General features: G+C 72.5%; 47 protein-coding genes (1 of these 47 cut by a window edge). 18 read left to right on the top strand and 29 right to left on the bottom strand.

The window, feature by feature from the left end:
* Positions 1-2990: part of a type I polyketide synthase coding region (locus IE260_RS35955; protein WP_189879762.1), annotated on the bottom strand (this coding region is incomplete at its 3' end). Its footprint begins 6692 nt before the window's first position; the window shows 2990 of its 9682 annotated nt.
* A 268-nt stretch (positions 2991-3258) separates the two neighbouring features.
* Between IE260_RS35955 and IE260_RS35950 the strand changes: the two genes are divergently transcribed.
* Entirely contained in the window at positions 3259-4107 is an 849-nt protein-coding gene (locus IE260_RS35950) for a mycofactocin-coupled SDR family oxidoreductase (RefSeq protein WP_189879760.1), read from the top strand.
* A 107-nt stretch (positions 4108-4214) separates the two neighbouring features.
* Here IE260_RS35950 and IE260_RS35945 read toward each other — a convergent pair whose 3' ends face one another.
* Positions 4215-4796, bottom strand: coding sequence for a TetR/AcrR family transcriptional regulator (locus tag IE260_RS35945; RefSeq protein ID WP_189879758.1), 582 nt, complete (start codon positions 4794-4796; stop codon positions 4215-4217).
* A gap of 169 nt (positions 4797-4965) precedes the next feature.
* Between IE260_RS35945 and IE260_RS35940 the strand changes: the two genes are divergently transcribed.
* Positions 4966-6546 carry an MFS transporter gene (locus tag IE260_RS35940; RefSeq protein WP_189879756.1) on the top strand — a complete coding sequence of 527 codons (1581 nt, stop codon included), beginning with the start codon at positions 4966-4968 and terminating at the stop codon, positions 6544-6546.
* Between the two features lie 213 nt (positions 6547-6759).
* Here IE260_RS35940 and mftE read toward each other — a convergent pair whose 3' ends face one another.
* The 12 genes from mftE to IE260_RS35880 all read right to left on the bottom strand — a co-directional run bounded on the left by mftE (position 6760) and on the right by IE260_RS35880 (position 19030).
* Positions 6760-7491, bottom strand: a complete 732-nt coding sequence (gene mftE / locus IE260_RS35935) for a mycofactocin biosynthesis peptidyl-dipeptidase MftE (RefSeq protein WP_189879754.1) — start codon at positions 7489-7491, stop codon at positions 6760-6762.
* Entirely contained in the window at positions 7488-8900 is a 1413-nt protein-coding gene (gene mftF, locus IE260_RS35930) for a mycofactocin biosynthesis glycosyltransferase MftF (protein ID WP_189879752.1), read from the bottom strand. The genes mftE and mftF overlap by 4 nt, the downstream gene beginning before the upstream one ends.
* A gap of 154 nt (positions 8901-9054) precedes the next feature.
* Positions 9055-9978, bottom strand: coding sequence for a mycofactocin-associated electron transfer flavoprotein beta subunit (locus IE260_RS35925; protein WP_189879750.1), 924 nt, complete (start codon positions 9976-9978; stop codon positions 9055-9057).
* A gap of 5 nt (positions 9979-9983) precedes the next feature.
* Positions 9984-10277 (bottom strand): ferredoxin family protein, encoded by a 294-nt coding sequence (locus IE260_RS35920; RefSeq protein ID WP_189879748.1) that lies wholly within the window; start codon positions 10275-10277, stop codon positions 9984-9986.
* Positions 10274-11584: an FAD-dependent oxidoreductase gene (locus tag IE260_RS35915; protein WP_229881640.1), complete on the bottom strand. Its 1311-nt coding sequence runs from the start codon at positions 11582-11584 to the stop codon at positions 10274-10276. Before IE260_RS35915 ends, IE260_RS35920 begins: the two co-directional genes overlap by 4 nt.
* A complete protein-coding gene (locus IE260_RS35910; RefSeq protein ID WP_189879745.1) occupies positions 11577-12545 on the bottom strand; it encodes a mycofactocin-associated electron transfer flavoprotein alpha subunit in 969 nt (322 codons plus the stop codon). Before IE260_RS35910 ends, IE260_RS35915 begins: the two co-directional genes overlap by 8 nt.
* On the bottom strand, positions 12542-14494 hold the full coding sequence (locus IE260_RS35905) for a mycofactocin system FadH/OYE family oxidoreductase 2 (protein WP_189879743.1): 1953 nt from the start codon (positions 14492-14494) through the stop codon (positions 12542-12544). Before IE260_RS35905 ends, IE260_RS35910 begins: the two co-directional genes overlap by 4 nt.
* Positions 14491-16425 (bottom strand): mycofactocin system FadH/OYE family oxidoreductase 1, encoded by a 1935-nt coding sequence (locus tag IE260_RS35900; protein ID WP_189879741.1) that lies wholly within the window; start codon positions 16423-16425, stop codon positions 14491-14493. The genes IE260_RS35905 and IE260_RS35900 overlap by 4 nt, the downstream gene beginning before the upstream one ends.
* Complete coding sequence (gene mftC / locus IE260_RS35895; RefSeq protein ID WP_189879739.1) at positions 16422-17639, bottom strand: mycofactocin radical SAM maturase; 1218 nt, start codon at positions 17637-17639, stop codon at positions 16422-16424. The genes IE260_RS35900 and mftC overlap by 4 nt, the downstream gene beginning before the upstream one ends.
* A 27-nt stretch (positions 17640-17666) precedes the next feature.
* Positions 17667-17954, bottom strand: coding sequence for a mycofactocin biosynthesis chaperone MftB (gene mftB / locus IE260_RS35890; protein WP_189879732.1), 288 nt, complete (start codon positions 17952-17954; stop codon positions 17667-17669).
* Complete coding sequence (gene mftA, locus IE260_RS35885; RefSeq protein ID WP_189879724.1) at positions 17944-18075, bottom strand: mycofactocin precursor MftA; 132 nt, start codon at positions 18073-18075, stop codon at positions 17944-17946. The genes mftB and mftA overlap by 11 nt, the downstream gene beginning before the upstream one ends.
* 178 nt (positions 18076-18253) lie before the next feature.
* Positions 18254-19030, bottom strand: a complete 777-nt coding sequence (locus IE260_RS35880; protein WP_189879716.1) for a thioesterase II family protein — start codon at positions 19028-19030, stop codon at positions 18254-18256.
* 260 nt (positions 19031-19290) lie between these two features.
* Here IE260_RS35880 and IE260_RS35875 point away from each other — a divergent pair, with 260 nt between their 5' ends.
* Entirely contained in the window at positions 19291-20385 is a 1095-nt protein-coding gene (locus IE260_RS35875; RefSeq protein ID WP_189879714.1) for a winged helix DNA-binding domain-containing protein, read from the top strand.
* 833 nt (positions 20386-21218) lie between these two features.
* Here IE260_RS35875 and IE260_RS35870 read toward each other — a convergent pair.
* Both IE260_RS35870 and IE260_RS35865 read right to left on the bottom strand, forming a co-directional pair.
* On the bottom strand, positions 21219-24041 hold the full coding sequence (locus tag IE260_RS35870; protein WP_189879713.1) for a helix-turn-helix transcriptional regulator: 2823 nt from the start codon (positions 24039-24041) through the stop codon (positions 21219-21221).
* An 89-nt stretch (positions 24042-24130) separates the two neighbouring features.
* Complete coding sequence (locus IE260_RS35865; RefSeq protein WP_189879711.1) at positions 24131-24973, bottom strand: helix-turn-helix transcriptional regulator; 843 nt, start codon at positions 24971-24973, stop codon at positions 24131-24133.
* Between the two features lie 122 nt (positions 24974-25095).
* Between IE260_RS35865 and IE260_RS35860 the strand changes: the two genes are divergently transcribed.
* Together IE260_RS35860 and IE260_RS35855 are read left to right on the top strand one after the other, a co-directional pair.
* Complete coding sequence (locus IE260_RS35860) at positions 25096-26766, top strand: AMP-binding protein (protein WP_189879709.1); 1671 nt, start codon at positions 25096-25098, stop codon at positions 26764-26766.
* The gene (locus IE260_RS35855; protein WP_189879707.1) at positions 26763-28361 is read left to right on the top strand and encodes an AMP-binding protein; all 1599 of its coding nucleotides are present in this window, start codon (positions 26763-26765) and stop codon (positions 28359-28361) included. Before IE260_RS35860 ends, IE260_RS35855 begins: the two co-directional genes overlap by 4 nt.
* Before the next feature lie 151 nt (positions 28362-28512).
* On the opposite strand, the gene IE260_RS35850 is transcribed toward IE260_RS35855, so the two are convergent.
* Positions 28513-28896 (bottom strand): hypothetical protein, encoded by a 384-nt coding sequence (locus IE260_RS35850; protein ID WP_189879705.1) that lies wholly within the window; start codon positions 28894-28896, stop codon positions 28513-28515.
* Between the two features lie 90 nt (positions 28897-28986).
* Positions 28987-32373 (bottom strand): ALF repeat-containing protein, encoded by a 3387-nt coding sequence (locus IE260_RS35845; protein WP_189879703.1) that lies wholly within the window; start codon positions 32371-32373, stop codon positions 28987-28989.
* A gap of 561 nt (positions 32374-32934) precedes the next feature.
* On the opposite strand from IE260_RS35845, the gene IE260_RS35840 reads away from it, so the two are divergent.
* Together IE260_RS35840 and IE260_RS35835 are read left to right on the top strand one after the other, a co-directional pair.
* Complete coding sequence (locus IE260_RS35840) at positions 32935-33492, top strand: hypothetical protein (RefSeq protein ID WP_189879702.1); 558 nt, start codon at positions 32935-32937, stop codon at positions 33490-33492.
* A 47-nt stretch (positions 33493-33539) separates the two neighbouring features.
* The gene (locus IE260_RS35835; protein ID WP_229881639.1) at positions 33540-35753 is read left to right on the top strand and encodes a S1 family peptidase; all 2214 of its coding nucleotides are present in this window, start codon (positions 33540-33542) and stop codon (positions 35751-35753) included.
* 54 nt (positions 35754-35807) lie between these two features.
* On the opposite strand, the gene IE260_RS35830 is transcribed toward IE260_RS35835, so the two are convergent.
* The gene (locus IE260_RS35830) at positions 35808-36503 is read right to left on the bottom strand and encodes a hypothetical protein (protein ID WP_189879700.1); all 696 of its coding nucleotides are present in this window, start codon (positions 36501-36503) and stop codon (positions 35808-35810) included.
* A gap of 179 nt (positions 36504-36682) precedes the next feature.
* Here IE260_RS35830 and gcl point away from each other — a divergent pair, with 179 nt between their 5' ends.
* On the top strand, positions 36683-38467 hold the full coding sequence (gcl, locus tag IE260_RS35825) for a glyoxylate carboligase (RefSeq protein WP_189879698.1): 1785 nt from the start codon (positions 36683-36685) through the stop codon (positions 38465-38467).
* Positions 38468-38542: 75 nt separating this feature from the next.
* On the opposite strand, the gene IE260_RS35820 is transcribed toward gcl, so the two are convergent.
* From IE260_RS35820 to IE260_RS35800, 5 genes are all read right to left on the bottom strand, one after another.
* Complete coding sequence (locus IE260_RS35820) at positions 38543-39340, bottom strand: TIGR04222 domain-containing membrane protein (protein WP_308434727.1); 798 nt, start codon at positions 39338-39340, stop codon at positions 38543-38545.
* 25 nt (positions 39341-39365) lie between these two features.
* A complete protein-coding gene (locus IE260_RS35815) occupies positions 39366-39602 on the bottom strand; it encodes a hypothetical protein (protein WP_189879694.1) in 237 nt (78 codons plus the stop codon).
* A gap of 461 nt (positions 39603-40063) precedes the next feature.
* Positions 40064-41527 carry a catalase gene (locus tag IE260_RS35810; protein WP_189879692.1) on the bottom strand — a complete coding sequence of 488 codons (1464 nt, stop codon included), beginning with the start codon at positions 41525-41527 and terminating at the stop codon, positions 40064-40066.
* Between the two features lie 174 nt (positions 41528-41701).
* The gene (locus IE260_RS35805; protein WP_189879690.1) at positions 41702-42592 is read right to left on the bottom strand and encodes a 2-hydroxy-3-oxopropionate reductase; all 891 of its coding nucleotides are present in this window, start codon (positions 42590-42592) and stop codon (positions 41702-41704) included.
* 32 nt (positions 42593-42624) lie between these two features.
* Entirely contained in the window at positions 42625-43464 is an 840-nt protein-coding gene (locus IE260_RS35800) for a TIM barrel protein (RefSeq protein WP_189879688.1), read from the bottom strand.
* Between the two features lie 136 nt (positions 43465-43600).
* Between IE260_RS35800 and IE260_RS35795 the strand changes: the two genes are divergently transcribed.
* From IE260_RS35795 to IE260_RS35760, 8 genes are all read left to right on the top strand, one after another.
* Positions 43601-43852, top strand: coding sequence for a YkoF family thiamine-binding protein (locus tag IE260_RS35795; RefSeq protein ID WP_189879686.1), 252 nt, complete (start codon positions 43601-43603; stop codon positions 43850-43852).
* The gene (locus IE260_RS35790; protein WP_189879684.1) at positions 43849-44217 is read left to right on the top strand and encodes a helix-turn-helix domain-containing protein; all 369 of its coding nucleotides are present in this window, start codon (positions 43849-43851) and stop codon (positions 44215-44217) included. The genes IE260_RS35795 and IE260_RS35790 overlap by 4 nt, the downstream gene beginning before the upstream one ends.
* A 167-nt stretch (positions 44218-44384) precedes the next feature.
* A complete protein-coding gene (uraD, locus tag IE260_RS35785; protein ID WP_189879681.1) occupies positions 44385-44894 on the top strand; it encodes a 2-oxo-4-hydroxy-4-carboxy-5-ureidoimidazoline decarboxylase in 510 nt (169 codons plus the stop codon).
* Between the two features lie 2 nt (positions 44895-44896).
* Positions 44897-45316 (top strand): hydroxyisourate hydrolase, encoded by a 420-nt coding sequence (gene uraH, locus IE260_RS35780; RefSeq protein WP_189879679.1) that lies wholly within the window; start codon positions 44897-44899, stop codon positions 45314-45316.
* 7 nt (positions 45317-45323) lie between these two features.
* The gene (pucL, locus tag IE260_RS35775; protein ID WP_189879670.1) at positions 45324-46259 is read left to right on the top strand and encodes a factor-independent urate hydroxylase; all 936 of its coding nucleotides are present in this window, start codon (positions 45324-45326) and stop codon (positions 46257-46259) included.
* A 65-nt stretch (positions 46260-46324) separates the two neighbouring features.
* Positions 46325-47734, top strand: a complete 1410-nt coding sequence (locus tag IE260_RS35770) for a nucleobase:cation symporter-2 family protein (RefSeq protein WP_189879667.1) — start codon at positions 46325-46327, stop codon at positions 47732-47734.
* 69 nt (positions 47735-47803) lie between these two features.
* Positions 47804-49189 (top strand): 8-oxoguanine deaminase, encoded by a 1386-nt coding sequence (locus IE260_RS35765; RefSeq protein ID WP_189879665.1) that lies wholly within the window; start codon positions 47804-47806, stop codon positions 49187-49189.
* Between the two features lie 223 nt (positions 49190-49412).
* Positions 49413-50798, top strand: coding sequence for a nucleobase:cation symporter-2 family protein (locus IE260_RS35760; RefSeq protein ID WP_189879663.1), 1386 nt, complete (start codon positions 49413-49415; stop codon positions 50796-50798).
* Positions 50799-50918: 120 nt separating this feature from the next.
* On the opposite strand, the gene IE260_RS35755 is transcribed toward IE260_RS35760, so the two are convergent.
* Genes IE260_RS35755 through IE260_RS35740 form a run of 4 tightly spaced genes read right to left on the bottom strand, consistent with a single transcriptional unit; the run spans position 50919 to position 53879 of the window.
* Positions 50919-51341: an acyl-CoA thioesterase gene (locus tag IE260_RS35755; RefSeq protein WP_189879660.1), complete on the bottom strand. Its 423-nt coding sequence runs from the start codon at positions 51339-51341 to the stop codon at positions 50919-50921.
* 60 nt (positions 51342-51401) lie between these two features.
* On the bottom strand, positions 51402-52037 hold the full coding sequence (locus tag IE260_RS35750; protein ID WP_189879658.1) for a hypothetical protein: 636 nt from the start codon (positions 52035-52037) through the stop codon (positions 51402-51404).
* A 49-nt stretch (positions 52038-52086) separates the two neighbouring features.
* A complete protein-coding gene (locus IE260_RS35745) occupies positions 52087-52686 on the bottom strand; it encodes a histidine phosphatase family protein (protein ID WP_189879656.1) in 600 nt (199 codons plus the stop codon).
* 38 nt (positions 52687-52724) lie between these two features.
* A complete protein-coding gene (locus tag IE260_RS35740) occupies positions 52725-53879 on the bottom strand; it encodes a serine hydrolase domain-containing protein (RefSeq protein WP_189879654.1) in 1155 nt (384 codons plus the stop codon).
* A gap of 722 nt (positions 53880-54601) precedes the next feature.
* Between IE260_RS35740 and IE260_RS35735 the strand changes: the two genes are divergently transcribed.
* Entirely contained in the window at positions 54602-55129 is a 528-nt protein-coding gene (locus IE260_RS35735) for a hypothetical protein (protein WP_229881638.1), read from the top strand.
* Between the two features lie 463 nt (positions 55130-55592).
* Here the strand turns inward: IE260_RS35735 and IE260_RS35730 are convergent, their stop codons facing one another.
* Positions 55593-56801: a pyridoxal phosphate-dependent aminotransferase gene (locus IE260_RS35730; RefSeq protein ID WP_189879652.1), complete on the bottom strand. Its 1209-nt coding sequence runs from the start codon at positions 56799-56801 to the stop codon at positions 55593-55595.
* A gap of 87 nt (positions 56802-56888) precedes the next feature.
* On the opposite strand from IE260_RS35730, the gene IE260_RS35725 reads away from it, so the two are divergent.
* Positions 56889-57527, top strand: a complete 639-nt coding sequence (locus tag IE260_RS35725; RefSeq protein ID WP_189879650.1) for a winged helix-turn-helix transcriptional regulator — start codon at positions 56889-56891, stop codon at positions 57525-57527.
* Positions 57528-57671 lie beyond the last annotated feature (144 nt).

Genomic DNA, 57671 nt, shown 5'->3' with positions numbered 1-57671 from the left:
CCTCGGGTGTGGAGGTGGGCGAGTGCGGTGAGTACTTCGCGGGTTTCGTCGCGGTCGCGGCGCAGTGCGGGTACGAAGGTGAGGTCGTCGCCGGTCAGGGTGTCCTGGGCCATGGCGGTGAGGACGGCGTCGGGGCCGAGCTCGACGAACGTGGTGACGCCTTCGGTCTGCAGGCGTTCGACGGCGTCGGTGAAGCGGACGGCATTGCGGGCGTGGTTGACCCAGTAGTCGGCGTCCGGGGTGACGGGTTCGCCGGTGACGTTGGAGATGACCGGGATGCGGGGTGCCTGGTGGCTGAGTGTCCGCGCGATCTGCGCGAACTCCTTCAGCATGGGTTCCATCAGTGGTGAGTGGAAGGCGTGGGAGGTCCGCAGACGCTTGGTCTTGCGGTCCGGGAACCGGTCCGCGATGGCCTGCGCTTCGGTCTCGTCGCCGGAGATCACCACGGAGGTGGGTCCGTTGAGAGCGGCGATGCTGACTCGGTCGGTCAGCAGGGGCAGGATCTCCTCCTCGGTGGCCTGGACGGCGATCATGGCCCCGCCCTCGGGCAGGGCCTGCATGAGCCGGCCCCGTGCCGCGACGAGGGTGGCGGCGTCTTCGAGAGAGAGCACTCCTGCCGCGTGGGCGGCGGCGAGTTCGCCGATGGAGTGTCCGGCGACGAAGTCGGGGCGTACGCCCCAGGACTCCAGCAGTCGGAACAGGGCGACCTCGATGGCGAACAGCGCGGGCTGCGTGTACTCCGTACGATCCAGCAACTCCGCCTCCGGGCTGCCCGCCTCCGCGAACAGCACGTCCCAGACGGAGACGTCGAGTTGAAGATCGAGGTGGCCGATCGCCTCGTCGAGGGCGTCGGCGAAGACCGGGAACCGCTCGACCAGTTCCCGCCCCATGCCGAGGCGCTGGCTGCCCTGCCCGGTGAACAGGAACGCGACGCGTCCGGAGGGCAGCGAGTCGCGGACCAGTCCGGGCGGGTTCTCACCCGCCGCCACGGCGCGCAGGCCGCGCAGCAGTTCCTCGTGGTCCTCGGCCGGGAAGACGGCCCGGTGCTCCAGGGCCGCCCGGGTCGTCGCCAGGGAGTAGGCCAGGTCGAGGTGGGAGTCCGCCCCCTCGCGCGCCGCGACGAAAAACGCCAGCTTGTCGGCCTGGGCGCGCAGCGCGGCCTCGCTGCGCGCCGACACCACCACCGGTACCGGACCCATGGCCACCGCGTCGGCGGCCGGATCCCCGGAGGCGGAGCCCGCGTCGTGGTCGGCGAGGGAGCCGGGGTCGGTGTCGGAGCCGGAGTCGTGTCCGTCCTCCGGTGCCTGCTCGATGATGACGTGCGCGTTCGTGCCGCTCACGCCGAAGGACGACACGCCCGCGCGGCGCGGGCGACCGGTGTCGGGCCACTCCCTCGCCTCGGTGAGGAGTTCGACCGAGCCCGCCGTCCAGTCGACGTGCGGCGTCGGTTCGTCGACGTGCAGGGTCCTCGGCAGGACGCCGTGCCGCATCGCGTGGACCATCTTGATCACGCCGGCCGCACCGGCGGCGGCCTGGGTGTGCCCGATGTTCGACTTCACCGAGCCGAGGCACAGGGGCTGCCCCTCCGGGCGGCCCTGCCCGTAGGTGGCGATGAGGGCCTGGGCCTCGATCGGGTCGCCCAGCGTCGTGCCCGTGCCGTGCGCCTCCACGGCGTCGACGTCCGAGGTGGACAGACCGGCGTCCGCGAGGGCCTGGCGGATGACCCGCTGCTGGGCCGGTCCGCTGGGGGCGGTCAGGCCGTTGCTGGCGCCGTCCTGGTTGATCGCGGTGCCCCGGACGACCGCCAGCACGCGGTGACCGTTGCGGCGGGCGTCGGAGAGCCGTTCCATGACGAAGACACCGACGCCCTCGGCGAATCCGGTGCCGTCGGCCGCCGCGGCGAACGCCTTGCAGGCGCCGTCGGGGGAGAGGCCGCGCTGCCGGCTGAAGGCGGTGAACGTGCCGGGACCACCCATGACGGACAGGCCGCCGGCGAGAGCGAGGGTGCTGTCGCCGCGGCGCAGCGACTGGACCGCGAGGTGCATGGCGACGAGCGAACTGGAGCACGCGGTGTCGAGCGTGAGGGTGGGGCCCTCGAGGCCGAGGGTGTAGGCGACGCGCCCGGAGATGACGCTCGGTGCCACGCCGGTCATGAGGTGCGCGTCGAGCCCGTCCGGGGCCTCGTGCAGGCGCATGCCGTATTCCTGCGCCTCGGCTCCGATGAAGACGCCGCAGCGGCTGCCCCGCAGTGTCGTCGGATTGATGCGGGCCCGTTCCAGCGCCTGCCACACCGTTTCCAGGACGAGACGCTGCTGCGGGTCCATGGCGGTGGCCTCGCGCGGACCGATTCCGAAGAATTCCGCGTCGAACTGCCCCGCGTCGAGAAGAAAACCGCCCTTGTTCACATAGGCCGTACCGGGATTGTCCGGGTCGGGGTCGAAAAGTGATTCCAGATCCCAGCCGCGGTCGGTCGGGAAATCGGTGATGATGTGCTGCTCACCGGCGACGACGTGCCACAGTTCGTCCGGCGACTCGATGCCTCCGGGGTAACGGCAGCCGATACCGACAATGGCGATCGGCTCGTCGGTGCCGAGCGGCGCCGGTGCCGTCCCGGCCGCCCCGGGCGTCAGTCCGAGGACGTCGTCGCGCAGGTGGGCGGCCAGCCGCTCCGGCGTGGGATGGTCGAAGCCGGCAGTGGGCGGCAGCGCCAGACCGGCGGCGGCGTTCAGCCGCGTCTGCAGCTCCACCAGGGCCATGGAGTCGAGACCGAGTTCCTTGAAGGGGCGGTTCGGTACGACCGCCGCGGGCGTCGCCTCCGGCCGGGCCCGGCGCAGCACGTCCAGGGTCTGGCGGCACACCAGGTCGAGCAGGAAATGGTCCTGCTCGGATCGGGGCAGGGCGTCGAGCCTGCGTCCGAGAGCGGTCGTGCCCCCCACCCCGGTACCCGGGATGCCATCGGTGTCAGAAACGACGTTTCCGGACTCGGCCATTTACGCACTCCACATTGCTCGTCATTATTCGCGTGACGCGGGCAGAGGCCATAGAGACCTACGCATGGGATCGAACGTCAACGTAGGACACCGGTGGTGAGTGCCCGTCCCCCTAGCGCCCCCTAGTCGACCACTAATCGGCCGGGACGAGGTCCGTCCGGTCGCTTTCTTCTCTGTGGGTATTAAGGGGTGCGTGAATAGCGATGGCGGCTTTGGTCGGTGATAGACCAGTGGGCACCGAGCATGTGTGCATCGACAAGGAGGGCCCATGGGCCGCGTGGAAGGCAAGGTCGTCGTCATCACCGGAGCGGCGCGGGGGCAGGGCCGCAGCCATGCCGTACGGCTTGCCGAGGAAGGCGCCGACGTCATTGCGCTCGACATCTGTGAGGACATCGAGATCACCGAGTACCCGATGGCGACGCCGGAGGACCTGGAGGAGACGGCGCGCCTGGTCAGGAAGGCCGGGCGACGGGTCGTCACCCGCCAGGTGGACGTGCGTGACCGGGAGGCGCTGCGCCGCGCGGTCGACGAGGGCGTCGCGGAACTCGGCCGGCTGGACGTGGTGGTGGCCAACGCCTCCATTCTGCCCATCGGCCCGGGGCGCCCGATAGCGGCGTTCACGGACACCGTCGACGTGAACCTGCTGGGCGCCGTCAACACCGTGCACGCCGCGCTCCCGCACCTCGAGGCGGGAGCCTCGATCATCGTGATCGGCTCCGTCGCCGGTCTGGTGGGCGCCCGCGGTGACAGCGGCCCGGCCGGCCCCGGCGGCACGGCGTACCGCTTCGCCAAGGCGGTGCTCGTGGAGTACGTGGAGACGCTGGCGCTGCAGCTGGCACCGGTCGGTACGCGGGTCAACGCCGTGCACCCGACGAACTGCAACACCGACATGCTGCTGAACGACGCGACGTACCGCACGTTCCGGCCGGACGTGGAGAACCCGACCCGCGAGGACGCGGAGCTGGGCTTCAAGGCCTACCACGCCATGCCGGTCCCGTGGATCGAGCCGGAGGAGGTGTCGCACGCGGTCACGTACCTGGCGTCCGAGGAGTCCCGCTACGTGACGGGCATGCAGCTGAAGGTCGACGCCGGTGTGCTGATGAAGCTCGGCAGCTGACCGGCCTCGCCGGTCCGCTCATGGGTGAGGTCCGGGTGCGCGCCGTGCTGCGCGCGCCCGGACCTCCGTCGTGTGTGGCGGGGCCGCCGGCCCCCGGTGAGGGGGCGTCAGTCGTGGGACAGGGCGGCCACGCCCACGATGGCCTTCAGCGCGTCGGCGAGGTCGCGGCCCGAGGGAGCGGTGGACGGGTCGGTCAGCCACTGGGCCATCACTCCGGTGAGCAGTGCCTGGTAGAAGAGTCCGACGGAGCGCTCCGACTCCTTGGGGATGGCGCTGTGCAGGAGCGAGACGAGTCCGAGGCGGGCCTGCTCCTGGCTGGCGGAGAAGAACTGCCGGATCTCGGCCGAGTGCTCGCTCTGGGAGATCATCTCGAAGCTGGCGGCCCACAGCGGACGGTGGGTCTCGAACAGTTCGATCATGCGGGTCCAGGTCGACTCGAAGCGCTCCATCGGCGTGGAGGTCTCGTCGACGTCGTTGGCCGCGAGGACGCGTTCGAGTTCGTCGCCCCACTCCTGGCTGGCCTGAATGAGGGCTTCGTTGAGGAGCGCCTCCTTGGTGCCGAAGTGGTAGCCGATGGCGGCCAGGCTGACACCGGATGCCCGCACGAGGTCTCGTGCGGTGGTGCGCGCGTACCCCTTCTCGTAGAGGCACCGCTTGGCCCCTTCGAGGAGTGCTTCTCGGTTTCCCATGGCTGCGACCTTAGCCCAGGTCAACACGTGTGTGCGAGACACGCGTCTGAGAAGGATCACCAAAAATTCACCACCTCGGACACCCGTACGCCTTGATAGATCTGTCTCACATGAACGTCTTACAGAACTGTCCTAGACAATTGTGTCAGACGCTTGTACCGTTCAGGTCATGACGGGAACTCAGGGCCCTCTGGCAGGGCGCAAGGAGTGGATCGGCCTCGGTGTGCTGCTGCTGCCGATCCTCCTTGTTTCAATGGACATGACAGTGATGTACTTCGCGCTGCCGCAGCTCAGCCAGGAACTGGCACCGACGAGCGCCCAGCAGCTGTGGGTCATCGACATCTACGCCTTCGTCCTCGCCGGGCTGCTGCTCACCATGGGCTCGCTCGGTGACCGCATCGGACGCCGCCGGCTGCTGCTCATCGGCGCGGCGGCCTTCGGGGCCTCCTCCGCGATGGCCGCCTACGCCACCAGCGCGGAGATGCTCATCCTGGCCCGAGCGGTCCAGGGCATCGGCGGGGCGACCCTCATGCCCTCGACGCTGGCCCTGATCCGCAACATGTTCCACGACGAGAAGCAGCGCCGGTCGGCCATCGCCGTCTGGTCCGCGGGCATGTCCGCGGGCACGGCGCTCGGCCCCCTGCTCAGCGGTGTGATGCTCAGCCAGTTCTGGTGGGGCTCCGTCTTCCTGATCAACGTCCCGGTCATGTTGCTGCTGCTCGTGGTGGCACCGAAACTGCTGCCGGAATACCGCGACACCAGCGCGTCCAAGTTCGACACGCTCAGCGGTCTGCTGTCCCTGGCGGCCGTCCTGCCGATCATCTACGGCATCAAGAAGCTCGCCATGGACGGACTCGGGGCGGTCCCCGTCGCGGCGATCGCGGTCGGCCTGGTCTTCGGCGCCCTGTTCGTGGGCAGGCAGCGCCGAAGCCCCCACGCGCTGCTCGACATCTCCCTGTTCCGCAACCGCGGGTTCAGCGGATCCATCATGGTCAACCTGGTCGCCATCTTCGCCATGGTCGGCTTCTCGGTCTTCACCACCCAGTACCTGGAACTGGTCCTCGGCTACAGCGCCCTCAAGGCCGCGCTGTGGCTGATCCCCGGCACCGTCGCCGTGGTCCTGGTCATCCCCGTCGCCACCGCGCTCGTCCGCAAGGTGCACCCCGCGTACGTGATCGCCGGCGCCTTCGTGCTCGCCTTCGTCGGCTTCATGGTGCTGCTCCGCCTCCCCACCGACGACGGCCTGCCCGTCCTGCTCACCGGGGTGATCCTGTTCAGCGCCGGGCTCGCGGTCGTGGTCACCCTCATCACCGACCTCGTCGTCGCCTCCGCCCCGCCGGAGGCCGCCGGCACCGCGTCGGCGACGCTGCAGACCGGACAGGAGTTCGGCGGTGCGCTCGGCATCGCGATCCTCGGCACGGTCGGCACGGCCGTCTACCGGGGCTTCGTCTCCGACCACGCCCCCGCGGGACTGCCGGGCGAGGCCAAGGACGCCGCTCAGGAGACGCTCGGCGGCGCCCTGGCCGCGACCCGCGAACTGCCCGCCGACCTCGGCGCGGCACTGCTGCGGGTGGTCCGCGAGGCGTTCACCGACAGCGTCCACATCGCCGCGGTCACCGCGGGCGGCGTGATGCTCCTGGGGGCCCTCGTCTCCGTGGCCCTGCTCCGCGGGGTCAGGCGCCCGCAGCAGCCCGCGGCCGACGGCACCCACACCCCGCAGGACGGCACGGTCCTCGTACCCGAGCGGTGACGCTCGGACCCTGACCGGCGAGAGGTGACGGTACTTCCCCCGTCCGTCACCTCTCGCCTTCCCGCGTTCCAGCCGAAGTGCCCGGACGAGCCGCCCGGCCCGTCGTCGAGGCCCGCTCGCGGCCCCGTCACCGCGACCCGCGCGGCCCCGCACAAGGCCCGGGGTGTCCGATCCCCTCGGACACCCCGGGCCTGTCGCACGCCCTGCCGCCGCCTACGTCGCGCGACCCGATCCGCCGGGCAGGCGCTGACGCCCCGCGGCCCACTCGTCGAAGGCGGCCAGCAGCCCCACCAGCCACGTGGCCAGAACGTACCGGCCCTCCTCGGCCGAGGCCCCCGTCGGATCACCCAGCACTCCGTTGGGGCTGACCGACCGCACCCCGCCGCTCCGCAGCGTCGGCATGAGCTGTGCCAACGGCCTGCTCTCACCCGGCTCCGAGCGGTTCGCGCGGACCACGTCACCGCGCAGCCACATCACCGCGGACGTCTCCAGCAGCCCGGCGTGACTGTCGTGCGGCAACCCGGACGGCAGCCACAGGCCGGTGCGGCGCCCCTCCCCGCGCAGCTGCCGCAGCGCCCGGCCCAGTGGTGCGGCGTTGCCCCCGTGCCCGCACACCAGGAACACTCCGTCGAACGCGTCCGCCGAGCGGACCAGCTCCACCACCAGCGTCTCCAGGGCCTGCTGGCCGATCGACAACGTCCCCGCGAAACCGGCGTGCTCGCCGCTGGAGCCATAGGGCACCGCGGGTGCCAGCACCGTGTCGGCGCGGGCCGCGGCGAGCTGCTCGGCCAGCGCGGAGGCGATGTCCGTGTCCACGGTGAAGGGGAGGTGGGGGCCGTGCTGCTCGGTCGCCCCCAGGGGGACGACCAGCACGCTCTCGGCCGCCGTGTCCGCCAGATCGGGCCACCCGAGGTCACGGAGGCGACGTGGAACGGCCTGCGTCATGCCGACCCCACCGAACAGTCCTCGTGCCGCCCGGCCGCCGCCCGTCCCGCCCGAGGGGGCCAGTCCGCGAGGTCCGGCAGGAGCGGCGCGACGGTGCGGTGGCGCAGCGCCCCCCACCAGACACCGGCGCCGTACGCGGCGTCGTCCGCGATGCGGATCAGACACCACCGCGGCAGCCCGGTACGGGGCCTGACACGGCGCCACTCGTCCACGTGACGTGCGAACGCCGCCGTCAACAGCAGCCGTCCCGGCCGTGACGCGGCCAGCACGGGCACCGCCACGGGCCACCACGCACGTGTCACCGCGTCCGCGAGGACCCGGCCTCCACCCAGGTGCCCGAGCAGCGCCAGCCGCAGCGCCTCGTCCGCGGGCACCCCGGACCCGGCCAGCTTCCGCGGCAGCAGGCTCGCGGTGACGCCCGCGACGGCCGCTCCCGCCCAGGGACGCCCCGCCGCCACCGCCGCCCAGGACAGCGCCGTCCACGGCGACATCCGCACCGGGGCGACGGCCCTGCCGTGCCGCAGGGCGAGCGGCGCGGCGGACGTACCGTAGCCGAACCGCTGCCGCACCCACGCCGTCCAGTCGGGACGCGGCCGATGACGTACGACGGCCTCGGCCTCGTAGCGGACGCGGTCACCGGCGCCGGCCATCCGCCACACGAGGTCGACGTCCTCGCCGAACCTCATGCCCTCGTCGAACCCGCCGTGACGGCGCAGCGCCGACGTGCGCACCAGCAGGGCCGCCGCGGGCACGTAGGAGACGCGGCTGCCCGGCCGGACCGGCGCAGGACAGCCGCCCAGGTCGAGGGAGGGCCGGTCCTCCTCGTAACGGGCCAGCGCGCCGGCGCCGGGGACGCTGAGCACCCGGGGCGCCACGGCCGCCACGTCCGCGTCCTCCATGTGCCGCAGCAGCGGTTCCAGCCAGCCGTCCTCCGGGACGACGTCCGCGTCGCAGAACAGCACGAACTCGGTCCGGGCCAGGCGCCAGCCGGCATTGCGGGCCGCCGCCGGACCGCGCGCGGACTCGTGGCGCACGGCAGCCCCCGGCACGGGAACGGCGGAACCGTCGTCGACGACGACGGTCCGCGCGACCCCCGTGAGCCGGGGCAGCAGCCGCGCCAGGCCCTCGGCGTCGTCCCGGACGGGGACGACGACGGTCACGTCACGTGCCGTACGGGAGGTCCCCTCGCGCACGGGATGGACCGCGCCCCGGTCGGTCAGCACGCGCACCAGCCGGCGATGCGCCGGTACGTCCGACACCGGTGCGCCGCCCAGCCATTCGTCGAGCAGCCGGGCCCCGCGCGCGGTCAGGCGCATCACGCTCAGCGGCGACCCTCCCAGCAGGACCCGCCCCTCGGCCAGCCGCCGCAGACTGCCGTCGGCCTTCACTCTCAGCTTCGCAGGCGTCATGGGGCGGACCCGCCCTGCACGCTCGTCCCGACCGCAGCACGGACCGTCGGCTCGTCGTCGCGCTCCGCGACCGGGTGATTGCTGCTCACACTCTCCTGCCTTCCACTGTCGGAACCTGCCGGGCGGGCCGCTCCACGGCTCGTGCGGCTCCCGGTCAGAAACTCTCGCCGTCGCCCGGGCCGGGCGGCCCTTCCAGGTAGCCGCGTTCCACGAGGTGACGGATGAGCAGGTCGGCGGCCTCGGCCGGGGTGTCCGGGAACACCACCCGACGGGCCGCCGGGCGGACGTCCGCGCCGGTCAGCTCCCGCAGTCTGGCGCGGGCATCGGGGCCCGGGGGAGCGGCCAGGAGGCGCGCCCGCGGCCGGTAGGGACGGGCGGCACCCGCCCTGACGCCGGGACGCGCCGAGCCCGCGGCCTCCTCCCACGGCACCACCGGGACCTCGGCCCGCTGGGCACGGAGCACCGAGGCGAGCGGGCCCCGGCGCAGGGCGAGGGTGGGCTCGACCGAACACACCGCCGGGAGCGGCACCGTCAGGCGTTCCCGGCGCCCCCCGTCCAGCCGCCGCAGCGCCCGTACGACACCGTCGCAGGCGCTGACGCCGAGGAGACCGAGGGCCTGCGCGGCACCGATCCGGGCGGCCAGGAACGCCGGCGTGGCGCCGGTGCCCCGGCCCGCGGAGTGATCACCGCACACGACCAGGTCGGGGGCGCGGCCGTACACCCGCGCAAGCCCGGTGAGCAGGGCCGCGGCGGTCGTGTCACCGTCGTCGGCCGGATCCCGGACCACCGGGGCGTCGACCCTCAGCACCTCGTCCGCGCCCGCGGCGAGAGCGTCGCGGAGCAGCAGGTCGGCGTCCGCCGGGCCCACCGTCACCGCCACGCACCGCCCGCCCAGCAACGGGGCGAGCCGCAGCGCGTGTTCGAGGGCGCACCGGTCGGCGGCGCTCGCGCCGGCCCGGGCGTCCGCCGTCACCTCTGCCGACAGGGGGTCGACCACGGCGCGGGGGTCGGCCCAGGACAGGGCCGCCACCACCAGCGGACCGGGAGACGCCGGCGCGGTACCGTCCGTCGGCTGCATCGCCGTCACCCCCGGCGGAAGGCGACCCCGCTGCCGCCGTCCGGATACGTCCAGGTGATCGCGCCCTGCGCGTCACAGATCTGGTAGCAGGTGCCGCACTCGAAGCACTGCTCGTAGTTGAAGAGGATCCCGCCGTCCGAGGTGGGCACGAACAGGTCCGCGGGGCACGCGTGCACACAGGTACGCGTCGTGCACGCCCGGCAGATCTCGGTGTCGACGGTGATGTGCGCCCGGTCGGACACCCGGAAGTCCACCGTGGACATGCGTGCCTCGAAAGAGCTGTCGCGGTAGTCGGTCATCCGAAGGACCTCAATCCGGTCAGGGTGTCGGACAGCAGATGGCGCAGTCGCACGCGCCGGTCCCGGGCGGCGCGGGTCAGCAGACGGCGCAGCCCCGGCTTCGGCCGCGGGTTGTCGACCTGGAACATGCCCTGCACCACGTCGCAGACGAGCCCCGGGTACTGCCGCTGCACGCGCTCCGAGAAGACCAGCCCGGGCGCCCTGCGCAGCTTCCTGTGGTCGGCGAGCACGAACGAGTCCTCCAGCAGCCGGCGGTACCCGGCCAGTCCCGTGGCCGAGGTGTCCCCGGAGGCGACCGCCGCGGCCGCCGCCCGGCCGGCGTACATCCCGGCGCCCAGCGCGAAGTTGACGCCCTCCAGCCAGATGCCGGCCGCCAGGCACATCGCCGCCGCGTCCCCGGCGACGAGGATGCCGTCGCCGACGAGCTCGGGCATCGAGTCGTAGCCCCCTTCGGGGATGAGGTGCGCCGCGTACTCGGTCAGCCGGCCGCCGCGGACCAGCGGGGCGATCGCGGGGTGGGCCTTCAGGTCCGTCAGCAGCTCCTCGGGCCGCACCTTGGCCGAGGCCAGCCCGGGCAGCCCCAGGACGACGCCGATGCTGACGGAGTCGAGGTTCGTGTAGAGGAAGCCCCCGCCCGGGATGCCCCGGGTGCAGCCGAGGATCTCCAGGTCGAGGCCGTCGCGGCCGGTGAGCGCGAACCGCTCCTCGATCGTCTCGCGCGGCAGGGCCAGGGTCTCCTTCACCCCGAGCGTCAGATGCCGCCCGCCCGGCTCCGGCCGGAACAGCCCCGCCTCCTTGGCGAGGAAGGAGTTCACCCCGTCACAGGCGATCACCACCCCCGCCGTCAGGTCCCCGTCGGGGCGGTCGGTGCTGACCCCGGTCACCCTGCCGCGGGCGTCCCGCAGCAGCCCGGTGGCCACGGTCGACGGGACCAGAACCGCGCCGGCGTCCTGGGCCAGGGACGCGAGCCATCCGTCGAGGTCGGCGCGGAACGCGGTCGCCCCGTTGTACGGCGGCCTGCCCCAGTCCTCGGTGCGGAAGTCCACGGTCAGGGCCTGGGTTCCCGTCATGAGCATCGTGGAGCGGCGCGTCACCCACCGCTGCACGGGCATCAGCTCCCACCACCGCGGCACCAGTTCGTCCAGGACGCGGCCGTAGACCACACCGCCGTACACGTTCTTCGCACCCGGGTACGGCCCGCGCTCCACCAGGGCCACCGAGCGGCCGGCCCGCGCGGCCTCCAGCGCGGCGGCGCAGCCCGCGGGGCCGGCGCCGACCACCACGACGTCGAACATCGGCTCAGTCACGATGGCCCCCCAGCTTCCGCGTCATCTCCTCGAGGACCGCGGCGGCGTCCGCCACCACCCCCAGGTCGGCCCGCGCGGTCATCGGGCAGTACGGGTCGGTGTTCACGCTGATCACGTCCCGCGGGCTGCCCAGTCCGCCCACGTGCTGGGCGGCGCCGGACACGCCGAACGCGATGTACAGGTCCGGGTCGACGACGACACCGGTGGTGCCGACCTGCCGCTCGTGGCCGGTCCAGCCCGCGTCGGTCACCACCCGGGTGGCGCCGACCGAGGCGCCGACCGCGTCGGCGAACCGGCCGAGCAGCACCATCGCCTCCGGGCCGGACAGGGCGCCCCGCCCCAGCCCGGCGCCCGCCCCCACGATGCGGGGGGCCTCCGACAGATGGGTGGTGTCCGGCGGCGGGGCGAACACGTCCTCGCACGTGGCGTCGCGGGGCGCCGCCGTCCAGTCCACCGGCAGGTCGGCGACGCCCGGCCCGCGACCGCCGTCCGGCACGGGCTCCACGCCCCGCACCCCCGGGACCAGCGTGGCCACGAACGGGCCGTCCGAGGTGAGGGTGAGCAGTGTCCTGTCCCCCCAGCGCAGCACGTCCGCGCCCCGGGAGGTCACCTCGATCGCGCCGGCGAGGAGCGGGCGGTCCAGCACGGCCGCGAGCCGCGGGGCGAGGTCGCGTCCGTCGGGTGACGCGGGCAGGACGACGACCCGTACGGGCTCCAGGTGCGGCCGGAGCGCCGCGGCGATCGCCGCCGGCCCGGGCGGCGCGACACCTCGGGGGGCCTCGGCCGTCCAGGCCCGCCGCGCCGCGGTCAGCCGCGCCGTCGCGGCCCCGGTTCCCGTACCGACGAGCAGCACGTCGCCGCCCGCCTCGGCCACGGCCTCGTCGGCACCGAGCGGAGGCAATCCGTCCCGGACCACCACGACCGCCACCGCGGTGCCGAGGGCCCCCGTCGAACCCTTCACAGTCTCTCCCCCACTCGATGCCCTTCCACGACCGCCGCGTGCGCCCGCCGCGGGGCGACGCAGTCCCCGGCCCGGTGCACCTCGAACGGGGCGTCACGCAGGGCGTGCCACAGCGCGTCCTCCGGCGCCTGGTGGGTGGCGCAGACCACCCAGTCGGCCCGCCGCTCGCTCATGGCGCCCGTCGTGTGGGTGAGGATCCGCAGCACCACACCGCCGCCGGCGTCCGCCTCCGCCGCCATGACGACCTCGTCCGTCGACTGGGTGATGCCCTTGGCGTGCGCCCGGACCGTGAACGTCTCCAGGTCCAGGGTGATGCCCAGGTCCTGCCCGACGACCATCGCGGCGGTGGTGATGTGCACCCGGCATCCCCGGTCCGCGAGCAGCTCGGCGACCGACGTCGCCTGGTGGAAGCCGAGGTCGTCCACCACGACGACGTCGCCGGCCGGCTCCGCCCGCCCTTCCAGCACGTCCCGTACGTCCACCACCCGGGGCGAGTCGCCCGCCCAGTGCGGGGCCTGCGGGCGGGCGCCCGTCGCCAGTACCACCGCGTCCGGCGCCTCGGCCAGCAGCCCCGCGGCGGTCGCCTCCGCGCCGGTCCTGACGTCCACGCCGTACCGCCGGCACTCGGCCAGCAGGTTCCGTACGACGTCGAGGAACTCGGCGCGGCTGGGCACCGTGGCCGCGGCCGTCACCTGGCCTCCCGTGCCCTGGTGACGTTCGTAGAGCGTGACCAGGTGTCCGCGCCGCGCGGCCGTGGCGGCGGCCTGCAGGCCCGCCGGACCGCCCCCGACCACGACGACGCGCCGCGGCCGGCGCGTGGGCGGCGCCAGCGGAACCGCCTCGCGGCCGGCCCGCGGGTTCTCGATGCAGCCCAGCCAGCGGTTGAGGCCCATGCGGCCCACGCACTCCTGGTTGCAGGACAGGCAGGACCGGATGTCGGTGGCGTGTCCCGACCTGGCCTTGGCGAGGAAGTCCGGATCGGCGATCTGGCCCCGCACCACCCCCACCAGATCGCAGTGGCCCTCGGCGAGCGCGCGTTCCGCCTGCATCGGGTCCTTGATCCGGCCCACGCCGACGACCGGCAGGCGTACCGCCCGCCGGATCGCGTTGGAGATGTACAGCGCGTACCCCGCCGGAACCGCCATGGACGCCTCGATCATGTACAGCGTCGACGTGGCCACGCCGATCGAGGTGTTGATGTAGTCCACACCGCCGCCCGCCTCCACCATGCGGGCGATCTCCACGGCCTCCTCGATGGTGGTGCCGCCGTCGATCAGTTCGTCACCGCACAGCCTGACGCCGAGGACACGGTCCGGGCCGATGGCCTCCCGGACGGCCGCGACGATCTCCCGAAGGATCCGGACCCGGTGCGCGAGCGGCCCGCCGTAGGTGTCGGTGCGCCGGTTCGTCACGGGGGAGAGGAACCCCCGGACCAGGGAGGAGTGCGAGCACTGCAGTTCGACGCCGTCGAAGCCGCCCTGCGCGCAGTGCCCGGCCACGGTCGCGTACCCGGCCACGATCTCGGCGATCTCCGCCACGGTGACCGCCTTCGGCACCTCGCGGAACAGGGGGTCGGGGACCGGTGACGGGGCCCAGACCGGCGTCCGCGAGTACATGCCGGAGGCCTGGCCGCCGTTGTGGTTGAGCTGGGCGAGGATCGGCACCCCGTGCGCGTGCACCGCCTCCGTGATGAGGCGGTAGCCGGTCACCGCCTCCGGACGGTAGCCGTGGATGAGCTTCTCGTAGGGCCAGTCGGTGGGGTGGGTCGAGTGCTCCTCGGTGATGACGAGCCCCGCCCCGCCCGCGGCGCGGGCCGCGTAGTAGGCGGCGTGCTGCTCGCTGGGCAGGCCGTCCTCGGCGTAGTTCGTCAAGTGCGCGGAGAACACCAGCCGGTTGGCGAGTGTGAGCGGTCCCAGCCGCAGCGGGGACAGCAGGTGACGGTAGGTCATCGTCCCTCCCCGGCCAGGGCGAGAGCGGCGCGCCGCCCCTCCAGGACGGCCTCGTGGACCGTGCGGGGCGCCACGCGGTCGCCCGCGACGACCGGGGCGGTCAGCGACTCGTCGGGCAGCCGGTGGCCGCAGTGGACGAGGACACCGCACGCCAGGGAGGACGTCACGCCGGTGAGCACGTCCTCGACCACCACCTCCCGCCCCACGACGAGCGGACGCGCACGTCTGACGAGGGTGACCCCGGCGCGCTGCAACCGGCCGTTGGCGTCGGCGAGATCACCGGTGAGGGCCAGCTGGGTTCCGACCACCGGGTCCTGGGTGACGATCGCCGTCGGCCGCCCGGACGCGGCCAGTGACTCCGCCACGCCGACGCCGACACCGTCCCCGACCGGGTCGAAGACCACCGCGGGACCGTCGGGCAGGTCCCGGCCGTCCAGCAGCTCGGCCACGTCCAGCACCCGGCCGCCCTCGTCGACGCCGTAGTCCCGCGGTCCCGTGACCGAGCCGGTGGCCACGACGACCGCACGGCCGTCGGCCGCCGCCCGCTCCAGGTCCGCCTGGGTGAGCGCGACACCGGTCCGTACGGTCACGCCGAGCCGGCGCAGCTCGCCCTCCCACCAGGCCACCAGCCGCCCGAACCGGTCCCGTCCGCCGACGGCGGCGGCCCGCAGGAGTCCGCCGCCGAGCCGGTCGCCGCGCTCCACGAGCTCCACGGTGTGCCCGCGCAGGGCCAGCACCCGGGCGGCCTCCAGACCCGCGGGCCCGGCACCCGCGACGAGCACGTCGAGGACGCGAGCGTCACGGCCGGCCTCGGCCGGATCCTCCGTCTCGTGACCGCTGCGCGGCTCCACGGCACAGCTGACGATCGGGTTGCGGTTGTCCCGCACCCGGCACTTCTGGTTGCACAGCACGCAGGGACGGATCCGCTCCGCCCGCCCGTCCCGCCACAGCCGCAGCAGATCCGGTTCGGCGATCTGCGCCCGCGTCATCTCGACCAGGTCCGCCGATCCCTCCCGCACCGCCCGCTCCGCCTGCGCCGGGTCGACGACCGAGCCCTGGAGAACCACGAGGGCGGCGCCGTCGACGGCGGTGCGGACGGAGCGGCACAACTCCTCGTTGAATCCGGGCGGTGTGTGCAGATCGGGGCGGGTGGCGGACACGTTCATCGCGGAGCCGCGCACCACCACCAGGTAGTCGACGGCCGCCGCGGCCTCCCGCGCGACGGCGGCGGCCTGTTCCGGGGTGATGCCCGCCCACGGCGCGAGCTCGTCGCACGACAGCCGCAGTCCGAGCACGTGGCCGTCCCCGACGGCCTCGCGGGCCGCGAGGAGCACCTCGCGCAGGCACCGCGCCCGGTCGTCACCGTAGCCGTCCTCGCGCAGATTGGTCAGCCCGGACAGGAACTGCCGCAGCAGACTGTGCTGCCCGGCGTCGATCTCCACACCGTCCGCCCCCGATGCCACGGCCAGGGCGGCGGACCGCGCGAACCCGTCGCGCAGCGCGCGGATCTCGGCGTCCTCCATCTCCATGGGCATCTCCCTGCTGACCACGTCCGGAACCCGGGACGGCGCCCACAGGGCCGACTGCCCGTACGCGGAGGAGCCCTGGGACCCGGCGTGGCCCAGCCCGGCGAGGACCAGGGCGCCGTGCGGCCGGCAGGCGTCCACGACGGCCGCCCAGCCGGGTCCGCAGTCGGCGGCCAGCGGCGCACGCTCGTACGGCCAGTCGGACGGGTGGACGCTCGCGGTCTCCGTCACGACCAGGCCCGCGCCGCCCGCCGCGCGCCGCTCGTAGTAGGCGACATGACGCCGTGTCAGGGAGCGGCCGCGCCCCAGGTTCGTCTCATGCGGCCCGAACATCAGTCTGCTGGGCGCCGTGCGACCGGCCACGACGACCGGATCGGCCAGGGCCGGGCCCCTGCTCCCGCTCATCCGTGCTCGGCCCTGCCCGGCCGGAAACCCGCGAGAGGGCCGGCATCGCACGGCCGGTCGGCCGGCGCCGGCTCCGGACGCCCCCGGCCGATCCGCACCGGCACCGGACCGCGCGAGCGGCGCTCCCCGCGGTGCGAGTGGTCACCGCTCGGCCGCGGAGCCGCCCCGGCGGCGACGGCCGCGAGGGCCGGCTCGCCGTGACCGCGTACGCACTCGGGGTCGGGACCGTCCAACGGCAGACCCGTGAAGAACTTGGCCGCCATGCACCCGCCCCGGCAGGTGTCGAAGGCGGAACAGGACGTGCAGCCGCCGCCGGTCTGCGGGGCCCGCAGCCGCGCGAACAGGGGCGACGACCGCCACACCGCCGCGAAGCCCCCCGGCTCGCGCACGTTGCCCGCGAGGAACTCGTCGTGGATCGCGAACGGGCACGCGTACACATCGCCGACCGGGTCGATCAGACACACCACCCGGCCCGCCCCGCACAGGTTGAGTCCTGGCAGCGGCGTGGAGCCGAAGGCGTTGAGGTGGAAGAACGAGTCGCCGGTCAGCACCTGCTCGCCGTGCGCCACCAGCCAGTCGTACAGCTGCCGCTGCTGCTCCGCGGTGGGGTGGAGGTCCTGCCAGACGTCCGCGCCCCGGCCCGCCGGACGCAGCCGGGTGATCCGCAACTGGGCGCCGTACCGGTCGGCGAGCCCGGCGAACTCGTCGAGCTGGCCGATGTTCTGCCGCGTCATGACCACGCTGAGCTTGAAGCCCCGGAAACCGGCCTCCGACAGATGCCGCATCGCCGCGATCGCGGTGTCGTACGAACCGGCTCCGCGCACAGCGTCGTTGACCTCCGCGGTCGCCCCGTCCAGAGAGATCTGCACGTCGACGTAGTCGCTCGCCGCCAGCCCACGGGCCCGCTCCGGCGTGATCCGGACACCGTTGGTGGAGAACTTCACGCCCACCCGGTGGGCTGTGGCGTAGTCGACGAGTTCCCAGAAGTCCGGGCGCACCGTCGGCTCCCCGCCGCCGATGTTCACGTAGAACACCTGCATACGCCGCAGCTCGTCGATCACTGCCTTGCACTCGTCGGTGTCGAGCTCGCGCGGATCGCGCCTGCCCGACGACGACAGGCAGTGGACGCACGCCAGGTTGCAGGCGTACGTCAGCTCCCAGGTGAGGCAGATGGGCGCGTCCAAGCCGTGTTGGAAATGATCCACCAGCTTCATCAGGTGTTCCTCATGGGGTAGGGCCGGTCAGCGCGGCTCGATGGTTCCGGCGTCAGCCAGCTGGGCGAGTGCCGCCACGTGGGCGGCCCGCTCCGCCTCGGGCACACCCCGGCCGTCCAGCGCCGCGTGCACGCTCTCGTGCTGGTCCAGATCGCGCACCACGTCGGCGAGCAGCGGCGACTTCAGGAAGGACAGCCGGCGGGTGCCGAAGTGGTAGGCCAGAGCTCCGAACGCCTCCGGGCGGAGCGCCACCTGCGGGGAGCACCGGTACGGCAGGCCCGGGTCGAAGCGGACGGAGCCCACCTCAGTAGACACCGCACATGCCGTCGATGGACACGTCCTCGATCAGCAGGTCGTCCTCGACCAGCGCCTCGTGGTCGTCCACGGACGGCGCGGACACCGCCGCCGTCTCGGGGGTCTCGATGGCATCGGACATGCCGGCTCCTCTCGCCTTCGGACAGGGATCGCTGCACACGCCGGCCGCGCGGCCCGCCGAGCCGGCGGCCGACGGCGGCGCACTGAGCGATTACAGCCCGGTGCCCGACGTCACGACCACCCCTAATCCGCCCGTACTCCCGACCCCTACGGCCCCGCCGAGTAGGGGGCCGGTCCGGTCAGCGGGCCAGGCCGGGGACCTCGGTGGCCAGCCGGCCGCGGACCGCGGCGATGACCGCGGCGGCCTGCGCGGCGAGGTAGAAGTGGCCGCCGGGGAAGACCTCGAGGTCGAACTCCCCCTCGGAGTGCTCCGCCCATGCGGCGGCCTCGTCGAGGTTCACCTGGTCGTCGGCGTCGCCGGTCAGCACGGTGAGCGGGCAGTGCAGAGCGGGCCCGGGCGCGTAGCGGTACGTCTCCAGCGCCTTGTAGTCGGCGCGGGTCGCCGGCAGGACGGCGCCGACCAGCTCGGGGTCCTCCAGCAACTGCGCGCTGGTTCCGCCGAGTCTCACCATGCCGGCGAGCAACTCGGCGTCGCTCGACAGGTGTACCCGGTCGTCGCGGTGGATCGACGGGGCCCGCCGGCCGGAGGCGAACAGCGCGCACGGCCGCACCCCGTCGCGCTCCAGCCGCCTGGCCACCTCGAAGGCCAGCGTCGCGCCCATGCTGTGCCCGAACAGCGCGAGCGGCTTGTCGCACCACGTGCCGAGTTCCCGCGTGATGAGGTCGGCGAGGGTGCCGAGGTCCTCGACGCAGGGCTCGGTGCGACGGTCCTGCCGCCCCGGGTACTGCAGCGCCAGGACCTCCACGTCCGGCGACAGGGCCCGCGAGACGGGGAAGTAGAAGGACGCCGCGCCCCCCGCGTGCGGAAAGCAGACCAGCCGGGCAGCGGCGGCCGGTGCCGGGTGGAACCGTCGTATCCACGCACTGGTGGTCGTCTCTGCCGCTCGTACTGTCACGGCTGGCTGATCCTTTCGAAAGGCGCGATGCCACCGCCGGCGCCGTCCGGTGCCCCGCGATGACCGGGACCATGTCCTCGATGTCCCTCACATGACATCTCCGAGCGCGGGCCGGACGCCAGCGAAAGCACCCCCTAACTTGCCGTCGCGCCCCCTATCGGGCCGGTACCGCCTCTCGCGGAGCCCGCGAGCGTCGCACGGCGCCGGCCCCGGCGCATCGCGGACCGAAGCTGTCCGCAACCGGCGCTAGCGTGCACCGCATGACGCCCAAGGCACCCGTGCTGGCCACCCGAGCCCTCAACCGCGCCACCCTGGCCCGGCAGTTGCTGCTGCACCGCTCACCGCTGACCGCCGAGGCCGCGGTGGAGCACCTCGTCGGACTTCAGGCCCAGAACGTCAAACCCCCGTACTACGCGCTCGCCGCCCGCCTCGACGGGTTCACCCCGGACGCGCTGTCCGAGCCCATGGCCGAGCGCCGGGTCGTCCGTATCGTCACCCTGCGCTCGACCATCCACACCCACACCGCGGACGACTGCCTCACCCTGCGCCCGCTGGTGCAGCCCGCCCGGGACCGGGAACTGACGAACTTCCGCAAGGGGCTCCGGGGCGTCGACCTGGACCGGCTCGCCGCACACGCCCGCCGGCTGGTGGAGGACGAGCCGCGCACCATGAAACAGCTGCGCGAGGCCCTGCTCGCCCACTGGCCCGACGCCGACCCCCTCGCCCTGTCCGTCGCCGCGCGCTGCCGGCTCCCGCTCGTGCAGATCACCCCGCGTGGACTGTGGGGGAGGAGCGGCCAGGTCACGCTCACCACCGCCGAGCACTGGCTCGGCCGCCCCGCCGAACCGGCCCCCGCCCCGGAGAACGCCGTGCTGCGCTACCTCGCCGCCTTCGGCCCGGCGTCCGTGAAGGACATGCAGACCTGGGCGGGACTGACCCGGCTGCGGGACGCCTTCGAACGCCTCCGTCCCCGGCTCGTCACCTTCCGGGACGCGAACGGCGTGGAGCTGTTCGACCTCCCCGACGCGCCCCGCCCCGACCCGGACACCCCGGCCCCGCCGCGCTTCCTGCCCGAGTTCGACAACCTGCTCCTCTCGCACGCCGACCGCACCCGTGTCGTCCCGCCCGAGCACCGGGGCCGCACCTGGCGGGGGAACCAGGCGTACCGCACCCTCCTCGTCGACGGTTTCGTGGCCGGACTGTGGAGTCTGCGGGACGACGCCCTGGTCATCGAGACCTTCGACCGCCTCACCGGGACGCGACGCGAGGAGGTGGTGGCCGAGGGGGAGCGCATGCTGGCGACGATGCACCCGGAGGCCGCGTACGACATCCGCTTCGGCACCGTGCGCGGCTGACGGGCGTGGAAAGGGGGCGTTGCGGGCCGCTCGTGGTGGCTCGCAACGCCCCCTGGCATTGCACCTGAGGGGTACTCAGGAGTTCGGTACGGCTCCGGGTCGACCTGTGCCGTCATCGGTACGGGAAGGCGAGGGCGCGGCGGGCGGCGCTGCCGCGGCGGTGCGTCTGGCGCGGGTGAGCCCGGACATGGGTCTCCTTTGCCGGTGGTGGGTCGCACGGGTGTGGGGGGTCGAGCACGGGGGTCTCGGGACAGACCCCCGTGTGCCCGGGCGAGCGGCACGCCCTCACGCTAGGACCCGGAAGACACCCCTCCCAATGAGGGAACGCCCTAGGGGAGCCGGACAGGGAAAACCCTCGGTCCCCGCTCGCCGCCGGCGACGACGGGCCGTTCCGGCACCGCAGTCGCCGGCGCGGCGGCGGGCCGGGCGAACGCGGAGGTCACCGGGGCCGAGGAGCCCGTCGGCCCCGACGGGCGCCCACCGGCCGGGCAGCGGTCCCCTTCGGGGGGCCCGCCACCCTGGCCAGGAGCCCCACACAGCCGCGCTGCCCGCCACGCCACCCCACGCTCCGCTCCCCTTGCGCGTGCGGTAGTCCCATCGCCGCATTGGGGCCTGGCGTGGCCTGGAGCACTCACCCGATGCTGCGGGTCCTGGCTCCGGGGGACAGCATGCTTTTCCGGGCGCCTCCAGTGCCCTGCCCCGCCGCGGCACGCCTTGTTCCTCTTGTCCCCTTGCGCGTGCGGTAGTCCCATCGCCGCACGGGGCCGGGCGGGGCCTGGAGCACTCACCCGATGCTGCGGGTCCCGGCTCCGGGCGGGCGGCACGACTTCCCGCTAGGGCCCCCGCCCCGCCGCCAGGCGGACGATGTCCACGCGGGAGCGGATCCCCAGCTTGCGGTAGACCCGGGTCAGGGTCGCCTCGACCGTCTTGACGCTGACGAACAGGCGCGCGGCGATCTCACGGTTGGTCGCGCCCTCCATGACCAGTGCGGCGACCTGACGCTCCATCGCGGCGAGCCCCGCCAGCCCGTCCGGCGCGGCGGCGGGCGCCGGGGCCGGTTCGGCGGACTCCGCGGCGAGGGCCGCGTCCACCTGCCGCAGCCAGGGCAGCGCCCGGCAGCGCCGGAACAGCCGCGCCGCCTCGTCGTACGACGTCGGCCCCGGCCGGTCCGCGCGCAGCTCCGCCAGCGCGAAGGCGGCCCGCGCCTCCTCCAGGCCGTACCCCAGCCCGGCCAGCCGGTCCCGCACCGACGTCAACCGGGCGACGGCGGCCCGGTGTTCGCCCCGCGCCGCCCGCACCCGGGCCTCGGCCCGGTCCAGCACCGCCAGCACGCTCTCCCGGCCAAGCCGCAGCGCGTGCGCACGCGTGACGTCGATGACGTCCTGCGCCTCGGCCGGCTCCCCGATCCGCACCAGGGCCTCGGCGAGGTCGCCCTGCCACCGGCCGCGCGCCGGGTCGGTGATGCCCGCGCCGGCCTCCAGCTCCCGCACCCGGCGCAGCGCCCGTACGGCCGCCGAGGCGTCGCCCGCCACCAGGTGGGCGTGGCCGAGCGCGGCCAGGGCCCGTGACAGGTAGACGGCGTCGCCGTCCTCCTCGGCCCGCCGTACCGCCTCCCGCGCCAGGGCGAGCGCCCGCTCCACGTCACCGCCGGCGGCCTCGGCGAGCGCGGCCTGCATCGCACCCGCGCCCTCCCCTATGCCGGCGTCCCGGGCCAGGGTCAGACTCTCCCGGGCCAGCTCCAGGGCCCGGCCGCAGTGCCCGGAGTGCAGTTCGGTCTCGGCGAGGAAGCGCAGGTAGTGGACCTCGCTCTCGGCCATCCCCCGCCGCCGCACCTCCCGCAGCAGCGCGGACACGGTGCTGCGGGCCTCGGCCAGCCGGTCGCTCATGATCAGCCAGCGGAACCGTGCCGAACCGGCCCCGTTGTGATGGCAGGCCACCCGCGGATCCTGCGGCTCCCTCATCGCCCGCTGAATGGTCGCAGGGGCGTCGGGATGGCCCATCAGCGTCTCGGCCTGTGCCTGGAAGGCGAGCGCGAGGAGCTCGGTGCGCCGGTCCCCGGCCCGCGCCGCGAGGTCCGCCGCGTGCGCGGCCTCCTCCCGGCCCTGCGCGAAGTCGCCCTGCACCACCAGGCCGCGCCAGGCGAGCTGGTAGTGGACCAGCGCGAGCAGTCGCGGGTCGTCGCCCGCGTCGGCCAGCGCCTGCGGGAAGACGGCGTCGACCTCGCCGATGGCCTGTCCGGCCGCCTCGATCACCACCATCCAGGCCCGCACCCGCTCGCCGGGCGCGGTGGCCCGGGTCAGCACCTCGCGGGCGATGTCCCGGGCGAGGTCCACCTCGCCAGCGGTGATCGCGTCCTCGGCGGCCTGGAGCCGGCGCTCGTCCGGCCCCGGTTCGCTGCCGGCCGGGGTGTGCCGGGCCGCGAGGAGTCCGAGCGAGGCGGCCACCGACGGGGCTCCGCGGTCCCGGGCCAGCGCGGCGGCCTCGGCCAGCCGGGCCGCCACCTCCGGGTCGGTACCCGTGGTGGCGAGCGCCAGGTGCCGGGCCCGCTCGATCGGATCGGACGCCGCCCTGGACAGCGCGGCGTGCGCGGCCCGCCGCTCCGGCGCCGGCGCCTCGGCGTACAGCGCGGCCGAGATCAGCGGATGCGCGAACCGTACGGCGGGCCCTTCCGGGTCCGTCGCCAGCAGCCCCAGTTCGGCCGCCCGGGCGGTCTCGGCCTCGGCGTTCTCCCGGCCGGCCGCGAGCAGCAGGGCGGGCGTCGGGCGGGCACCCGCGCTGGCGACGAGGAGGGTGCGCCGGGCCTCGTCCGGCAGCATCTCCAGCCGGCTGAGCACCAGGGCCCGCAGCGAGGTCGGCACCGGCAGCGGCTCACCCGGCCGGGGCGCGGTGGGGCTCTCGGCCAGCGCACGGCCCAGCTCCAGGGCGAACAGCGGGTTGCCGCCGCTGGTGCGGTGGATGTCGCGGACCGTGGAGCGGGGCAGCCCGCTGTAGCCGCGGTGGTCGAGCAGCGCGGACACCTGCGGCCGGGTCAGCGGCCCCAGCCGGATCGCGCGGGTGTCCGGCGGGGAGGCACGCAGATGACGGCCGTACTCCGCGCCCTCCGTCTCCGGCCCCTCCGTCCGCACCGCGCACAGCATCCGCACCGGCGTGTCGCCCAGGCGGCGGGCGGCGAAGCCGAGGAGTTCGGCGCTGGCCGGGTCCAGCCACTGCAGGTCGTCGGCGACGACGAGCACGGGCCCGGCGGCGGCGAGTGCGCGCAGCGCGGACAGCACGGCCAGCCGCAGCGCGAGCCCGTCGCGCTGGAGCGTGGACTCGCCGCGGCCGGTGAGGGCCGACTCCAGCGCGGTGCGCTGGGCGTCGGGAAGCGCGCCGGACACCTCGTCCAGGACCAGGCCGAGGAGATCGGCGAGGGCGAGGAAGGGCAGATGGGACTCGGACTCCGTGGCCGAGCAACGCAACACGGTGCGTGCCGTGCCGGCGTATTCGCCGGCCAGCGTCCGCAGGACGGTCGACTTGCCGATCCCGGCGGGACCGTGCAGCAGCACGCTGCCCCCTCCGGAGAGCTGCTCACGCGCCGCCGCGAACGACTCCTCCCGGCCGATGACCAGGTCGGAGCGGCAGCCGGAAGGTTCCCCGAAGCCCCGTCGCACGGTCACCGCCCCCCTCCTGTGTCGTGTCCCGGCCAATGTTAGGCAACGCCCCCCTGAATCACGGACGGACGAAGAGGTGACGGAAACAACAGCGGTTACGGCAGCCACCCCGCGCGGCGCGCGGCGACGACGGCCTCGCCGCGGGTACGCGCCCCGAGCTTGCGCATGGCCGACCGCAGGTACCCCTTGACCGTCTCGGCCCCCACCCCCAGCCGCTCGGCGGCCACCGTGTTCGTCGCCCCCTCGGCGACGCACGCCAGCACGTCCACCTCGCGGGGAGCCAGCCGGACCCCCGGCACGGGCCCGCTCCCGGTCCCCACGGCCAGCAGTCCGCACGCGCGGAGCAACTCGTCCCGCAGCGCGGGATCAGCGATCCTCGGCGCCAGCGCCCGCAACGCCGCGTGCGCCTCCCGCACCTGTTCCCACGCGGCGGTCGCCCCCGGGTCCCGCACCGGCTCCGGCCGGGCCGCCGCCAGCAGCTCCCGTGCCTCGTCCCGCAGCAGCAGCGCCTGTTCCACGTCCCGCGCCGCCTCCACGGCCACGCTCAGCGTGCGGTCCCCCAGCGGCTGGGCCGCGCGCAGGGCGCCGTACAGCACACCGCGCACCCGGCGCCGTACGACGACCGGCACCGCCACCACCGAGCGCAGGCCCTCGGCGGCGACGGGGGCGTCGTACTCGTGGCTGATCTGCCGCGAGGAGGAGTAGTCCGTCACCGCACACGGCCGGGTGAGCGCCACCGCCTTGCCGCCGAGCCCGTTCCCCGAGGTCACCGCGAGGGCGCTGAGCGCGGCCGTGGCGGTGCCGCTCAGCTCACTGATGCGCACCTGCCGCCGACCGGAGTCCACCAGCCCGCCGAAGGCGACCGGCAGCCCGGTCGTGCGCCGCAGCCGGATCAGCGCGCTCCGGACCTCCGCCGCACCGGACGGGTCCACTGCCACCTGCTCGCTCCTTCGCGGCCGTTCCGTAGCGCACACCCCCGTTCGGGGGTAGTGAGACCTGCATCACGGATTACACGATGGCAGAGAGCCGCCCGGCAATGGTCCGGCACGAAGGAGGACAGATGACGACGGCGACGGAGCTGTTCCGCAGCGCGCGGGACTTCCTGCTGGAGCACCGCGAGGACTACACCGCGGCCTACGAGGGATTCGCCTGGCCACGCCCCGAGCACTTCAACTGGGCGCTGGACTGGTTCGACGTCATCGCCGACGGCAACGAGCGCACCGCGCTGCACATCGTGGAGGAGGACGGCTCCGAGGTCCGGGTGACCTTCGCCGAGATGTCCGCCCACTCCAACCGGGTCGCCAACCGGCTGCGGGAACTGGGCGTGAGGGCCGAGGACCGGATCCTGGTCATGCTCGGCAACCAGGCCGAGCTGTGGGAGACGGCGCTCGCGGCGATGAAGCTGCGCGCCGTGGTCATCCCCGCCACCCCGCTGCTCGGCCCCGCCGACCTGCGCGACCGCGTCGACCGCGGCCGGGTGCGGCACGTGGTCGTCCGCGCCGAGGACACCGGCAAGTTCGCCGACGTGCCCGGCGACTACACGCGGATCGCGGTCGGCGCAGCGGCGGCCGGCTGGCTCCCGTACGAGGACGCCCGCACGGCCTCCGACACGTTCACCCCCGACGGCCCGACCGGCGCCGACGACCCGCTGATGCTGTACTTCACCTCGGGCACGACGGCCCGCCCCAAGCTGGTCGAGCACACCCACGCCTCGTACCCGATCGGGCATCTGGCGACCATGTACTGGATCGGCCTCAAGCCCGGCGACGTGCACCTGAACATCTCCTCGCCGGGCTGGGCCAAGCACGCCTGGTCGAACCTGTTCGCGCCGTGGAACGCGGAGGCGACCGTCTTCCTGCACAACTACACCCGGTTCGACGCCGCCCGGCTGATGGCCGAGATGGACCGTGCGGGCGTGACCACCTTCTGCGCCCCGCCGACGGTGTGGCGGATGCTCATCCAGGCCGACCTGACCCAGCTCGCCACCCCGCCGCGCGAGGTGGTGGCCGCCGGTGAGCCGCTGAACCCCGAGGTGATCGAGCAGGTCCGCCGGGCCTGGGGCGTGACCATCCGGGACGGCTTCGGGCAGACGGAGACGGCCGTGCAGGTCTCCAACAGCCCCGGACAGGTCCTGAAGACCGGCTCCATGGGCCGGCCCAGCCCCGGCTACCGCGTCGAACTCCTCGACCCGGTCACCGGCGCGCCCGGCGCCGACGAGGGCGAGATCGCCCTGGACCTGTCGGACCGCCCGGTCGGCCTGATGACCGGCTACCACGGCGACGCCGACCGCACCGCCGAGGCGATGGCCGGCGGCTACTACCGCACCGGCGACATCGGCGCACGGGACGCCGACGGCTACCTCACCTACGTCGGCCGCGCCGACGACGTGTTCAAGGCGTCCGACTACAAGATCTCCCCGTTCGAGCTGGAGAGCGCGCTGCTGGAGCACGAGGCGGTCGCCGAGGCCGCCGTCGTCCCGGCGCCGGACGAGCTGCGCCTGGCCGTCCCCAAGGCGTACGTCGTCCTCGCGGCGGGCTGGGAGCCGGGCCCGGACACGGCGAAGGTGCTGTTCGAGCACTCCCGCGAGGTCCTCGCCCCCTACAAGCGCATCCGCCGCCTGGAGTTCGGCGACCTGCCCAAGACCGTCTCCGGCAAGATCCGCCGCATCGAGCTGCGCGAGGCCACCGCGGCCGGCTCCGAGGACGAGTACCGCGAGGAGGACTTCCGGTGACCGCACTCTCCTACGCCCACGGCACGAGCGGCACGGCCCTGCTCGGCGACACCCTCGGAGCCAGCCTGGACCGCGCCGTGGCCACCTGGCCGGACCGGGAGGCGCTCGTCGACGTGCCGTCCGGGCGGCGCTGGACGTACGCCGAATTCGGCGCTCAGGTGGAACGGTTGGCGTCCGCGCTGCTGGCCTCAGGGATCACCAAGGGCGACCGGGTGGGCATCTGGGCCGTCAACTGCCCCGAGTGGGTGTTCGTCCAGTACGCGACCGCCCGCATCGGCGCGATCATGGTCAACATCAACCCGGCCTACCGCACCCACGAGGTCGAGTACGTCCTGAAGCAGTCCGGCATCCGGCTGCTCGTCGCCTCCCTGAGCCACAAGACCAGCGACTACCGGGCGATGGCCGAGGAAGTACGGGGCAGGTGCCCCGAGCTGCGGGAGGTCGTGTACATCGGCGACCCGGGCTGGGAGGCCCTGCTCGCCCGGGCGACCCCCGCTCCCCGCTACGAGGAGCTGTCCTGCGACGACCCGATCAACATCCAGTACACGTCGGGCACGACGGGCTTTCCCAAGGGCGCGACCCTCTCCCACCACAACATCCTCAACAACGGCTACTTCGTGGGGGAGCTGATCGCCTACAGCGAGCAGGACCGGGTCTGCATCCCCGTGCCCTTCTACCACTGCTTCGGCATGGTCATGGGCAACCTCGCGGCGACCTCGCACGGTGCCTGCATGGTCATCCCGGCAGCGTCCTTCGACCCGGCGGCGACCCTGCGCGCGGTCCAGCAGGAGCGCTGCACCTCGCTGTACGGCGTGCCCACCATGTTCATCGCCGAGCTGAACCTCCCGGACTTCGCCACGTACGACCTCTCCTCCCTGCGCACCGGCATCATGGCGGGCTCCCCCTGTCCGGTGGAGGTGATGAAGCGGGTGGTCGCCGAGATGCACATGGAACAGGTCTCCATCTGCTACGGCATGACCGAGACCTCCCCGGTCTCCCTCCAGACCCGGATGGACGACGACCTCGAACACCGCACCGGCACCGTCGGCCGGGTCCTGCCGCACATCGAGGTCAAGGTCGTCGACCCGGCGACCGGCGTCACCCTGCCACGGGGCACGGCCGGCGAACTGCGCACCCGCGGCTACAGCGTGATGCTCGGCTACTGGGACGAGCCCGAGAAGACCGCCGAGGCCATCGACCCCGGCCGCTGGATGCACACCGGCGACCTCGCGGTGATGCGCGACGACGGCTACGTGGAGATCGTCGGCCGCATCAAGGACATGATCATCCGAGGCGGGGAGAACATCTACCCGCGCGAGGTCGAGGAGTTCCTCTACGGGCACCCTAAGATCGCGGACGTCCAGGTCGTCGGCGTGCCGCACGAGCGCTACGGCGAGGAGGTCCTCGCCTGCGTGATCCCGCGCGACGCGGCCGACCCGCTGACCCTGGAGGAACTGTGGGCCTACTGCGAGGGACAGCTGGCCCACTACAAGGTGCCCAGCCGTCTGGAGATCCTCGGCTCCTTCCCGATGACCGTCTCGGGGAAGGTGCGAAAGATCGAGCTGCGGGAGCGGTACGGCGCCCGTACGCGCTGATGCCGTGAGCCGCCGATACAACAGGAGCAACTCCTTCCCGCAGCGTCGTCATCGGCCGACTGCCGGGCAGCACACCGCAGTTGCCGCCCGGCGGTCCGGCATGTGAGGAGCTCGGGCCGGGAGCCGCCCTGCGGCGGGACCCGTACGCGGCTCAGCGGGTCAGCGCGAAGCCGGCCAGTGAGACGCCGACCACGCAGACGGCGAGGAAGGCGAGGTGCCGGCGCGGGACCTTGATGTGGGCCGTGGGCTCACCCTTGCGCCACCGTTCGAGCACCTCCCTGAACAGCTTCCGCTGGGGGAGCAGGCCGAGCGTCAGGCCGATGTGGGCACACGAGTACATGACGAGCGCCTCGGACAGGCCGAAGCCGTTCAAGCGGCAGACGACGATCAGGAGCGCGCCGCCGGTGACCATGGTCACCGGATAGGCGATACGGAACTTCCGGAAGGGAATCCAGCTTCCCAGCAGGCAACTGGACAGGGCGGTGGACGCCGCGGCCAGCAGCCACAGCCATCCGATGGGTACGGACGTCAGCATGGGAGGTGCGCCCTTCTGCGCCAGGTAGGGGACCAGCCTCACGAGCTGGTCCCCCGCGGCTCGCATCAACGGTCGCCCGTCATCCAGTGGTCACCCGAAAAGGGACGTCAGTGTACTGGTGATGGGCGAGATGATGTCGTGGCCGAACTGCGTGACCCGCCCGACGACGGGCGACGCCACGTCCTCCAGCGCGGCCCCGATCCACTTGGACTGGCCGAAGGTGATCAGCCCCAGGCTGGTTCCGGCGAGGGAGCTTGCGAACTCGGAGCTGCCGAAGCCGTGTTCGATGCCCGTGAAGAGCGTGCTGAGTCCGGCCGATGCCAGGGAGACCCAGCCGAGGACCCCCGCCGCGCCGGCGACGAACGGTGCGAACGGGCCGGTCCACGGCGCGGCGAGGGCGAGGCCCGCGGCGAGGAATCCGGAGCCGATGCTGATCCAGTTGAATGCATCGGCGTAGAACTGGGCGTCGTTCCACCACTCGTCCTTGTCGCCCTCGCTGCCGCCCGAGTTGGTCTTGTCGTGGTTCGGGCTGTCGGCGGGGTTCCTCCCCTCGTCCTTGGCCCGCTGCGCCGCCTCGGCGGCCTGGCGCGCGGCCTCCGCCGCCTCCGCCCTGCGCTTCTCCGTGACGATACGGCGGGCGTCGGTGGCCGCCGCCGCTGCCGTCCTAGCGTCCTGGCCCGCGGCGATCGCGGACTGGCGCGCGCTGTTCGCCGAGGCCTGGGCGCTGTAGGAGGAGCGTGCGGCGCTGCGGGCCGAGTCGATGGCCCGGTTCGCCGAGTAGTTGGCCGCACGGCCCGCCTTGCGGGCCGTCTCCGCCGCGGACTTCGCCCGGTCCGCGGACGCCTGGGCGGCCTGGGCGGACTGATCCGCGTCGTCGGCGTTCTGCCTGGCCTGCGCCGCGTACGTGTCCGCCTGCTTCGCCGAGGCGAGGGCCTTGTCCGCCCACTCCTTGGCCTCGTCCGCCGCGTTGCGCGCCTCCGCGGCCGCCTTCGACGCGAGTTGCGCGTCCTCCTGCGCCTTGTAGGCGATCTTCGCGGCCGCGGCGATGGCACCGCGGATCGCGGCGATGTGCGTGGCCGAGTCGTGATCGAGCCGAGCCGCCTTGTGCTGGACGAGGGCGATGAAGTTCCGGCGCATCCACGTCGGGCCCTCCAGGGCGACCTCCGCGTACGCCTTGGTGTAGATGCCGCCGGAGTTGAGCAGCGCCGCAGTGGCGAGGCCGTCGTCGTCCCGTACCGCGTCGGGGTAGGTGCGGTCGAAGAAGTCCCGTAGTGCCTCCGGTGTGTTCGCGTCCAGTGCGGCGTTGGCCGCGGCCGTGACGGCCGTCCCGGGATTGGTGGAGAGGATGTTGGCGATGCTGACGCGGTTGTCCTCGGCCACGGCCTCGATCAGCCCGTTGGTCAGGAAGTTCTTCACGGCGCCGGCGGTCTCGCTCGTCAGCGCCGTGTGGACGGCGTTTCCGACGTTGGCGGAGCCCACCTCCGCGATGTGCAGGGCCGTCTCCCGGTCGTCCTGGTCCTCGGCGAGGGCCCGGTCGGCGTCGAGCCACGCGTGGACGTCGGCATCCGTACCGGCCAGCGCGAACTGGGCGGCCTCCCGCGCCCAGGCGCCCTTCGAGGCCGCCATGCCCATGGCCGCCTTGCGACCCAGCGTGGCGGCCAGCGCGAGGTCACCGTCCGCGAGCGCCTTCTCGGCGCTCGCGACCTGGTCCTTGAGGGCCTGTGTGGTCTGCTGGTCCTGTGTGCGCAGGTTCGCCAGCGCGGCTCGCTCCTCCGCTTCCTGCTCGGCGAGCAGCCTGGCCTCCGCCAGGCCGTCCAGCTTGTCCTCCTCCAGGCGCGCCAACTCCGCTTCCCGGGCCGCCTGTTCCACTGCCTGGGCGTCCGTGACGGCCTTGGCGGCGGTCTCGGCGGCCTTGATCGCCTCGGCCGCGTGCGCGGTGGACTTGTTGGCGTAGTCGATGGCCTGCCCTGCGTACTTGACCGCTTCCTCGGCCGCGTCGGCGGCCTTGTCGGCGTGTGCTGCCGCGGAGTTGGCGGCATCGCGTGCGGCGCGCGCGGCGGTCGCGGCCTGGTTGGCCAGGGCCTGTGCGGTGGAGGCGGCGTTGGTGGCGCGGTTCGCGGCGCTGTTCGCGATCGCGGCCTGGCGCTGGGCCTCCGCGGCCTCGGACTGGGCGGCGCCCGCCGCGGTGGCCGCCTGTGCCGAGGCGTTGGCGGCGGCGGCCGCGTTGCGGGCGGCGGACGCGGCGGCGGAACCGGCACCGGCCGCCTGCGAGGCGGCGGTGGCCGCGTAGTCGGCGGCCTTGGCGGCGGTACGGGCGCGCGCGGCGCCGTTGCGCGCCGCGACGGCGGCGTTCTTCGCCGCCTCGGCCTTGGAGGCGTCCTTGGAGGCGGCGATCGCCGCGTTGTACGCGCGAGCCGCGGCGTTGCCCGCGGTGGCGGCGGCCTGCGAGGCGGCGGTAGCGGCGAACGAGGCGCGGCGTGAGGCCGCAACTGCCGTGTGGGAGGCGCTGATGGCGGTACGGGCGGCTTTCGCGGCGCCCTGAGCGGCGCTCGCGGCCTTGCGGGCCGCGGCACCGGACTTCGCCACGTCGTTTCCGGCCGCCGCGGCCTCCGCCGCGGCCTTCTCGGCCGCCTCCTTCGCCTTCTCGGCGGCGACCTTGGCCCGCTCGGAGGCCTCGACGGCGAGGTCGGTCTCTGCCTGGGCGCGCTTGCCCTCACGCTCCACGACGGCGACGAGTTCCTCGATCTTCGCGGCCTCCTGGTCGCGGGCGCGCGCGATGTGCTGCCCGGTGTCCAGGAACCACTCCACGTCCTGACGGCTGCCGCTGAGGGCGCGGTCCGCGTACTTCTGCACCTCTGGGCCACCGGACATCAGCATGGTGGCGGCCTCCACCCGCATGTCCTCCTCGCGGGCGGTGAACCGGCCCTCGGACAGGAAGTCCGCGAGGGCCTGTTCGGTGCCGGCGTCCAGGGCCGCGGACGCCTCGCGCTTGACCCCCTTGCCGCCGGTGGCCGAGACCGTGGCCGTGGCCACCTGCAGGTCTTCCAGCAGGGCGGGTCTGAAGCCGCCGTCGAGGAAAGCGGCCACCGCGCCGTCGCCCCCGCTCAGGGCCGCGGACGCCTCACGACGCAGCCCCACGCCGGATCTGGCGAGATAGGCGGCGACGGCGACGCGGTTGTCCTCCGCCGTCACCTTCGGGAGTGTCGTGGCAAGGAATGTCTGTATGTCCGCGTCCGTGCCGGAAAGCGCGTCCGCCGCGGCGGCCTTGGTCGCCTTGCCGCCCGTCAGCCACGCCCTGACGACCTTCGCCCGCTCGGTGTCGGGCAGTTCGAACGGTTTGGGCGGTTCGTCCGTCGCCGTCGTCGTCGCCGCCCCGGCGCGGGCCGGCGGGACCAGTACACCGGGCGTGGCGGCGACGGCCGTGACGGCGGCGAGGGTGCCGAGCAGGCGTCGCCGGCTCCAGAACGCTGTCTCCATAGGGGTGTCGTCCTCCGGGTAAGTGCAGTGCGGGCAGTCGACGGATATCTGTCGTGACGCGACCTCCTAGCCATTCACATTTCTGCGGGGCCGTCAATTACCGCTCGGACGAGGAGAAATGAACCAGACACCTGGGCAACCCTTTTCAGTCACCTGCCGAGGCAAATCTCGACTTTCCCGCAAATCTCCTCGGATCCCTACCAGATGGAAAAATTCGTGCCATGCGGAACCGCCCTGACGGATCGTCACAAGTTCTTCACGTACGCGATCACAACCTTTCGGATAGGTGACAGGAGTCACATGCGTAGTTGAACTTACGTCCAGTTTTGGTTGGTTGATGATGTGGACAGTTCGTGGAGAGGCGGATTGCATGGAGAGGTGGGTGGCTCGCGCATGCACGTGCAAGCCGCCTCTCCTTTGCGCGTTACGGCGAAGTGGAACCCTCGTCGGGCGGTTTCGTCGCCGTGGGTCTCTGCTTGCCTGGCGTGTCATCGGAGTACCGTCCCCATCGTTATGGAGTGTTCCGCCCAGGGGACGGAAACCGACGACTCTTGGAGCACGATGAAGGCCCGTACCGAATCTTCGATATTCACGGAGAACAAGCAGAGGAAGAGATTCCTCGTACGCACCCTCGCCGCCGCGACGGCGGCCGGCGCCCTGGCGTGGGCGGCCCTGTCGGGCGCGCTCACCGGCGCCGCACCGTCCGAGGCCCGAGCCGCGTCACCGGTTGCCGACGGCGCGCCCGGCTACGCGGTCGAGGACTTCGCCTACCCGCAGGCGGACAAGATCCTGCAGGAGCGGGGCATCGTCCTCAAGCGCGGTGACGGTCACATCACCCTGGCCGACTGCGCCTCCGGCACCGGACTGCTCCAGGTCATGGCCAGGCGTCAGGCGGACCCCATCTGCTTCAAGACGGTCGGCGACTCCGGCTGGCTGACCCTGGAGATCCCCGCCGTCTACGTCATCCGGGGCAATGACTACGACACCCAGGTGGACATGACCGTCGGGGACGAGGAGAAGTCCTACGACATCGCGAAGAACACCTGGACCGCGGTGGGCGAGAGCGCGGACGAGCAGGGCCGGGAGCACCTGCTCGTGGAGATCAGGACCTCCAAGTAACCATCCGCCGAACGCCCTTGCCTGATCTGCCACCGAGGAACCCACTGATGCGACACACCAGAGCCGTGCGCCTGACCGCACTGGCCGCCGCCCTGACCGCGGGACCGATCGTCATGACCGCGCTGCCGGCCGCCGCCGTGACGGGCCCCGCCTCCGCCTCCTCCGACACCACCCACGCCTACACCGCGCAGGTCGTCGTCGGCGACCACGACCGCGGCTGCTCCGGCGTCCTGGTCGACGTCGAATGGCTGCTCACCGCGGCCAGTTGCTTCGCCGACGACCCGGCCGCGAGCCTCGCGGTGCCCGCGGGCAAGCCCCGTCTGAAGACCACCGCGACCATCGGCCGCACCGACCTGTCGGGCACCGCGGGTGCCGTCCGGGAGATCGTCGAGCTGGCGCCGCGCACCGACCGCGATGTCGTCCTGGCCCGGCTGAACCGCCCGGTCACGAACGTCACCCCGGTCGCCCTGGCCACCACCGCACCCGCCGCCGGCGAGGAGCTGAAGCTCGCCGGGTACGGCCGGAGCAAGACCGAGTGGGCGCCGCTGAACCTGCACACCGGCGCGTTCTCGGTGGACGCCTCGGCCGCCACCACCGCCACGGTCACCGGCAAGGACGGCGTGGCCGCGTGCATGGGCGACACCGGCGGTCCGCTGGTCCGCACCACCAACGGCACCTCCCAGCTCGTCGCCCTCGCCAGCCGGTCCTACCAGGGCGGCTGCTTCGGCATCGACGCGGCCGAGACCCGCACCGGCGGCGTCGTCTCCCGCGTCGACGACCTGGCCTCCTGGGTCGAGTCCAAGGTCGGCGCCAACCGCGTCACCGACTTCAACTGCGACGGCGTCGAGGACATCGCCGTCGCCGACCCCGCCGCGACCGTCGGCGGTGACGCCGGTGCCGGTCTGGTCCGGATCGTCTACGGCGGCGGCAAGGGCACCGCCGAGATCAACCAGGACCTCGACTGGGTGCCGGGCGGCGGCGAGGCCGGCGACAACTTCGGCCATGCCATCGCCACCGTGGACTACGACGAGAACGGCTGCACCGACCTGGTCGTCGGCACCCCTGGCGAGAAGATCGACACGGCCGACGACGCGGGGATGGTCGACGTCCTGCACGGCGCCCCCGGCGGCATCGGCACGGGCGCCACGAAGAACACCCACTTCCAGGAGGCCCACGGCAACGGTTCCCTGGCCGCCTCCACCCCGGAGACCGGCGACGTCCTGGGCCAGGCCCTGGCCGCCGGCACCACCGCCGCCGGTGAGCCCTTCGTCGTGATCGGCGCCCCCGGTGAGGGCCTCAGTGGCGCCGCCAAGGCAGGCCAGGCGTTCTACGTGCGCGGCGGCACCAACGTCTCCGTCCACCAGGACAAGCTGAACGTGCCCGGTGCGGTCGAGGCGAACGACGGCTTCGGTGCCGTGCTCGCGGCCGACGCCAACAACATCGCCATCGGCGCCCCGAACGAGAACATCGGCGGCGACGACGCGGCGGGCAACCTCGCGGTCTTCTCCCACAAGCTGAACACCGAGAACCGGCCCACCCCGCTGTTCGGCCTCGACCAGGACCTGGACACGGTCTCCGGCGGCGCCGAGGCCAATGACCGCTTCGGTGCCTCCCTGGCCCTGGCCCCCTACCGCCCGTCGGGCGCGGCGGCCGCCACCGAGTCCATCCTCGCGGTCGGCACCCCGGGCGAGGCCCTGGCCGTCAACGACGTCCAGAAGGCGGAGACCGGCAGCGTCCTGACCTTCCGCGTCACCGCCTCCGGCACCTACACCCAGCTCTACGGCATTTCCTCCGGCACCGCCGACGACGACGTCTCCGGCACCTCCGAGGCCGGTGACCACTTCGGCGCGACCGTGACCGCCGTCAACACCGCGCCGCGCGCGGTGAGCACCGCGGCCACGATGAAGCTGGCCGTCGGCATCCCGGACGAGGCCGTCGGCACGGCCACCAAGTCCGGTGCGGTCCACATCTTCTCGCTGGTCGGCGCCCCCGGCGCCAACGACAAGTGGGTCGAGGCCGGCGACGGCGACGGCATCCCCGGTACCCCGGGAGCCAACCAGCGTCTGGGCTCCAGCCTCCACTTCACCGGCACCCGGCTGTACGTCGGCATGCCCGACGGTCCGAGCACCTACGGCACCCTGTACGCCCTGCCGATGTCCAACGTGACCCTCGGTCAGCCGATCGCCCCGGTCACCACCTACCAGCCCGGCCAGGGCGGCCTCCCCGCGAACGGGGACCGCTTCGGACACGCGGCGCGGTAGTCCGCCCACCCGTTCACGAGGGGGGCACCCGGTATCCACCGGGTGCCCCCTCGCTCATTCCGTCCGGCCGGCCGTGGCGTCCAGAGCCACGGCCGGCCCGTTGACCGGTCGCGGCACCCCGGTGGGGTCGAGGACGAACAACGGGACGCCTAGCCGGTCGGCGCGGGCCCGGGCCTCCTCGGCGTACCCGGAGAGGGAGAAGTAGACGCACCGGGCGGAATCCGCCATGCCCGTCAGCCACAGGCACTCCACGTCGCGCACCGAGACCGGGCCCACCGTCGGGTCCACCTGGGCCACGATGCCGTGAGCGGCCAGTCCGATGCCCGCCGTGGGCCGCTGATCGGCGCGGCGGACGTCCCGGTGCCCGAGCTCGCGCAGATACAGGACGGTGGCCGTGACCGCGTCCAGGGTGGTGCGGATCGGGCCGGCCGCGCGGCCGGGTGCCCGCGAGGCGGGGGCGCGTCCGCCGCGCGCCGTGCCCGTCCGGTCCACCGGCACGCACAGCACGGTCCCGCACGGGCAGCCCAGCTCCGGGCGCGGCCACTGGCTCTCGCCGCCGCAGGCCGCGCAGCGCACGCCGACCCACTCCTCGTCCCAGGCGCGGTGGGTGACGGCCGTGGCGGCGCCGTGTGCGTCGAGCGCCGGGGCGACGGGCGCCCCGCAGGCGCACGGGTACGACGGTGCCGTGTAGCGGTGCCGGCGCCCGCAGGCCGGGCAGCGCACCGCGATGCTCTCGGACATGCCTCTCATCGTCCTCCGGACAGCGTCCGTCTGTCCGACTCTTGACCGCTGCCGGTCCGTCTCTTGACTGCCTCGGACCGCCCACCTACATTACTTCCAGATGGTAGAAACTAACTTTCGCAATACGGAATTGCTCACCGCGGGGCGCGACGGGAGTGCGAATCCGACAGCCGAAGCAGGAGTACTCGATGGCTCGTATGACCGCTGCCCGCGCGGCAGTTGAGATCCTCAAGCGTGAGGGCGTCTCGGACGCGTTCGGTGTGCCGGGCGCGGCGATCAACCCCTTCTACGCGGCGCTCAAGGCCTCCGGCGGCATCACCCACACCCTCGCCCGCCACGTCGAGGGCGCCTCGCACATGGCCGAGGGCTACACCCGGACCCACCCGGGCAACATCGGCGTCTGCATCGGCACCTCCGGTCCGGCCGGCACCGACATGATCACCGGTCTGTACTCGGCGACCGGTGACTCGATCCCGATCCTGTGCATCACCGGCCAGGCGCCGACCGCGGTGATCCACAAGGAGGACTTCCAGGCCGTCGACATCGCCTCCATCGCCAAGCCGGTGACCAAGATGGCCGTCACCGTGCTGGAGGCCGCGCAGGTCCCCGGCGTCTTCCAGCAGGCGTTCCACCTCATGCGCTCCGGCCGGCCCGGCCCGGTCCTGATCGACCTGCCGATCGACGTCCAGATGACGGAGATCGAGTTCGACCCCGAGACGTACGAGCCGCTCCCGGTCTACAAGCCCGCCGCGACCCGTGCCCAGGTCGAGAAGGCGATCGGGATGCTGAACGCGTCCGAGCGCCCGCTGATCGTCGCGGGCGGCGGTGTCATCAACGCCGACGCCGCCGACCTGCTGGTGGAGTTCGCCGAGCTGACCGGCACCCCGGTCGTGCCCACCCTGATGGGCTGGGGCGTCCTGCCCGACGACCACGAGCTGAACGCCGGCATGGTCGGTCTGCAGACCTCGCACCGCTACGGTAACGCGACCTTCCTGGAGTCCGACTTCGTCCTCGGCATCGGCAACCGCTGGGCCAACCGCCACACCGGCAAGCTGGACGTCTACACCGCCGGCCGGAAGTTCGTGCACGTCGACGTCGAACCGACCCAGATCGGCAAGATCTTCGCCCCGGACTACGGCATCGCCTCCGACGCCAAGGCCGCGCTGGAGCTGTTCGTCGAGGTCGCCAAGGAGCTGAAGGCCGCCGGAAAGCTGCCCGACCGCTCCGACTGGGCCGCCTCCGCCCAGGAGCGCAGGGCCACCCTCCAGCGTCGTACGCACTTCGACGACATCCCGATCAAGCCGCAGCGCGTCTACGAGGAGATGAACAAGGCCTTCGGCCCGGAGACGCGATACGTCTCCACCATCGGCCTCTCGCAGATCGCCGGTGCCCAGATGCTGCACGTCTACCGCCCCCGGCACTGGATCAACTGCGGCCAGGCCGGACCGCTGGGCTGGACCGTCCCGGCCGCGCTCGGTGTGGCCAAGGCCGATCCCGAGGCCCAGGTCGTGGCGCTCTCCGGCGACTACGACTTCCAGTTCATGATCGAGGAACTGGCCGTCGGCGCGCAGCACAAGATCCCCTACGTCCACGTCCTGGTCAACAACTCCTACCTGGGCCTGATCCGCCAGGCGCAGCGGGCGTTCGACATCGACTTCCAGGTCAAGCTGGAGTTCGAGAACATCAACTCGCCGGAGCTGGGCGTCTACGGCGTCGACCATGTCAAGGTCGCCGAGGGCCTCGGCTGCAAGGCGATCCGGGTGACCGACCCGAGCGAGCTGGGCGCCGCCTTCGAGCAGGCCAAGAAGCTCGCCGCCGAGCACCAGGTGCCGGTCGTCGTCGAGGCGATCCTGGAGCGCGTCACCAACATCTCCATGTCGGGCACCAACGACATCAGCAACGTCGTGGAGTTCGAGGAAGTGGCGACCGAGCCGGGCCACGCCCCGACCGCCGTCAGGACGCTGAAGGTCTGATCCCCGCCGACCCCCGAAGGGCGGCCCGTCCCCAGGACGGGCCGCCCTTCCGGCGTGTGCACGGGGAGACGCTCCTCAGTCCGATCCTCCGCCGCCACCCCCGCCGCACCCGAACCCGCCCCCATGGCCGGCGTGGCCGCCGCCGTCACCGCTGCCGCCGCCGTCACCGGCCTCGACCGGGTCCTCGGCACCGAAGCGCCACCGGAGGCCGGCCCCGCGGCCGAACGGGAAGAGCCCCTCGTCCGCGAGCCCGCCCCGGCCGATCAGCCCGGCCCGCTGGGTGAACCGCGGCAGGAGCGCCGTCAGCGCGCGGTCACCGTACAGGGCGACGGCGAGCAGGACGTCCTCCTCCGCCGGCCTCCCGGGACCCTCGGGAAGCGGATGGCGCTCCCGCAGGGCCGCCACATGACGGCGGGCGGCCCGGGTGGGGCCCAGCGGCAGCGCCCGCCACTGTCCGGCCGCGGCGAGCTCGGCCCGCATCCGGGCGAGCGCGTTGCGCACGGCCGATCTGACGAGCAACTCCCGCATGCCCGCGGGCCGGTAGAGACCGACGCGCACCGCTTTCTCCAGCGGGTGCCGGTACGGTGACGGCAGTCCCGGGGTCGGCGTCGACACCTTGCGCAGGGTGCCCGGCCGCCCCGCCCGCACGGCGCCCCGCAGATGCAGGGCCACCACGGCCACCGTCACGGCGGCCCGGGGCCCGCCCCGCAGCAGCGCGATCTCGTGCGGTCCCATCGACACCACCCCCGTACGACCGGGGCCCGCCGCCCCCGTGCCGGCGGGCCCCGTGTGCCGGGAATCTGCCCACGGCCGGGGGTGGTCGAAGCGTGCCGGGGCCGGGTTCAGAGCTTGATTTGAGAGTGTCGTAGCCAACGTACGACCGGTGCCGTACGTGCGCTCAGTCCTCGTGGTGCTCGTGCAGCCCCGGCCAGTCGTCCGGGCCGCCCCCCTGCCACTCGACGAGGTCGCTCTCCGCGACGTCGGTCACGTACAGGTCGGCCAGCCGCAGGATCTCGGCGACGTCGTCGAGGTGTGAGGCGACCCCGAGGATCTCCTCACCCGACGTGACCCGGCGGGAGCCGTCGAGGGCCGGGGGACGGACCACGATGTGGGGATGCTCCGGTGGATGACCCATGACTCCAGATTGCTGCGGACGAGGGGAATCCGCACCCGCACGGACGCCGAGAAGCGCCGGATGCGGGACCGTCCGCATCCGGCGCTTCTCGGCCGGTGAAGGTACTTCGGGTGGTGCTCCTCAGGTGGTGCCCGTCCGACGGTGCGAGGCTGGGCGCGACAGGTCGTTCGCGCCGCCGGACGGAGTGCGGGGGCCTCTCCGGCAGATCTCACGTCTCGCAGATCTCACGGAAGAGGCGGGTGGCTGGGACCGCGGCGGTGCGACGGGACCGGAACGCTCCTCCCCTCAGGTCGTAGGAGGAGCTTCCGGGCCCTTCACCACCGCACTGGCTCGCAGGCCGCCGCGGTCCTCGCCCTGCCCGCGGCGCACCGGACGGCCACCCCTCATCCGGGCCGGCCGGTGCCCCGCGGGCCGCGTACAGGTCCTGACCTCCCGTCATGACCCGTACGCGAGCTTCTGGATCAGTCCTCGCGCAGGGCGCGGACCGCCTCCTCCACGCGCTTGCCGTACTCCGGGTCGGCGGCGTGGAAGTGGGCCAGGTTCTTCTCGATCACGTCGTTGCGGGAGACCTGGGACAGGCCGCCGGCGATGTTCGCGACCAGACGCTGCTTCTCCTCCTCGGACATCAGCCGGTACAGCTCACCCGCCTGGAAGAAGTCGTCGTCCTTGGTGTGCTGCGGCGCCGCGTGGGTGCCGGTGTGGCCGGAGACCGCCAGCGGGGCGGACAGCGGGCGGCCGGTCTCGACCGGACCGTCGTAGGAGTTCGGCTCGTAGTTCTTGGCGTCACGGCCCTGCGAGTTGGACGCCATGAAGCCGTCGCGGCCGTAGTTGGCGGCGCCGCCGGGCACGGCCTTCGGGGCGTTGACCGCGAGCTGGGTGTGGTTGACGCCCAGGCGGTAGCGGTGCGCGTCCGCGTAGGCGAACAGGCGGCCCTGGAGCATCTTGTCGGGGGAGGGGCCGATGCCCGGAACGAAGTTGTTCGGGGAGAACGCGGCCTGCTCGACCTCGGCGAAGACGTTGTCCGGGTTGCGGTCCAGCACCAGCCGGCCGACCCGCTTGAGCGGGTAGTCGGCGTGCGGCCACACCTTGGTCACGTCGAACGGGTTGAAGCGGTAGTTCGCCGCCTCGGCCACCGGCATGAGCTGCACGTGCAGGGTCCAGGACGGGTACACGCCCCGCTCGATCGCCTGCACCAGGTCCGTCTGGTGCGAGGTCGGGTCCTCGCCCGCGAGCTTGGCGGCCTCGCCGGCGGTCAGGCAGCGGATGCCCTGGTCCGTCTTGAAGTGGTACTTGACGAAGAACGACTCGCCCTTGGCGTTCGTCCACTGGTAGGTGTGCGAACCGAAGCCGTCCATGTGGCGGTACGACGCCGGGATGCCACGGTCGCCCATCAGCCAGGTCACCTGGTGCGTGGCCTCGGGGGAGTGCGCCCAGAAGTCCCAGACGTTGTCCGGCTCCTGGCGGCCCGAGAACGGGTCACGCTTCTGCGAGTGGATGAAGTCGGGGAACTTGATCGGGTCCTTGATGAAGAACACCGGGGTGTTGTTGCCGACGAGGTCGTAGTTGCCCTCCTCGGTGTAGAACTTCACCGCGAAACCGCGCGGGTCGCGGACCGCGTCCGCGCCGCCGAGCGAGTCGGCCACGGTGGAGAAGCGCAGGAAGACCTCGGTGCGCTTGCCGACGGTGCTCAGGAAGTCGGCGTGCGTGTAGTCGGTGACGTCGTCGGTCACCTCGAAGTGGCCGTAGGCGCCGGAACCGCGGGCGTGCACCACGCGCTCCGGGATGCGCTCGCGGTTGAAGCGGGCGAGCTTCTCCAGCAGGTGCTGGTCCTGGATCAGGAGGGGACCGCCGATGCCGGCGGAGGCGGAGTTCTGGTTGTCGGCGACCGGGGCGCCGGACTCTGTCGTGAGCACGCGCTGCGACATCGGGGACCTTCCGTGCGAGGGGTCAGCGGAAACCCGTTTCCGCTTCGTGGAGCTTAGATTTGCTGAGTTCGGAACGTCAACGTTTTGTTGAAGTTGGTTCCGGGCGGCGCCGCCCGCTCGGGCGCGACAGGACAGGTGTCAGCGGGCGGCGCCACCCGGAGGTCTCGGGGTACGTCAGACCTGGGCGCCGGAGAGGCGCTCCACGGCTCGCAGCAGGGCCGAGTGGTCCAGGCCGCCGTCGCCCTGGGCGCGCAGCGACGCGACCAGCTGGGCGACCACGGCGCCGACCGGCAGGGCCGCGCCGACGTTGCGGGCGGCGTCGGTGACGATGCCCATGTCCTTGTGGTGCAGGTCGATGCGGAAGCCGGGCTTGAAGTCGCGGGCCAGGAAGTTGTCCTTCTTGCGCGTCAGCACGGTGGAGCCGGCCAGGCCGCCGTTGAGGACGTCGAGGGCGGCCTTCAGGTCCACGCCCGACTTCTCCAGGAAGACGACCGCCTCGGCGCACGCCTGGATGTTGACGGCGACGATCAGCTGGTTGGCGGCCTTCACGGTCTGGCCCGAGCCGTGCGGACCGCACAGCACGATGGTCTTGCCGAGCGCCTCCAGCAGCGGCTTGGCCTCGTCGAAGTCGGCCTGCTCACCGCCGACCATGATGGACAGCACGGCCTCGATGGCACCGGCCTCACCGCCGGACACCGGGGCGTCCAGGACCCGGATGCCCTTGTCCTTCGCGGCCTTGGCCAGGTCGACCGAGGTCTGCGGGGTGATCGAGGACATGTCGATCAGCAGGGCGCCGGACTTCGCGTTCTCCAGGATGCCGTCGGGGCCGTAGGCGATGGCCTCGACCTGCGGCGATGCGGGCACCATGGTGATGACGACGTCGGCGTCGCGCACGGCCTCGGCGATCGAGCCGGCCGCGGTGCCGCCGGCGGCGGCCAGGCGGTCCAGCTTCTCCTGCTCCAGCGTGTAGCCGGTGACCTGGTAGCCCGCCTTGACCAGGTTCTCGGACATGGGGGAGCCCATGATGCCGAGGCCGATCCAGGCGATCTTGGGAAGGTTGCTCATGGTGAGGGTGCCTCTCAGTACTGGGGTGGTGATCAGCTGGCGGCGCGGGCCGCGCGGGGCAGCCAGTCGAAGGCCTCCGCGCTGGGGCGGTCGCCGGGCTTGTACTCCAGGCCGACCCAGCCCTCGTAACCTGCCTTCGCCAGCCGGTCGAGCAGCTCCTCCAGGGGGAGCGAGCCCGTGCCCGGGGCGCCGCGGCCGGGGTTGTCGGCGATCTGGACGTGGCCGGTCTTCGCGGCGTACCGCTCGATGACCTGCGGCAGGTCCTCGCCGTTCATGGACAGGTGGTAGAGGTCCATGAGGAACTTGGCGTTGCCGAGTCCCGTGGCCTCGTTGACCTTGTCGACGATCTCGACGGCGGCCGGCGCCGACACCAGCGGGTACAGCGGCGACTCGGGCTTGTTGAGCGCCTCGATCAGCAGGACCGCGCCGATCCGGTCGGCCGCCCGGGCGGCGAGGACCAGGTTCTCCAGCGCGAGCGCGTCCTGCTCGGCCGGGTCCACCCCCTCGACCCGGTTGCCGTACAGGGCGTTGAGGGCCTTGCAGCCGAGGGACCGCGCGAAGTCGGCGGCCACGTCGATGTTGGCGCGGAACCGCTCCGAGTCCTCACCCGGCACCGACAGGGCGCCGCGGTCCGGGCCCGGGAGCTGTCCGGCGTAGAAGTTCAGGCCGGTGAGCTGTACGCCCGCGTCCTCGATCGCCTTCTTCAGCGCGTCGAGCTCGGACTGCTCGGGGGTGGGCGAGTCGATCCAGGGCCACCACAGCTCGACCGCGGTGAAGCCGGCCGCGGCGGCGGCCGCGGGGCGCTCCAGGAGCGGGAGTTCCGTGAAGAGGATCGACAGGTTGACGTTGAAGCGCTGGTCTGCGAATCCCATCGGGTGCCGCGCTCCCTTCCGTGTCGCATTTCCATATTGCGGAAGTTTGTTTCTGCGTAATGGAAGATTGCCGTCGGGTGCCGGGCCTTGTCAAGGGGGGTCGGCACAACTGGGTGCCGCGCGTTAGGTTGAGCGCGTGCGATTGAGAGTGGAGTTCACGACCGAGCCCTTCGATCTCGACGAGGCGCCCGCCCACGCGGTGGTCGCCCGGGAGGTCGTCGAGGCCGCGGAGCTGGACGCGGTGGACGTCGGCCCGTTCGGCAACACCGCCGAGGGCGGGGCCGACGCGGTGCTCGGTGCCGTGGACGCGCTGCTGCGCAGGTCCCTCCAGGCGGGCGCCACCCGGATCTCGCTCCAGGTCAACGTCGTCGAAGAGGGCGAGCGGTGACCGGCCCCGGCGAGGAGCCGTTCATCGCGGCCGTCAAGCCCCTGGTGGACGCCATCGGAGGTGAGATGCTCCCGCCGGACGAGGCCGGCCAGGACGACGTCGTGCTCTCCTGGGAGGGTGTCGACGCCGTCGCCGTACGTCTGCCGCAGCTCGCCGACTCCCTGGACCACATCCTGGCCGCCATGGAGCGCCGGCAGGGCAGGCCCCTGGCGGACCTCGACCGCAAGGCCAAGCAGGAGGTCGTGCGGACCCTGGAGGCGCGCGGCGCCTTCTCCGTGCGCCACGGCGTGGAGACGGTCGCGAGCGCCCTCGGGGTCAGCCGCTTCACTGTCTACAACTACCTCAACCGTGAGAAGGGCACCTGACGCGGGAAGCGTTCCTGACCAGGCACGACTTCGTGAACGGCGAGCCGCCGTCCGGTGACCGGGCGGCGGCTTTCGTCACCCCGAATTTTCAACAAAGTGTTGACGGCTTGTTTCCGAGGGCGTTAGCTATCGGCACGCCCGTTCAGCACAAGGCCACGGAGGCTCCCGTGACGTCCACTTCCGCGTCGGGCCTGGCCCGTTTCAACGCTCTTGAGGAGTCCGCGGCACTCGCCGAACTCCACGAGGCGTGTGCCTCGACGGCGTGGGCCCGGCAACTGCTCGCCGCCCGCCCCTACGCCACCCCCGAGGACCTGTACGCCGCCAGTGACGCCGCCATGGCCGAGCTGACGACGGACGATCTCGCGGAGGCGATGGCCGGGCACCCGCCCATCGGCCGCCCCAAGCCGGGCGACCCGACCTCCTCCCGCGAGCAGGCCGGAATGGCCGGCGCCTCGGAGGAACTCAAGGCGGAGATGCTCGAACTGAACCTGGCCTACCAGGAGAAGTTCGGCCACGTCTTCCTCATCTGCGCCACCGGCCGGACCGGCGAGCAGATGCGGGACGCGGTCAAGGAGCGGATCGGCAACTCGCCCGAGCAGGAGCGGGAGATCGTCCGCATCGAACTGGGGAAGATCAACCGCATCCGCCTGACCCGACTCGTCGAACAGGACGCCTGACCATGAGCACCAGCACCACCGCCTCCGTGTCCACGCACATCCTGGACACCAGCATCGGCCGCCCCGCCGAGGGCGTCGCCGTCCGACTCGCCGCCCGCGCGGGCCGCTCCGCCCATCACGGGCAGGGTGGGGACTGGCAGACGCTCGGCGGCTCCGCGACCGACGCGGACGGGCGGTGCAAGGACCTCCCGGCCCTGCCGGAGGGCACCACCCACGTACGGCTCGACTTCGCCGTCGAGACGTACTTCGAGAAGAAGCAAGCCGCGGCCCAGCAGGACGCCCCCGCGCTCCGGGACAGCGAGAACGCCCGGCCGGTGTTCTTCCCCGAGGTCACCATCACCTTCGCGGTGGTGCCCGGGGAGCACTACCACGTTCCGCTGCTGCTCAACCCGTTCGGCTACTCCGTTTACCGAGGGAGCTGACCGACACATGACCCGTTTCGTCCTGGGACAGAACCAGTACGGCAAGGCAGAGAACCGCGTTGTCAAGATCACGCGTGACGGCGACACGCACCACATCAAGGACCTGAACGTCTCCGTCGCCCTGTCCGGCGACATGGAGGAGGTCCACCGCAGCGGCTCCAACGCGAACGTCCTGCCGACCGACACCACCAAGAACACGGTGTTCGCCTTCGCCAAGGAGCACGGGATCCAGAGCGCCGAGGACCTCGGCGTCAAGCTCGCCCGCCACTTCGTGGACAACAACGAGCCCATCCACCGGGCCCGCATCCGCATCGAGGAGTACGCCTGGGAGCGGATCGAGACCTCGAAGGGCGGCGCCCGCTTCGTCGGCTCGGACGAGATCGCCCACTCCTTCGTCCGCAAGGGCCAGGAGACCCGCGTCGCGCAGATCACCTATGACGGCCACGGCATCCAGGTGCTCTCCGGGTTCAAGGACCTGACCGTCATGAACTCGACCAACTCCGAGTTCTTCGGCTTCCTGAAGGACAAGTACACCACCCTCCAGGAGGACCACGACCGCATCCTCGCCACCACGGTCTCCACCTGGTGGCGGCACAACTGGGACGGCATCGACTCGCACGCCCCGGACTGGGACCGCTCGTACAACGGAGTGCGCAAGCACGCGCTGCAGGCGTTCGCCGAGACCTACTCGTACTCGCTCCAGCAGACCCTCTTCGAGATGGGTGTGCGGGTGCTGAACTCCCGCGACGAGGTCGACGAGATCCGCTTCTCGATGCCCAACAAGCACCACTTCCGCTCGGACCTGTCGCCCTTCGGGATCGACAACGAGGCCAAGGACGGCGCCGTCTACTACGCGGCCGACCGCCCCTACGGCCTGATCGAGGCCACCATCCTGCGGGACGGTGCCGAGCAACTCATCCCGGTCGACATGACCAACCTCTGACGCGGGACGGCACGCCCCCGGCCGAGCCATCCGGGCCGGGGGCGCGCCACACCGGAGGGAACGAAATGGCACTGCCTGCAAAGGGGCCGGCTGAAGGCCCGTGTTCCACCCCGCCGGTGCACACCGAGGACGCCGTCACGTCCGTGCACCCGGTGGACGAGAAGCTCCACCCCACGCGGCTCGTCCCCGCCGCGCTCCAGCACATCGCCGCCATGTACGCGGGCGTTGTCACTCCTCCGCTCATCATCGGCCAGGCCTGCGGACTCGACATCGAGGCCCGCACCCGGCTGATCGCCGCGAGCCTGCTCATCGCGGGCGTCGCCACACTGCTGCAGACCATCGGCGTCAAGGGCTTCGTCGGCAACCGCCTGCCGTTCGTCAACGCCGCCTCCTCCGCCGGCATCGCCCCGATCCTCGCCATCGCCGAGACCAACACCGAGGGACACCAACTCCCCGCGATCTACGGCGCGGTCATGGTCGCCGGCGTCTTCTGCCTGGCCGTCGGACCGTTCTTCGGGCGGCTCCTCAGATTCTTCCCGCCGCTGGTCACCGGTGTCGTGATCACCCTGATCGGCGTCACGCTGATGCCGGTCCCCGTCGGCTGGGCGCAGGGCGGCGACAAGGCCGCCGCCGACTTCGGCTCGATGCGCAACCTCGCGCTCGCCGCGTTCACCCTCGCCGTCATCCTCGTGATCCAGCGCTTCGGCAGGGGCTTCGTCAAGCAGGTCGCGCTCCTGTTCGGCCTGCTGATCGGCACCCTGGTCGCCGTCCCGCTGGGCATGGCCGACTTCCAGGCACTGAAGTCCGCCCCCGTCGCCGCGCTGCCCACGCCCTTCGCCTTCGGCGCACCCGAGTTCCAGCCCGCGGCCATCCTGTCGCTGTGCATCGTGATGCTGGTCCTGATGACCGAGAGTTCCGCCGGCATGCTCGCCCTCGGCGAGATCTGCGACCGCCGCGCCGACGGGAAGACCATCACCCGGGGCCTGCGCACCGACGGCATCGCCACCCTGGTCGGCCCCGTCTTCGGCGGCTTCCCCACCTCGGCCTTCGCCCAGAACGTCGGCGTCGTCTCGCTGACCCGGGTCCGCAGCCGCTACGTCGTCGCCGTGGCCGGTGGCGCCCTGCTGGTCCTCGGCGCCTTCCCGGTCCTCGGGGCGGTCGTCTCGCTGGTCCCCATGCCGGTCCTCGGCGGCGCGGGCATCGTGCTGTTCGGCTCGATCGCCGTCAGCGGCATCCGTACGCTCTCCGAGGCGGGGCTGGACGACAGCTCCAACATCATCCTGGTCGCCGTGGCGCTCGGCGCGGGCATCGTCCCGCTGGCCGCGCCGACCTTCTACCAGGAGTTCCCGGCCTGGGCGCAGACCGTGCTCGGCTCCGGCATCAGCGCCGGAGCACTCGTCGCGGTCACGCTCAACCTGTTCTTCCACCATCTCGGCACCCGGAGCCGCACGGTTCCGGCACTCAAATCCTCCTAGGGTCCTGCCGTGCCCTCCCCGTGGGTACTCCCCACCCACGGGCCGCCACTGAAAGACAAGGACAGCGTCATGGCACCATCGGCAGCCCAGCGCATCGTGATCGAGAACTGCTCGATCGCGACCGTGGACGCGGGCGACACCGAGTACGCCTCGGGTCACGTCGTCATCGCCGGCAACAGGATCGAGTCCGTCGGCGCCGGCCGGGCCCCCGAGGGCCTGGAGAACGTGGTGCGCCGGATCGACGCGACCGGCCACCTGGCCACGCCCGGTCTGGTCAACACCCACCACCACTTCTACCAGTGGATCACCCGGGGACTGGCCACCGACCACAACCTGTTCAACTGGCTGGTCGCGCTCTACCCGGTCTGGGCGCGCATCGACGAGCAGATGGCCCGCTCGGCGGCGCAGGGCTCCCTCGCCATGATGGCCCGCGGCGGTGTCACCACCGCCATGGACCACCACTACGTCTTCCCGCGCGGCACCGGCGACCTGTCCGGCGCGATCATCGGCGCCGCCCGCGAGATGGGCGTCCGGTTCACCCTCGCCCGCGGCTCCATGGACCGCGGCGAGTCGGACGGCGGGCTGCCGCCGGACTTCGCCGTGGAGAGCCTGGACGGCGCGCTCGCCGCCACCGAGGCCACTGTCAAGGAACACCACGACGCCTCCTTCGACGCGATGACCCAGGTCGCCGTGGCACCCTGCTCCCCCTTCTCCGTCTCCACCGAACTGCTGCGCCAGGGCGCCGAGCTGGCCCGCCGGCTCGGCGTGCGGCTGCACACCCACGGCTCGGAGACCGTGGAGGAGGAGAAGTTCTGCCACGAGCTGTTCGGCATGGGACCGACCGACTACTTCGAGTCCACCGGCTGGCTCGGCGAGGACGTGTGGATGGCGCACTGCGTCCACATGAACGACTCCGACATCGCCGCCTTCGCCCGCACGAAGACCGGCGTCGCCCACTGCCCGTCCTCCAACGCGCGCCTCGCGGCCGGGATCGCCCGCGTCCCCGACATGCTCGCCGCCGGAGTTCCGGTCGGCCTCGGCGTCGACGGCACCGCCTCCAACGAGTCCGGTGAACTCCACACCGAACTGCGCAACGCCCTCCTCATCAACCGCCTCGGCGCCCACCGCGAGGCCGCCCTGAACGCCCGGCAGGCGCTGCGCCTCGGCACGCACGGGGGCGCGCAGGTCCTCGGCCGGGGCGACGAGATCGGCTCCCTGGAGCCGGGCAAGCTCGCCGACCTCGTGCTGTGGAAGCTGGACACGCTCGCCCACGCCTCCATCGCCGACCCGGTCACCGCCCTGGTCTTCGGTGCCGCCGCACCGGTCACGGCGTCCTTCGTGAACGGCCGCCAGATCGTCGAGAACGGCCGGCTGCTCACGGTCGACGAGGACGCCATCGCCCGCTCCACCAGGGACGAGGCCCAGCGTCTCGCCCGGATCGCGGCGAAGGGCTGATCACCCCGAAAGGACTCCGGCCGGGAGGGACGGCTCCCGGCCGGCGACCGTGGACCCGAGCGGGGTCCACGGTGGCCGTCTCCGGGGCGTGCGCGCCCGCGCACGCCCCCGGAGCCGGTCCCCGTTTTCTCGAACGGTCCGTCCCGGTCCCGCACGACCACCCGCACCACCTCCCTGACACCCACGTCGGATCCGACGTGTACCCGACCGGAGGGACGCCGCCGTGGCCGACCACCCTGTTGACGAGAAACTCCCCGCCCTGAAGATGGCGACCACCGGCCTGCAGCATGTGGCCGCCATGTACGCCGGAGTCGTAGCCCCACCCCTGATCGTCGGCGCGGCCATCGGCCTGTCCGCCGCCGAACTCACCTTCCTCACCGGCGCCTGCCTGTTCACCGCCGGCCTCGCCACCTTCCTGCAGACCCTCGGCATCTGGAAGATCGGTGCCCGGCTGCCCTTCGTCAACGGCGTCACCTTCGCCGGTGTCGCCCCCATGACCGCGATCGTCGCCTCCACCGAGGACAAGTCGGACGCGCTGCCGATCATCTTCGGCGCCGTCATCGTCGCCGGTCTGCTCGGCTTCCTGGCGGCCCCCGTCTTCTGCAAGGCGATCCGCTTCTTCCCACCGGTCGTCACCGGCACGGTGATCACCCTCATCGGCATCTCGCTGCTGCCCGTCGCCTTCGGCTGGGCCCAGGGCGCCAGCCCGACGGCCGACGACTTCGGGTCGCCGACCAACCTGGGCCTCGCGGCGATCACCCTCGTCATCGTCCTGCTGCTGCGCCGCTTCACCCGCGGCTTCGTCAAGCAGATCGCCGTGCTGCTCGGCCTGGTGGCGGGCACGCTCATCGCGATCCCGTTCGGCGTCACGGACTTCGGGCCGGTCGCGGACGCGGACGTCGTCGGCTTCCCGACCCCGTTCCACTTCGGCGCCCCGCAGTTCCAGCTCGCCGCGATCCTGTCGATGTGCGTGGTGATGGTCGTCTCGATGACCGAGTCCACCGCCGACATGCTGGCCCTGGGCGAGATCGTCGACCGTCCGGCCGACGAGAAGACCATCGCGGCCGGCCTGCGCGCCGACACCCTGGGTTCGGCGGTCAGCCCCCTGTTCAACGGCTTCATGTGCAGCGCCTTCGCCCAGAACATCGGCCTGGTCGCGATGACGAAGATCCGCAGCCGCTACGTGGTCGCCGCCGGCGGCGGCTTCCTGGTGCTGATGGGCCTGTGCCCCATGGCCGCGTCGCTGATCGCGGTCGTGCCGCGCCCGGTGCTCGGCGGTGCGGGCGTGGTCCTGTTCGGCTCGGTCGCGGCCAGCGGCATCCAGACCCTGGTCCGGGCCGGCCTGGAGAAGGACAACAACGTCCTGATCGTGGCGGTCTCCTTGGCCGTCGGCATCATCCCGATCGCGGCGCCGGAGTTCTACCACTCGTTCCCGGAGAACGCGAAGATCATTCTGGACTCGGGCATCTCGACGGGCTGTGTGGCCGCCGTCCTGCTCAACCTGGTCTTCAACCACATCGGCAAGGGACGGGAAGCGGCGGACGTGACCCATCCGATGGAGGCGGGGGAGGAGATCAGCGGCGCGTCGCGGGCCACGGCGACTCCCTGACGCCGGCGCCCGGGGACACCCCCGGACACCGGGCACGGGCCGGCGCCTCGATCCTCGGGCGCCGGCCTCACCGCTGCCGGTCCGGCCGCACGGACCGTGACCGGCAGGGGGCCGGCCCCCCTACAGCCCGAACAACGCGGGCTCGGCCGCCAGTTCCTTGAAACGCCGCTGCGGATCGGCCACCAGCTTCCGCGCCCGCAGATCCAGCAGCCCGCCGACGGCCTCGATCTCGGCGGCCGCCGTGCCGTCGGCCTTGCGCACGGTCTGTCGTATCCGGAAGGTCTTGCCCTGACCCCACTCGAAGGCGCACGTCACCTCGACCTCGTCACCGGCGAGCAGCTCGCGCCGGTAGCGGATGGTCGTCTCCAGCACCACGGGGCCCACGCCCCGGGCCACCAGGTCCGCCTGCCGGATCCCGGCCGCCTGGAGCAGCGACCAGCGGGCGTGCTCGGCGTAGTTGAGGTACACGGCCTGGTTGAGGTGACCCTGCACATCGGTCTCGTAGCCGCGGACGGTCACGGGCACGGAGAACGGCTCACTCACGGACTTCCCCTTGTGATGATCGGCGTTTTGATCCACTGATCCTGGCACGCCCGTCCGTCCTCACGTCCGCCGCGGAGAAGCCAGCAGGTAACGGCTGTTCGTCCGCGGCTCGGTGTGCTCGCCGACCTGCCAGCCGGCCCGCTCCAACGTGGCGGCGCAGGCCCGCAGCGCCGTCCCGTCGGGCTCGTACACGGCGACGGCTTCGGGCTGCGGGGTGGCACGCACCCGGTAACCGCGGCCCTCCGGACCCGCCGGGCGGTTCCCGGCCGCCTCCAGCGCGAGTGCCGCGGCCTGCACCAGATGCGTGCGCTCCCAGTCGCACGGCCGGTCCGTCGCCCCGTCCCGGCGGGTCATCCGGCGCAGCTCCAGCAGCCCCTGCCAGGCACCGCGCACCTCACGGAGCCGGGCGGGCCCCGCATCCGGTGGCGTCTCCTCGCCGCCGACCCGGGCGGCGAACACCCCGTCGGCCGCCGCCGGGGCCCGCGCGGCGGGCTCGGCAGCCGCCGGCTCGACGGCCTCCCGTATCCGGTGTCCGGCCGGCGTCAGGAAGTGGTCGTGCGGCGGCCGCGGGTGCCGGAAGGCGAGCCCCCGCTTCACCAGAGCCGCGAGCTGCGCCTCCGTCCCCTTCAGTCGCCCGGTGACCGGGTCGGCGGCGTCGATGACACGCCGCTGCGCGGCGGTCGGCGGTCGTGTCACGGCCTCCTCCTCCCGTCCCCCGGTCCCGGCCGGGCCACACACGGGAAGACTACGACGGAGGTCTGACATTCCACGCGGCGATCACCGGCCGCCCGTGCTCCGTGCCCAGCCGGGACAGCGTTCCGGTGGCCATCTGGAACAAGGCGCCGTGCGAGGCGGGCAGCCCCAGGTGCCGTGCCGTCAGCACCCGCAGGAAGTGCCCGTGCGCCACCAGCACCACGCACCCCTCGGTGTTGGCGAACGCGGCCTCCACCTTGCCCAGCATCCGGTCGGCCCGCTCGCCGACCTGTTCCGGCGTCTCCCCGGGGTGGTCCGGCGGCCCGGGCGCGACACCGTCCGTGAACAGGAACCAGTCGGGCCGCGTCCGATGGATCTCGACGGTGGTGACGCCCTCGTACCCGCCGTAGTCCCATTCGTGCAGGTCCGCGTCGACACGGGTGCCGTGCAGCCCGATCAGCTCGGCGGTCTCCCGGGCCCGCTGCGACGGACTGACGAACGAGGCGCCGATCCGGTGCGACCGGATGAACGGCACCAGCCCGCGCGCCTCGTCCCGCCCGTGGTCGGTCAGTGGTACGTCCGTCAGTCCGGTATGCCGCCCGGACCGGGACCACTCGGTCTCACCGTGCCGGACGAGAAAGAGATCACCCACGTCCGCCGTTCCTTTCTGAAGTAGAGGTCAGCACGGTGTCACACGCCCGCCGCGGCCCGCAGGACCGACTGGGCCAGACGGCCGTTCTCGGCCGAGGGCCCGTGGTCGGACGGGGGCGCGAAGCGGCGCCGGGTACAGGCGTACGCCACTTCGCTCGCCGGGTCGGCGAAGCCGAGGGAACCGGTCGCACCGCTGTGCCCGAAAACGCCCGGGTCGAGGAACGGGAACTGCTCGACGGGCCGCTCGAAGCCGAGGCCGAAGTGGTCCGTCTCGCCCGTGACCAGGTCGGTGCCGCGCGCGTGCACCCTGGCGAACTCGGCCGCCGTCGCGGGGGTGAGCAGCGGCGGTCTGCCGTCGACCGTGCTGATGGCGGCGGCGTACATACGGGCCACACCGCGCGCGTTGCCCACGCCGCCGGCGGACGTCGAGCCGAGCGCGCGCACGAGCCGGCTGTTGCCGAAGGCGACGAGGTCGGTCGGCTGGGGCCCGTGCTGATTGAAGGCGACGCCCTTGAGCGCGTCGGGCGCAGCGGCCGCCGCCGCGATCCGCTCCGCCTGCTCGGGCGTGGGCACCAACGGCAGCACCGGAAGCCACCGCGGTTCCAGTTCCTCGGGCAGCCCGAGGTAGAGGTCCAGGTCGTACGGGGACCGCAGGCGCTCCTCGTAGAGTTCCTGCACGGACCGGCCGGTCACCCGCCGCACCACCTCACCCGTGAGCGCGCCGATCACGAAGGCGTGATAGCCGTAGGCCGTTCCGGGCTCCCACAGCGGCTTCTGCCCGGCCAGCCGCTCGGCCGGCACCCGGTCGTCGGCCAGCTCCTCGGTGGTGAACCCGCCGTCCACGCCGACGAGACCCGCCTGATGGGAGATCAGCTCGCGCAGCGTCAGCCGGTCCTTGCCCTCGGCCCCGAACTCGGACCAGTAGAAGGCCACTTCGCGGTCGAGGTCGAGCACACCGTCCTGCACCAGCAGCGCCACGACCAGGTGCGCCGCGCCCTTGGTGATGGAGAACAGACTGGTCAGGGAGTCCCCGTCCAGCCCGTCCCCGGCCCACAGGTCCACCACCCTGCGCCCGCGGTGGTACGCGACCAGCTGAGCACCGGGCTCGTCCCGTTCCCCGGCGAGGAACGCCGCGAACTCCTCCCGGACCCCCTCGAAGCCCTCGGCCACCGTCCCCTGCACGTCCTGCGACATCTGCCCTGCCCCCAGTCGTCGATCGCGTTCCGGGATCACCAACCAGGGGCCGGTGCACGGCATTCCCGGTGAGGCGGCGGCGAGTTCGGGTCACCACCTGTTGGTCGGTCACGTGAAGAGCCGACGCCGGGCGCAGTCGTGCCTTGCCGCCCTCCAACTCGACTACTGGGAACGGCTGTACGGCTCCGGAGGAGCGAACCGTACGGTCGCGCGGGTGGTGACCGGACCGGCTGCGGGCGCGGTCCTTCACGGGCGGGCGAGGGGGTGCGACCGCCTCGCACCGTCGCCCCTGCGCTGTGCCAGGCCACGCCGACCCCGGCGGACACGTCCTGAGCCGGCCGCACTCCTGCTGACACACCGTCCCCGGACGGCGGCCACCGCCGTCCGGGGAGCCCGTCGGAGTGCGGCCTCACCAGCGTTTTCGTTTCCCCCGCAGTGCGCGGCCCCGAATGTCAAGTAGCGACCCGCCGCGCCGGGAGGTGACCAGGCGTCAGTAGATCACCTTGAAGGAGTAATAGTCATTCAATCAGTCAAACTGACCTGCGGCTTTGACGAGCCATCAGAACGCCGAGGAGCGGCTGCGAGGGCCGTACATACCCCGATCGGCCCACTGTCGCCCCCGCTTCCGTTCTGTCCGATATGACAGCTATGGGGAGCGTAAGTACGTTCAATCACGAGCCGACTGCCACAGCCGGCCATCCTCAGACAGGAGACGAGGCGACATGATCATGAACCGCTCCCACGCGCTCACCGCGGCCGTCGCTGCCGCCGCAGCCCTGACCGCGTCCGGCATCACGTACGCCGTCGCCGCACCGCAGGCGGCGCCGGCAGTGGTCCACCAGGCGTCCGCTCCCATCCACGCTCCTCTGGGCGGCGACACCGGCAACGGGGACAAGGACAAGGACAAGGACCGCAACGACCGTGGCAACAACAACCACGGCGGCAAGGACTACGACGAGGGCTGGATCCACGTCAACGAGCGCTCCTACACCTCCCGCCCCGGCGGCTGCATCACGGTGGTCAGCGGCCTGGGCTCCACGAGCCTCAACATCCGCAATGACAGCAAGAAGACCGTCGCGGTCTTCCGGGGCGCGACCTGCGACAACGGCGCCCCCATCGCCACCGTCGGCCCCCGCAGCTCCAGCTACGGCGTCGACCCCGGCTTCAGCAGCGGTGTGAGGGTCCAGAACGGCATCGTGGGCAGCTTCCGGGTCCTCGACGACTACAACAACCACAAGGGCGGCCACTGAGCGGGAAACCGCCTGGGGCGCCATGGAGAACCCGGCCCGCCGTAATCGGGCCGGGGCTCTCCAGCCAGGCGCATGACGCGTCATCCCGGCCCGCCGTAATCGGGCCGGGCTTCGCGTCCAGGCCATGGCCCGGGGCACCCTCGGAATGCCCACCTCTGACCCTGGCCCGCGCCTGTCCCGCCATTCTAGAACCGAACGGCAAGCGTCGTGTGACTGCCCGGGCGGCAGTCCCCCCGCCCCACCGGCTCACCGCCGGGCGACTCCCGCTCGGACGCGCCTCGTTGGCGCTCTCCCCGAGGGGGAGACGCCGGTCCCCCGGCGGGCGTGGGGTGCGGCCGAACGGGTGACGAAACCGCGCACACGGCGGACGGGCGGGGACTTCCTCGCCCTGAACGCGGTGCGCGGTCGTCGCTTGCCCCGTGCGATGTGCCGGACCTCCGCGCGCCGGAGGTCGGGGGTGCCGCTACTGCCGGTATCCGCTCAGGAACCGCCCGATCCGCCCGACGGCCGCCTCCAGGTCCTCCGCGTACGGCAGCGTCAGGATGCGGAAGTGGTCCGGGGACGGCCAGTTGAAGCCCGTGCCCTGGACCACCTGGATCTTCTCCCGCAGCAGCAGGTCCAGGACGAACTTCTCGTCGTCGTGGATCGGGTGCACCTTGGGGTCGATGCGCGGGAAGGCGTACAGCGCGCCCTTGGGCTTCACGCAGGAGACACCCGGGATCTCGTTCAGCTTCTCCCAGGCCACGTCCCGCTGTTCGCGCAGCCGGCCGCCCGGCGCGGTCAGTTCGCGGATGGACTGGCGGCCGCCGAGTGCGGCCTGGATGGCGTACTGGGCGGGAGCGTTGGCGCACAGGCGCATGGAGGCCAGCATCGTCAGGCCCTCCAGGTAGTCGCGCGCGTGCTGCTTCGGGCCCGTGACCACCAGCCAGCCCGAGCGGAAGCCCGCGACCCGGTACGTCTTGGACAGGCCGCAGAAGGTCAGGACCACCAGGTCGGGGGCGAGCGCCGCGACCGAGTGGTGGACGGCGTCGTCGTACAGGATCTGGTCGTAGATCTCGTCGGCGAAGACCATCAGGCCGTGCCGGCGGGCCAGGTCGAGGATGCCCTCCAGGATCTCCTTGGGGTAGACGGCGCCGGTCGGGTTGTTCGGGTTGATGATGACGACCGCCTTGGTGCGGTCGGTGATCTTCGAGGCCATGTCGGCCAGGTCCGGGTACCACTCGGCCTGCTCGTCGCACAGGTAGTGGACCGCCTTGCCGCCCGCGAGGGTCGTCACCGCCGTCCAGAGGGGGAAGTCGGGGGCGGGGATCAGGATCTCGTCGCCGTCCTCGACCAGGGCCTGCACGGCCATGGAGACCAGTTCGGAGACGCCGTTGCCGAGGAAGACGTCGTCGACGCCGACCTCCAGGCCGAGGGTCTGGTAGCGCTGGGCGACGGCCCGGCGGGCGGAGAGGATGCCGCGCGAGTCGGTGTAGCCGTGCGCCTGCGGCAGCATCCGGATCATGTCCTGGAGGATCTCCTCCGGCGCCTCGAATCCGAAGAGCGCCGGGTTGCCGGTGTTCAGGCGCAGCACGCTGTGCCCCGCCTCCTCCAGCGCGTTGGCGTGCTCGATCACCGGGCCGCGGATCTCGTAGCAGACCTCGCTGAGCTTGTTCGACTGCCGGAACTCCATGCGCGGCTTCCCCTCCGGTATCTGGTGTTGCTTGGTTTTACCAAGTTGGAGCTTGGAAAGTCCAACAACCTGTCTACACTGCGTCGCATGTCACCTCGCCGAAGCTACGACCAGTACTGTTCCGCCGCCCGTGCGCTCGACACCGTCGGGGACCGCTGGACCCTGCTGATCGTCCGCGAGCTCCTGGCCGGCCCGCGGCGCTACACCGACCTGCACGCCGACCTGCCGGGCGTCAGCACGGACGTACTCGCCTCGCGGCTGAAGGACATGGAGCGGGACGGGCTGACGACGCGGCGCCGGCTGCCTCCGCCCGGAGCGGCCTACGTCTACGAACTCACCGCGCGAGGAAGGGGTTTGCTGCCGGTACTGGAGGCGCTGGGTGCGTGGGGCGCGGGTGAGCTGGGCGAGCGGCGGCCCACGGACGCCGTGCGGGCCCACTGGTTCGCGCTGCCGCTGCTGCGGGCCCTGCGGGAGGCGGGAGTGAGGGAGGGGCTCGTCGAAGTCCGGCTCGAGGAGGGCGACTGCCACCTGTACGTCGGCGCCGAGAGCGGCCCGGTGTACGGCGACGGGCCCGCCCCCGAGGAGCCGGACGCCCGGCTGGTCCTGGACGCCGGCACGTGTGCCGCGGTCAGCCGCGGAGAACTGGGTCTGTGCGACGCGGTGCTGGACGGACGCGTCGAGGTGGGCGGGGACGGCACGGCGGCCAAGGCCCTGCGGGAGGGGTGAACGGCAGAAGGCCCGCCGGGGCGGGCCTTCTGAGGACGCGTCACGCGCCCGGGGGAACCCTCGCCGGTGCGGGAGGGGTGAACGGCAGAAGGCCCGCCGGGGCGGGCCTTCTGAGGACGCGTCACGCGCCCGGGGGAACCCTCG

It is taken from the genome of Streptomyces viridiviolaceus, from assembly GCF_014650995.1.
Taxonomy (GTDB): domain Bacteria; phylum Actinomycetota; class Actinomycetes; order Streptomycetales; family Streptomycetaceae; genus Streptomyces; species Streptomyces viridiviolaceus.
This window is presented reverse-complemented; position numbering and strand designations above follow the sequence as displayed.

What these genes read in the sequence shown, in the direction of transcription:
- IE260_RS35800 (WP_189879688.1), bottom strand. Translation starts at nt 43,464, where the DNA reads ATGGGATTCGCAGACCAGCGCTTCAACGTCAACCTGTCGATCCTCTTC.
- mftC (WP_189879739.1), bottom strand. Translation starts at nt 17,639, where the DNA reads ATGAAGCTGGTGGATCATTTCCAACACGGCTTGGACGCGCCCATCTGC.
- mftE (WP_189879754.1), bottom strand. Translation starts at nt 7,491, where the DNA reads ATGACGCAGGCCGTTCCACGTCGCCTCCGTGACCTCGGGTGGCCCGAT.
- gcl (WP_189879698.1), top strand. Translation starts at nt 36,683, where the DNA reads ATGGCTCGTATGACCGCTGCCCGCGCGGCAGTTGAGATCCTCAAGCGT.
- mftF (WP_189879752.1), bottom strand. Translation starts at nt 8,900, where the DNA reads ATGACGCCTGCGAAGCTGAGAGTGAAGGCCGACGGCAGTCTGCGGCGG.
- IE260_RS35835 (WP_229881639.1), top strand. Translation starts at nt 33,540, where the DNA reads ATGCGACACACCAGAGCCGTGCGCCTGACCGCACTGGCCGCCGCCCTG.
- IE260_RS35925 (WP_189879750.1), bottom strand. Translation starts at nt 9,978, where the DNA reads ATGCAGCCGACGGACGGTACCGCGCCGGCGTCTCCCGGTCCGCTGGTG.
- pucL (WP_189879670.1), top strand. Translation starts at nt 45,324, where the DNA reads ATGACCCGTTTCGTCCTGGGACAGAACCAGTACGGCAAGGCAGAGAAC.
- uraH (WP_189879679.1), top strand. Translation starts at nt 44,897, where the DNA reads ATGAGCACCAGCACCACCGCCTCCGTGTCCACGCACATCCTGGACACC.
- IE260_RS35940 (WP_189879756.1), top strand. Translation starts at nt 4,966, where the DNA reads ATGACGGGAACTCAGGGCCCTCTGGCAGGGCGCAAGGAGTGGATCGGC.
- IE260_RS35810 (WP_189879692.1), bottom strand. Translation starts at nt 41,527, where the DNA reads ATGTCGCAGCGCGTGCTCACGACAGAGTCCGGCGCCCCGGTCGCCGAC.
- IE260_RS35770 (WP_189879667.1), top strand. Translation starts at nt 46,325, where the DNA reads ATGGCACTGCCTGCAAAGGGGCCGGCTGAAGGCCCGTGTTCCACCCCG.
- IE260_RS35830 (WP_189879700.1), bottom strand. Translation starts at nt 36,503, where the DNA reads ATGAGAGGCATGTCCGAGAGCATCGCGGTGCGCTGCCCGGCCTGCGGG.
- IE260_RS35950 (WP_189879760.1), top strand. Translation starts at nt 3,259, where the DNA reads ATGGGCCGCGTGGAAGGCAAGGTCGTCGTCATCACCGGAGCGGCGCGG.
- IE260_RS35730 (WP_189879652.1), bottom strand. Translation starts at nt 56,801, where the DNA reads ATGGAGTTCCGGCAGTCGAACAAGCTCAGCGAGGTCTGCTACGAGATC.
- IE260_RS35765 (WP_189879665.1), top strand. Translation starts at nt 47,804, where the DNA reads ATGGCACCATCGGCAGCCCAGCGCATCGTGATCGAGAACTGCTCGATC.
- IE260_RS35735 (WP_229881638.1), top strand. Translation starts at nt 54,602, where the DNA reads ATGATCATGAACCGCTCCCACGCGCTCACCGCGGCCGTCGCTGCCGCC.
- IE260_RS35815 (WP_189879694.1), bottom strand. Translation starts at nt 39,602, where the DNA reads ATGGGTCATCCACCGGAGCATCCCCACATCGTGGTCCGTCCCCCGGCC.
- mftA (WP_189879724.1), bottom strand. Translation starts at nt 18,075, where the DNA reads ATGTCCGATGCCATCGAGACCCCCGAGACGGCGGCGGTGTCCGCGCCG.
- IE260_RS35805 (WP_189879690.1), bottom strand. Translation starts at nt 42,592, where the DNA reads ATGAGCAACCTTCCCAAGATCGCCTGGATCGGCCTCGGCATCATGGGC.
- IE260_RS35725 (WP_189879650.1), top strand. Translation starts at nt 56,889, where the DNA reads ATGTCACCTCGCCGAAGCTACGACCAGTACTGTTCCGCCGCCCGTGCG.
- IE260_RS35840 (WP_189879702.1), top strand. Translation starts at nt 32,935, where the DNA reads ATGAAGGCCCGTACCGAATCTTCGATATTCACGGAGAACAAGCAGAGG.
- IE260_RS35860 (WP_189879709.1), top strand. Translation starts at nt 25,096, where the DNA reads ATGACGACGGCGACGGAGCTGTTCCGCAGCGCGCGGGACTTCCTGCTG.
- IE260_RS35875 (WP_189879714.1), top strand. Translation starts at nt 19,291, where the DNA reads ATGACGCCCAAGGCACCCGTGCTGGCCACCCGAGCCCTCAACCGCGCC.
- IE260_RS35845 (WP_189879703.1), bottom strand. Translation starts at nt 32,373, where the DNA reads ATGGAGACAGCGTTCTGGAGCCGGCGACGCCTGCTCGGCACCCTCGCC.
- IE260_RS35740 (WP_189879654.1), bottom strand. Translation starts at nt 53,879, where the DNA reads ATGTCGCAGGACGTGCAGGGGACGGTGGCCGAGGGCTTCGAGGGGGTC.
- IE260_RS35905 (WP_189879743.1), bottom strand. Translation starts at nt 14,494, where the DNA reads ATGACCTACCGTCACCTGCTGTCCCCGCTGCGGCTGGGACCGCTCACA.
- IE260_RS35945 (WP_189879758.1), bottom strand. Translation starts at nt 4,796, where the DNA reads ATGGGAAACCGAGAAGCACTCCTCGAAGGGGCCAAGCGGTGCCTCTAC.
- IE260_RS35920 (WP_189879748.1), bottom strand. Translation starts at nt 10,277, where the DNA reads ATGACCGACTACCGCGACAGCTCTTTCGAGGCACGCATGTCCACGGTG.
- IE260_RS35900 (WP_189879741.1), bottom strand. Translation starts at nt 16,425, where the DNA reads ATGAGCGGGAGCAGGGGCCCGGCCCTGGCCGATCCGGTCGTCGTGGCC.
- IE260_RS35850 (WP_189879705.1), bottom strand. Translation starts at nt 28,896, where the DNA reads ATGCTGACGTCCGTACCCATCGGATGGCTGTGGCTGCTGGCCGCGGCG.